The organism is Waltera sp., assembly GCF_046969025.1.
In the GTDB taxonomy this organism is placed as follows: Bacteria; Bacillota; Clostridia; order Lachnospirales; family Lachnospiraceae; genus Acetatifactor; species Acetatifactor acetigignens.
The window spans coordinates 1-57,671 of record NZ_JBKVQF010000015.1 but is presented as its reverse complement, the minus strand read 5'-3'; the positions used below and the strand labels follow the sequence as shown (position 1 = coordinate 57,671).

The 57,671-nt window shown below is 48.8% G+C and carries 48 protein-coding genes (1 of these 48 running past the window's edge); 40 read left to right on the top strand and 8 right to left on the bottom strand.

All coding sequences use genetic code 11. The features are described from left to right. The 3 genes from ACLTOH_RS09680 to ACLTOH_RS09670 all read left to right on the top strand — a co-directional run. Positions 1 to 569: the 3' portion of a glycosyltransferase gene (locus ACLTOH_RS09680; protein ID WP_337414594.1), read on the top strand. 235 nt of this gene lie to the left of the window's left edge; only the last 569 of its 804 coding nucleotides appear in the window; the start codon falls outside the window, past its left edge; its stop codon occupies positions 567 to 569. A 307-nt stretch (positions 570 to 876) separates the two neighbouring features. Next, the gene (gene gltB, locus ACLTOH_RS09675) at positions 877 to 5,424 is read left to right on the top strand and encodes a glutamate synthase large subunit (protein WP_412224022.1); all 4,548 of its coding nucleotides are present in this window, start codon (positions 877 to 879) and stop codon (positions 5,422 to 5,424) included. A gap of 150 nt (positions 5,425 to 5,574) precedes the next feature. Next, a complete protein-coding gene (locus ACLTOH_RS09670) occupies positions 5,575 to 7,068 on the top strand; it encodes a glutamate synthase subunit beta (RefSeq protein ID WP_118669638.1) in 1,494 nt (497 codons plus the stop codon). On the opposite strand, the gene ACLTOH_RS09665 is transcribed toward ACLTOH_RS09670, so the two are convergent. Both ACLTOH_RS09665 and ACLTOH_RS09660 read right to left on the bottom strand, forming a co-directional pair. Then, a complete protein-coding gene (locus ACLTOH_RS09665; protein WP_262595002.1) occupies positions 7,049 to 7,831 on the bottom strand; it encodes a type III pantothenate kinase in 783 nt (260 codons plus the stop codon). The genes ACLTOH_RS09670 and ACLTOH_RS09665 overlap by 20 nt on opposite strands. A 13-nt stretch (positions 7,832 to 7,844) precedes the next feature. Continuing rightward, positions 7,845 to 8,474: an ECF transporter S component gene (locus tag ACLTOH_RS09660; RefSeq protein ID WP_337769867.1), complete on the bottom strand. Its 630-nt coding sequence runs from the start codon at positions 8,472 to 8,474 to the stop codon at positions 7,845 to 7,847. A gap of 197 nt (positions 8,475 to 8,671) precedes the next feature. On the opposite strand from ACLTOH_RS09660, the gene coaBC reads away from it, so the two are divergent. From coaBC to trpS, 5 genes are all read left to right on the top strand, one after another. Beyond that, positions 8,672 to 9,859: a bifunctional phosphopantothenoylcysteine decarboxylase/phosphopantothenate--cysteine ligase CoaBC gene (coaBC, locus tag ACLTOH_RS09655; protein WP_412224020.1), complete on the top strand. Its 1,188-nt coding sequence runs from the start codon at positions 8,672 to 8,674 to the stop codon at positions 9,857 to 9,859. A 187-nt stretch (positions 9,860 to 10,046) separates the two neighbouring features. Then, the gene (locus ACLTOH_RS09650) at positions 10,047 to 11,486 is read left to right on the top strand and encodes a DNA cytosine methyltransferase (protein WP_412224018.1); all 1,440 of its coding nucleotides are present in this window, start codon (positions 10,047 to 10,049) and stop codon (positions 11,484 to 11,486) included. 2 nt (positions 11,487 to 11,488) lie between these two features. Further along, positions 11,489 to 12,562: a hypothetical protein gene (locus ACLTOH_RS09645; RefSeq protein ID WP_412224017.1), complete on the top strand. Its 1,074-nt coding sequence runs from the start codon at positions 11,489 to 11,491 to the stop codon at positions 12,560 to 12,562. A gap of 8 nt (positions 12,563 to 12,570) precedes the next feature. After that, positions 12,571 to 13,725, top strand: a complete 1,155-nt coding sequence (locus ACLTOH_RS09640) for a hypothetical protein (RefSeq protein ID WP_412224015.1) — start codon at positions 12,571 to 12,573, stop codon at positions 13,723 to 13,725. A 71-nt stretch (positions 13,726 to 13,796) separates the two neighbouring features. Continuing rightward, on the top strand, positions 13,797 to 14,885 hold the full coding sequence (gene trpS, locus ACLTOH_RS09635; RefSeq protein ID WP_412194593.1) for a tryptophan--tRNA ligase: 1,089 nt from the start codon (positions 13,797 to 13,799) through the stop codon (positions 14,883 to 14,885). Positions 14,886 to 15,008: 123 nt separating this feature from the next. Here the strand turns inward: trpS and ACLTOH_RS09630 are convergent, their stop codons facing one another. After that, complete coding sequence (locus tag ACLTOH_RS09630; RefSeq protein ID WP_412224014.1) at positions 15,009 to 16,469, bottom strand: DUF6056 family protein; 1,461 nt, start codon at positions 16,467 to 16,469, stop codon at positions 15,009 to 15,011. Positions 16,470 to 16,604: 135 nt separating this feature from the next. On the opposite strand from ACLTOH_RS09630, the gene ACLTOH_RS09625 reads away from it, so the two are divergent. Next, positions 16,605 to 17,756 carry a hypothetical protein gene (locus ACLTOH_RS09625; RefSeq protein ID WP_412224011.1) on the top strand — a complete coding sequence of 384 codons (1,152 nt, stop codon included), beginning with the start codon at positions 16,605 to 16,607 and terminating at the stop codon, positions 17,754 to 17,756. 104 nt (positions 17,757 to 17,860) lie between these two features. On the opposite strand, the gene ACLTOH_RS09620 is transcribed toward ACLTOH_RS09625, so the two are convergent. Both ACLTOH_RS09620 and ACLTOH_RS09615 read right to left on the bottom strand, forming a co-directional pair. Next, on the bottom strand, positions 17,861 to 18,193 hold the full coding sequence (locus tag ACLTOH_RS09620) for a nuclear transport factor 2 family protein (RefSeq protein WP_117466167.1): 333 nt from the start codon (positions 18,191 to 18,193) through the stop codon (positions 17,861 to 17,863). 13 nt (positions 18,194 to 18,206) lie between these two features. Beyond that, positions 18,207 to 18,995 carry an SDR family oxidoreductase gene (locus ACLTOH_RS09615; RefSeq protein ID WP_117466166.1) on the bottom strand — a complete coding sequence of 263 codons (789 nt, stop codon included), beginning with the start codon at positions 18,993 to 18,995 and terminating at the stop codon, positions 18,207 to 18,209. Positions 18,996 to 19,178: 183 nt separating this feature from the next. Here ACLTOH_RS09615 and ACLTOH_RS09610 point away from each other — a divergent pair, with 183 nt between their 5' ends. The 7 genes from ACLTOH_RS09610 (at position 19,179) to ACLTOH_RS09580 (ending at position 24,735) form a co-directional block, all read left to right on the top strand. Then, positions 19,179 to 20,585, top strand: a complete 1,407-nt coding sequence (locus tag ACLTOH_RS09610; RefSeq protein WP_022313093.1) for a PLP-dependent aminotransferase family protein — start codon at positions 19,179 to 19,181, stop codon at positions 20,583 to 20,585. Positions 20,586 to 20,791: 206 nt separating this feature from the next. Next, on the top strand, positions 20,792 to 21,814 hold the full coding sequence (locus ACLTOH_RS09605) for a stage V sporulation protein AD (protein WP_118505145.1): 1,023 nt from the start codon (positions 20,792 to 20,794) through the stop codon (positions 21,812 to 21,814). Between the two features lie 113 nt (positions 21,815 to 21,927). Further along, the gene (locus tag ACLTOH_RS09600; protein ID WP_022153424.1) at positions 21,928 to 22,179 is read left to right on the top strand and encodes a hypothetical protein; all 252 of its coding nucleotides are present in this window, start codon (positions 21,928 to 21,930) and stop codon (positions 22,177 to 22,179) included. Positions 22,180 to 22,268: 89 nt separating this feature from the next. Continuing rightward, on the top strand, positions 22,269 to 22,643 hold the full coding sequence (locus ACLTOH_RS09595) for a RidA family protein (RefSeq protein ID WP_022312675.1): 375 nt from the start codon (positions 22,269 to 22,271) through the stop codon (positions 22,641 to 22,643). Positions 22,644 to 22,803: 160 nt separating this feature from the next. Continuing rightward, a complete protein-coding gene (locus ACLTOH_RS09590; RefSeq protein ID WP_022313590.1) occupies positions 22,804 to 23,310 on the top strand; it encodes a shikimate kinase in 507 nt (168 codons plus the stop codon). 61 nt (positions 23,311 to 23,371) lie between these two features. Further along, the gene (locus ACLTOH_RS09585; RefSeq protein WP_337414573.1) at positions 23,372 to 24,304 is read left to right on the top strand and encodes a DMT family transporter; all 933 of its coding nucleotides are present in this window, start codon (positions 23,372 to 23,374) and stop codon (positions 24,302 to 24,304) included. A 74-nt stretch (positions 24,305 to 24,378) separates the two neighbouring features. Beyond that, positions 24,379 to 24,735 carry a SpoVA/SpoVAEb family sporulation membrane protein gene (locus ACLTOH_RS09580; RefSeq protein ID WP_022313592.1) on the top strand — a complete coding sequence of 119 codons (357 nt, stop codon included), beginning with the start codon at positions 24,379 to 24,381 and terminating at the stop codon, positions 24,733 to 24,735. A gap of 59 nt (positions 24,736 to 24,794) precedes the next feature. Here ACLTOH_RS09580 and ACLTOH_RS09575 read toward each other — a convergent pair whose 3' ends face one another. Continuing rightward, positions 24,795 to 25,289, bottom strand: coding sequence for a DUF5721 family protein (locus ACLTOH_RS09575; RefSeq protein ID WP_337537123.1), 495 nt, complete (start codon positions 25,287 to 25,289; stop codon positions 24,795 to 24,797). Positions 25,290 to 25,720: 431 nt separating this feature from the next. On the opposite strand from ACLTOH_RS09575, the gene ACLTOH_RS09570 reads away from it, so the two are divergent. The 13 genes from ACLTOH_RS09570 (at position 25,721) to ACLTOH_RS09510 (ending at position 41,786) form a co-directional block, all read left to right on the top strand. Then, positions 25,721 to 26,557, top strand: coding sequence for a DegV family protein (locus ACLTOH_RS09570; protein ID WP_337535870.1), 837 nt, complete (start codon positions 25,721 to 25,723; stop codon positions 26,555 to 26,557). A gap of 523 nt (positions 26,558 to 27,080) precedes the next feature. Beyond that, a complete protein-coding gene (locus ACLTOH_RS09565; RefSeq protein WP_119624343.1) occupies positions 27,081 to 28,934 on the top strand; it encodes an NAD(P)-binding protein in 1,854 nt (617 codons plus the stop codon). A gap of 27 nt (positions 28,935 to 28,961) precedes the next feature. Further along, entirely contained in the window at positions 28,962 to 30,704 is a 1,743-nt protein-coding gene (locus tag ACLTOH_RS09560; protein WP_412224037.1) for an NADH-dependent [FeFe] hydrogenase, group A6, read from the top strand. 501 nt (positions 30,705 to 31,205) lie between these two features. Next, positions 31,206 to 31,670: a ribosome maturation factor RimP gene (gene rimP / locus ACLTOH_RS09555; protein WP_412224009.1), complete on the top strand. Its 465-nt coding sequence runs from the start codon at positions 31,206 to 31,208 to the stop codon at positions 31,668 to 31,670. A gap of 97 nt (positions 31,671 to 31,767) precedes the next feature. Next, positions 31,768 to 32,892, top strand: coding sequence for a transcription termination factor NusA (nusA, locus tag ACLTOH_RS09550; protein ID WP_022313423.1), 1,125 nt, complete (start codon positions 31,768 to 31,770; stop codon positions 32,890 to 32,892). Positions 32,893 to 32,895: 3 nt separating this feature from the next. Continuing rightward, the gene (gene rnpM, locus ACLTOH_RS09545; RefSeq protein WP_022313422.1) at positions 32,896 to 33,168 is read left to right on the top strand and encodes an RNase P modulator RnpM; all 273 of its coding nucleotides are present in this window, start codon (positions 32,896 to 32,898) and stop codon (positions 33,166 to 33,168) included. Further along, on the top strand, positions 33,155 to 33,472 hold the full coding sequence (locus ACLTOH_RS09540) for a L7Ae/L30e/S12e/Gadd45 family ribosomal protein (RefSeq protein WP_022313421.1): 318 nt from the start codon (positions 33,155 to 33,157) through the stop codon (positions 33,470 to 33,472). Before rnpM ends, ACLTOH_RS09540 begins: the two co-directional genes overlap by 14 nt. A gap of 17 nt (positions 33,473 to 33,489) precedes the next feature. Continuing rightward, complete coding sequence (gene infB / locus ACLTOH_RS09535; protein WP_412224008.1) at positions 33,490 to 36,513, top strand: translation initiation factor IF-2; 3,024 nt, start codon at positions 33,490 to 33,492, stop codon at positions 36,511 to 36,513. Positions 36,514 to 36,728: 215 nt separating this feature from the next. Further along, positions 36,729 to 37,151: a 30S ribosome-binding factor RbfA gene (gene rbfA / locus ACLTOH_RS09530; protein WP_022313419.1), complete on the top strand. Its 423-nt coding sequence runs from the start codon at positions 36,729 to 36,731 to the stop codon at positions 37,149 to 37,151. After that, on the top strand, positions 37,151 to 38,107 hold the full coding sequence (locus tag ACLTOH_RS09525) for a DHH family phosphoesterase (protein ID WP_022313418.1): 957 nt from the start codon (positions 37,151 to 37,153) through the stop codon (positions 38,105 to 38,107). Before rbfA ends, ACLTOH_RS09525 begins: the two co-directional genes overlap by 1 nt. Beyond that, entirely contained in the window at positions 38,107 to 39,021 is a 915-nt protein-coding gene (gene truB / locus ACLTOH_RS09520; protein WP_022313417.1) for a tRNA pseudouridine(55) synthase TruB, read from the top strand. Before ACLTOH_RS09525 ends, truB begins: the two co-directional genes overlap by 1 nt. A 2-nt stretch (positions 39,022 to 39,023) precedes the next feature. Continuing rightward, a complete protein-coding gene (locus tag ACLTOH_RS09515; RefSeq protein ID WP_022313416.1) occupies positions 39,024 to 39,935 on the top strand; it encodes a bifunctional riboflavin kinase/FAD synthetase in 912 nt (303 codons plus the stop codon). Between the two features lie 198 nt (positions 39,936 to 40,133). Next, entirely contained in the window at positions 40,134 to 41,786 is a 1,653-nt protein-coding gene (locus tag ACLTOH_RS09510) for a Na/Pi cotransporter family protein (RefSeq protein ID WP_117569054.1), read from the top strand. Between the two features lie 576 nt (positions 41,787 to 42,362). Here ACLTOH_RS09510 and uxaC read toward each other — a convergent pair. Both uxaC and ACLTOH_RS09500 read right to left on the bottom strand, forming a co-directional pair. Further along, on the bottom strand, positions 42,363 to 43,775 hold the full coding sequence (gene uxaC / locus ACLTOH_RS09505) for a glucuronate isomerase (RefSeq protein WP_227064827.1): 1,413 nt from the start codon (positions 43,773 to 43,775) through the stop codon (positions 42,363 to 42,365). Between the two features lie 131 nt (positions 43,776 to 43,906). Further along, positions 43,907 to 44,914, bottom strand: a complete 1,008-nt coding sequence (locus ACLTOH_RS09500; protein ID WP_227064826.1) for a LacI family DNA-binding transcriptional regulator — start codon at positions 44,912 to 44,914, stop codon at positions 43,907 to 43,909. Positions 44,915 to 45,327: 413 nt separating this feature from the next. Between ACLTOH_RS09500 and ACLTOH_RS09495 the strand changes: the two genes are divergently transcribed. From ACLTOH_RS09495 to sfsA, 11 genes are all read left to right on the top strand, one after another. Continuing rightward, positions 45,328 to 46,788, top strand: a complete 1,461-nt coding sequence (locus tag ACLTOH_RS09495) for a tagaturonate reductase (protein ID WP_118505705.1) — start codon at positions 45,328 to 45,330, stop codon at positions 46,786 to 46,788. Beyond that, a complete protein-coding gene (locus ACLTOH_RS09490) occupies positions 46,773 to 48,266 on the top strand; it encodes an altronate dehydratase family protein (RefSeq protein WP_337418705.1) in 1,494 nt (497 codons plus the stop codon). Before ACLTOH_RS09495 ends, ACLTOH_RS09490 begins: the two co-directional genes overlap by 16 nt. Positions 48,267 to 48,341: 75 nt before the next feature. After that, on the top strand, positions 48,342 to 48,821 hold the full coding sequence (locus ACLTOH_RS09485; RefSeq protein WP_337415332.1) for a hypothetical protein: 480 nt from the start codon (positions 48,342 to 48,344) through the stop codon (positions 48,819 to 48,821). A gap of 20 nt (positions 48,822 to 48,841) precedes the next feature. Further along, a complete protein-coding gene (locus tag ACLTOH_RS09480) occupies positions 48,842 to 50,398 on the top strand; it encodes a glycoside hydrolase family 28 protein (RefSeq protein WP_337415333.1) in 1,557 nt (518 codons plus the stop codon). 258 nt (positions 50,399 to 50,656) lie between these two features. Beyond that, positions 50,657 to 51,493: a sugar phosphate isomerase/epimerase family protein gene (locus ACLTOH_RS09475; RefSeq protein WP_227064803.1), complete on the top strand. Its 837-nt coding sequence runs from the start codon at positions 50,657 to 50,659 to the stop codon at positions 51,491 to 51,493. Positions 51,494 to 51,549: 56 nt separating this feature from the next. After that, positions 51,550 to 52,311, top strand: coding sequence for a ThiF family adenylyltransferase (locus ACLTOH_RS09470; protein WP_022311769.1), 762 nt, complete (start codon positions 51,550 to 51,552; stop codon positions 52,309 to 52,311). 73 nt (positions 52,312 to 52,384) lie between these two features. After that, a complete protein-coding gene (locus ACLTOH_RS09465) occupies positions 52,385 to 54,148 on the top strand; it encodes a methyl-accepting chemotaxis protein (RefSeq protein WP_022311768.1) in 1,764 nt (587 codons plus the stop codon). A gap of 86 nt (positions 54,149 to 54,234) precedes the next feature. Beyond that, positions 54,235 to 54,795: an RNA polymerase sigma factor gene (locus ACLTOH_RS09460; protein WP_022311767.1), complete on the top strand. Its 561-nt coding sequence runs from the start codon at positions 54,235 to 54,237 to the stop codon at positions 54,793 to 54,795. A gap of 33 nt (positions 54,796 to 54,828) precedes the next feature. After that, positions 54,829 to 55,494: a hypothetical protein gene (locus ACLTOH_RS09455; RefSeq protein WP_412224005.1), complete on the top strand. Its 666-nt coding sequence runs from the start codon at positions 54,829 to 54,831 to the stop codon at positions 55,492 to 55,494. 4 nt (positions 55,495 to 55,498) lie between these two features. Next, on the top strand, positions 55,499 to 56,848 hold the full coding sequence (locus tag ACLTOH_RS09450) for an MATE family efflux transporter (RefSeq protein WP_412224004.1): 1,350 nt from the start codon (positions 55,499 to 55,501) through the stop codon (positions 56,846 to 56,848). A gap of 122 nt (positions 56,849 to 56,970) precedes the next feature. Beyond that, a partial coding sequence (gene sfsA, locus ACLTOH_RS09445; RefSeq protein WP_412224002.1) for a DNA/RNA nuclease SfsA occupies positions 56,971 to 57,671 on the top strand: 701 nt, incomplete at its 3' end.

Genomic DNA, 57,671 nt, shown 5'->3' with positions numbered 1-57,671 from the left:
ACATTCTGTTCTTAAACTGCGGTGACCTCTTCTATGACAAGGAAGTTCTGGCACACACCGCACAATTCATGGAACAGCACCCTATGAAACTGCAAGGCATCTATTACGGAGATACCTACAGCGCGAAAACGGACACGAAGATATCATCCCCGCCCCGAATCACCGGCTTTGTCTGCTACCGCAACATTCCCTGCCATCAGTCCTGCTTCTATGCCGCAGACCTGTGCCGACAGAAGCCCTACGAACCAAAATACAAGATCCGCGCAGATTATGAACATTTTCTGTGGTGCTATTACCGGGCGAAGGCTCCCATGCAGTATCTGGGGCTTACCGTATCTTCCTACGAAGGCGGCGGCTACTCCGAGACAAAGGAGAACCTGAAACGCAGTGCCGCAGAGCATAAGGAGATCACGGCAAAATACATGAAACCCGTAGAACTGTTCCGTTACCGCGCTGTGATGGCACTGACCCTGGCACCTCTCCGGACCGCAATGGCAGAAAGCAGACATTTCTCTGCAATCTATCAGGGACTGGCAAGCAAAGTGTATGGTCGGAGACAGGAAAAATAGGGAAAATCCCCAAAGAGTTGTGCTAAAAGCATGGCTTAAAAAAGAAAATTAGAACAATTCACAGACAACAGCCGTGTGAATAACTGAATTGACAAATTATCTGACAATTCAAGGAAAAATCTATATTTACAAATGAGAAAAATAGGTGTATAGTACAGAAAAGGTCGCAATGAGGCGCTCGAAAGAGTCTCATTGCGACCTTTTTTAGTTGCAGGAAAGTGCTGAAAGCACAGTCTTGCGAATGAGGTTCTGAATAGGAACAGACAGATTAAGAAGAGAGAAATAGAAAACCGGAAAGGAGAACTATATGTTTGATGTAAAACAGGAGCTGCCCAAGGCACCGTTATATCGGGAAGAATTTGAGCATGATAACTGCGGTATCGGAGCCTGTGTCAATATTCACGGAGAGAAGAGCCGCGCGACCGTAGAGAATGCGCTGAAGATCGTAGAGAATCTGGAGCACAGAGCCGGTAAGGATGCGGAAGGCAAGACCGGTGACGGTGTCGGTATTCTGACCCAGATCCCCCACAAATTTTTTGCAAGAGTCACAAAGGCTCTGGGCATGGATATCGGCGGAGAGAGAGAATACGGTGTCGGCATGTTCTTCTTCCCGCAGGAAGAGCTGCGCCGCAATCAAGCCAAGAAGATGTTCGAGATCATTGTGGAAAAAGAAGGAATGGAATTCCTCGGCTGGCGTGAAGTGCCTACCTTCCCCAATGTGCTGGGACATAAGGCCGTAGAGTGCATGCCCTATATCATGCAGGGATTCGTGAAAAAGCCTGCCGATGTGGAAAAAGGACTGCCCTTTGACCGCAGACTTTATATTGCAAGACGTGTCTTCGAGCAGTCTTCCGATGATACCTATGTAGTTTCTCTTTCCAGCAGAACGATCGTATATAAAGGAATGTTCCTGGTAGGCCAGCTGCGTACCTTCTTCGCAGATTTGCAGAGTGAAGATTACGAATCCGCCATTGCCATGGTACACTCCCGTTTCTCCACCAATACCAATCCCAGCTGGGAACGTGCTCATCCGAACCGTCTGATGGTACACAACGGTGAGATTAACACTATCCGCGGCAATGCCGACAAGATGCTGGCCAGGGAGGAGAACATGGAATCCGAGCATCTGAAAGGCCAGCTGCACAAAGTACTGCCTGCCATCAGCAAGACCGGTTCCGACTCCGCTATGCTGGACAACACGCTGGAATTCCTGGTAATGAGCGGCATGGAACTGCCTCTGGCGGTCATGATCGCTATCCCCGAGCCCTGGGCGAACAACAAGGCCATGTCCCAGACCAAGAGAGATTTCTACCAGTATTACGCTACCATGATGGAGCCCTGGGACGGCCCCGCATCCATCCTGTTCTCCGACGGAGATATCATGGGTGCGGTACTGGACAGAAACGGCCTGCGTCCTTCCCGTTATCTGATCACTGACGATGATACCTTGATCCTGTCTTCCGAGGTAGGTGTCCTTCCTGTTGATCCCACGAAGATCAAGTTAAAGGAAAGACTTCGTCCCGGCAAGATGCTCCTGGTCGATACCGTACAGGGCAGAGTCATTGACGATGAGGAGATCAAGGAAAAATATGCTTCCAGACAGCCCTATGGTGAATGGCTGGACAACAACCTGACAGAATTGAAGAGTATTCACATCCCGAACCAGCGTGTCCCTGAGTACACCTACGAAGAGCGTCAGCGGATGCAGAAAGCTTTCGGTTATACCTACGATGAGATGAAACAGAGCATTCTGCCTATGGCAAAGAACGGCAGTGAAGCGATTGCCGCCATGGGTGTGGATACGCCGCTTCCCGTCTTAAGCAAGACGAACCACCCGCTGTTTCATTATTTCAAGCAGCTGTTTGCACAGGTAACCAACCCGCCCATCGATGCGATCCGTGAGGAGATCGTGACTTCCACCACCGTATACATCGGTACCGAGGGCAACATTCTGGAGGAGACCCCGAAGAACTGTAATGTTCTGAAGGTCAACAACCCGATCCTGACCAACACGGATCTGTTGAAGATCAAGAACATGAAGGTAGACGGATTCAAAGTAGAAGTCGTACCTATCGTATATTACAAGAACACCAGCTTAGAGCGTGCCATTGACAGACTGTTCGTGGAAGTGGACAGAGCTTACAGAGACGGCGTGAACATCCTGATCCTGTCCGACAGAGGCGTGGATGAGAACCATGTGCCCATTCCTTCCCTGCTTGCCGTATCCGCCCTGAACCAGTATCTGGTACGCACCAAGAAGAGAACCAGAGTCGCACTGATCCTGGAGTCCGGCGAACCTAGAGAAGTACACCATTTTGCTACACTGCTCGGTTATGGTGCCTGTGCTATCAACCCTTATCTGGCACAGGATACCATTAAGGAGCTGATCGAGAGCAATATGCTGGATAAGGATTACTATGCAGCAGTGGATGATTACAACAATGCTGTCCTCCACGGCATCGTCAAGATCGCATCCAAGATGGGTATCAGCACCATCCAGTCCTATCAGGGTTCCCAGATCTTCGAGGCTATCGGTATTGCACCGGAAGTGATCAGTAAGTATTTCTCCAACACCGTATGTCGTGTGGGAGGTATTACCTTAAAAGATATTGAGCAGCAGGTAGACGACCTGCACTCTCAGGCATTTGATCCTCTGGGACTGAAAAACGATCTGACCTTAAACAGCCCCGGACATCACAAGATGCGCAGCGGCGGTGACGAGCATCTGTACAATCCCGCTACCATCCATATGTTACAGGAATCCACCAGATGCGGTGATTACCAGATGTTCAAGCAGTACACTGCCATGGTAAACGACGAAGATTCCATCAAGAATCTCAGAGGACTGATGGACTTCAATTATCCGAAAAAGGGTGTGCCTATTGAGGAAGTAGAGCCGGTAGAGTCCATTGTGACCAGATTCAAGACCGGTGCCATGTCCTACGGTTCCATATCCAAGGAGGCTCATGAGACCATGGCCATCGCCATGAATCATCTGCACGGTAAGAGCAATTCCGGTGAAGGCGGTGAGGACCTGGATCGTCTGACCGTCGGACCGGACGGACTGAACCGTTGTTCCGCAATCAAGCAGGTAGCCAGTGGACGTTTTGGTGTTACCAGCCGTTACCTGGTAAGTGCACAGGAGATTCAGATCAAGATGGCACAGGGAGCAAAACCCGGCGAGGGCGGACATCTGCCCGGAGGAAAGGTATATCCCTGGATCGCCAAGACCAGACACTCCACCCCCGGTGTGTCCCTGATCTCTCCGCCCCCTCATCACGACATTTATTCCATTGAGGATCTGGCGCAGCTGATCTATGATCTGAAAAATGCCAACACCCAGGCAAGAATCTCCGTAAAACTGGTATCTGAAGCCGGTGTGGGAACCGTAGCAGCCGGTGTAGCCAAGGCGGGAGCCCAGGTCATCCTGGTATCCGGCTATGACGGCGGTACCGGTGCGGCACCGAGAAACTCCATCCACAATGCCGGACTTCCCTGGGAGCTGGGACTGGCAGAGACCCATCAGACCCTGATCATGAACGGCCTGCGTAATAAAGTCCGCATCGAGACCGACGGTAAGCTGATGAGCGGCAGAGACGTAGCCATCGCAGCCATTTTAGGTGCCGAGGAGTTCGGTTTTGCCACCGCACCCCTTGTGACCATGGGCTGTGTCATGATGAGAGTATGTAATCTGGATACCTGTCCGGTAGGTGTGGCTACCCAGAACCCGGAGTTACGGAAAAACTTCCGCGGTAAGCCGGAATACGTGGAAAACTTTATGAAATTTATCGCACAGGAGCTGCGGGAATACATGGCAGCCCTGGGCGTGCGTACCGTAGATGAACTGGTGGGCAGAACCGATCTGCTGAAGAGAAAAGAGCATCTGAACGAGCGTCAGGAGGAAGTGGATCTGACCCAGATCTTAAGCAACCCTTACGAAGGCAGCAAGCAGAAGGTGACCTTTGATCCCAGGCAGGTCTATGACTTCCAGTTAGAGAAGACACTGGATGAGAAGGTGCTGTTAAAGCAACTGGGCAAAGCTATTGATGCGGGACAGAAGCGCAGCATTGAAGTGGATGTCAGCAACACCGACCGTGCCTTCGGTACGATCCTCGGAAGTGAGATCACCAGAAAACTGGGCGATGATGTGGAAGAGGATACCTACCATGTACTGTGCAAGGGTGCCGGTGGACAGTCCTTCGGAGCCTTCATTCCCAAGGGTCTGACCCTGGAACTGGTAGGTGACAGCAACGACTACTTCGGCAAGGGCTTATCCGGTGGTAAGCTGGTGGTATATCCTCCCCAGGGTAGCAAGTTCAAGGCGGAGGAAAACATCATCATCGGTAACGTGGCACTGTACGGTGCGACCTCCGGTAAAGCATTCATCAACGGTGTGGCAGGCGAACGTTTCTGCGTGCGTAACTCAGGTGCCATCGCAGTTGTCGAAGGTGTAGGTGATCATGGTTGTGAATACATGACCGGCGGACGTGTGGTAGTCTTAGGACCCACCGGAAAAAACTTTGCAGCCGGTATGAGCGGCGGTATCGCTTATGTACTGGATGAAGGCAACGATCTGTACAAGCGTCTGAATAAGGAAATGGTATCCTCCAGCGAGATCACATCCAAATATGATGTGCTGGAGTTGAAATCCATGATCCAGGAGCATGTGGCACTGACCAATTCCGCCAAGGGTAAGGAAGTGCTGGACAACTTTGGAGAGTATCTGCCCAAGTTCAAGAAGATCATCCCTCATGATTATGAGAGAGTCTTAAAGACCATCGTCCAGATGGAGGAAAAAGGACTGAGCGCAGAGCAGGCACAGATCGAAGCATTCTATGCCAACACCAGAAAGTAGGAGGCCAGTGTGAAAAGTAATCTTGATAGATTGCTTTTCACACGACTAATTTGTGCCGCGGGCGCCACAAATTAGTTTATCGCAGAACTAAATATGAAATTTAGTTCGCGATTCTTCCGACGCCGAAGCGTCTGCAGAATGGAGAGAGTCATGGGAAAACCAACGGGATTTATGGAATATAAAAGGGAAGTCAGCGTGGCTGAGGATCCGAAGAAGAGAATACAGCATTTTAATGAATTCCATGAGCATCTGCCGAAGGAAAAGCAGCGTTTACAGGGTGCCAGATGTATGGAATGCGGTGTGCCGTTCTGTCAGTCGGGCATGATGATCTGCGGTATGGCCAGCGGATGCCCCCTGCACAATCTGGTGCCGGAGTGGAACGACCTGGTATATACCGGCAACTGGCAGCAGGCTTACAACCGCCTGAAGAAGACCAACAATTTCCCCGAGTTCACTTCCAGAGTATGCCCTGCCTTGTGTGAAGCGGCATGTACCTGCGGGTTGAACGGGGATCCGGTCTCCACCAAGGAGAACGAATATGCAATTATTGAAAACGCCTACAGCGAGGGTTATGCGGCAGCCAAGCCCCCTGTGGTGCGTACCGGCAAAAAGGTGGCAGTCATCGGCAGCGGTCCTTCCGGACTGGCAGCGGCGGATCTGCTGAACCAGAGAGGACATCAGGTCACAGTATTTGAGCGCTCCGACCGTGTGGGAGGACTGTTAATGTACGGCATCCCCAACATGAAGCTGGAGAAACAGATCATTGACCGTAAGATAGCCATCATGAAGAAAGAGGGCGTCACCTTTGTCACCGGTACGGATATCGGTAAGGACATCAAGGCATCCAAGCTGTTACATGATTTTGACCGTGTCGTACTGGCCTGTGGTGCTTCCAATCCCAGAGACATCAATGCGCCAGGCAGAGATGCCAGGGGAATCTATTTCGCGGTGGATTTTCTGAAAGCCAATACCAAGAGCCTGCTGGATTCGAACTTTGAAGATAAAAAATATGTGGAGACCAAGGGTAAGAACGTGGTCATCATCGGCGGTGGTGATACCGGTAATGACTGTGTGGGAACTTCCATCCGTCACGGTGCCAAGTCTGTGACCCAGATCGAGATGATGCCCAAGGCTCCGGACAAGAGAGCAGAGAACAATCCCTGGCCCGAATGGCCGAAGGTCTGCAAGACCGATTACGGTCAGGAAGAAGCCATTGCAGTCTACGGACAGGATCCGAGAATCTATGAATCTACGGTCAAGGAATTTATCAAGGATAAGAACGGCAACCTGAAAGCCGTGAAGATCGTGAAGCTGTCCTGGGAAAAGGATCCGGCTACCGGACGCATGAAGATGCAGGAGATCGCCGGAAGTGAGCAGATCCTGGATGCGGAGATCGTACTGATCGCAGCAGGATTTTTGGGAAGTCAGAAATATATTACCGATGCTTTCGGGGTGGAATTAAATGAACGCACCAACGTAAAAACTGCCCCCGGCAAATACCAGACCAGTGTGGAAAATGTATTCGTTACCGGTGATATGCACAGAGGACAGTCCCTGGTGGTGTGGGCGATCCGTGAAGGCAGAGAAGCCGCACATGCTGTGGATGAGAGCCTGATGGGCTACTCTAATCTGGTGATCCAGTAGAGGTATTATTCTCGTAGATGGATCTCAGACCTTTCATAAGAAGATTCTGATCGATATGGATCTTCGTTTCACAATGTGGAATGACGGTCGTTGCGTACCCTCCGGTGGCAACGACCGTTGCTTTTTGCCCTAACTCTGTCTGGATACGGCGGATCAGTCCGTCGATGGCACAGGCGTTGCCCAAGAGCATTCCCCCGGTGATGCATTCCTGCGTATTCGCACCGATGGTGTGGGCGGGCATATGAATGTCCCCTTTCGGGAGCTGGGCGGTCTTGCCTAAAAGTGCCCTGTGGGCGGTTCCAACACCGGGAAGGATCAGGCCACCTAAAAAGCGACGGTTCTCATCCAACACGTTAAAAGTCGTGGCGGTGCCCAGGTCGATGGTGACGAAAGGCAGGGAATAGCGGGAAATGGCTCCTGCAATATCTGCCAGTCGGTCACAGCCCACCTTTTCCGGGAATTCCGTACAGATCTCGTAGCCCAGATCCAGCTTATGGGAAAGAATCAGAGGTTTCCGTCCCAGAAAAGTTTCCAGAGCAGAGGAAAAAACGGCTGTCACCGAAGGCACAACCGAGGAAATCATAGATCCCTCAAAGGCCTCGGCAGACAGGCCGTGTTTGTTCAAGATCATATTCAGTTTTTCAATATATCCAGCATCAGACAGGGGACGACGGGACGATATCTTCTCAATAAAGAGCAGCTTATTTCCCTGAAATCCCCCGATGCCGATCGTAGTATTTCCGATGTCGATTGTCAGTACCACGGGTATACTCCTGTTATGCTGCAGACCCTGCTTTCTGATATACAGGAATGACTTTTGCCTTGATCAGTGCCAGCCCTACCGCTCCGGTCAGGAACGTGGATGCACACATCTCGAAGACCGCATTCACACCTACAAAAGAGCAGATGAATAAAATCGCGTTTTTACCACCCATCAGTCCCTGCACATAGGAAGTATTGCCGAACAGCAGTACTAAAAGGGACATGAAAAATGCGGTGTTGAAAAATGCGCTGCAAAATCCGGTGATCATGCAGGCGATTCTGTCTCCTACGGCTTTGCGGCTGTAACGGAAGACATATCCCAGCAGAAATCCGTCCAGAAGTCTGGGGATGAAACGCTGGATGAAGGCCAACACAGGGTTGATGCCAAAAAGCATTGCTCCCATGGCGCTGGTGCCTCCCACGCCGATGCATTGCAAAAAGCTGGTCAATCCGAATACTGCTCCCATGGCGGCTCCGCCTACAGGGCCAAGAGTGATTGCAGCCAGTGCAACGGGGATGACATTGAAGGTGATTGCCAGGGGGCCGATGTTCAGGTACCCGAGCGGGGTATAAGCCATCAGCAAAAGTACCGCAGCAAACAATCCCATCAACGTGAGTCGCATTGTCTTACTTTGTTTGTTCATATGAAATTTTCCTCCTTGTTACCATTCTCCCTCTGGGAGATACAATACAAGCTGCCCCGGTGATTCGGGACACTCCTACTGTTTATATCATATCCCGGACAAAAAGAAAAGTGATATTTGCATAAAATATGCACTTATGGTATTTTAGGAGTACAGTTTTGAAGTATTTTTGATAAATCAGGCAAAAGGAGACGACTATGCTGAAGGGAAAGACCGCAGTTCTGGCAATCTCGGGAAGTATTGCTGCATATAAAATGGCCAATGTAGCGCGGATGCTGTTAAAACAGCACTGTGATGTGGAAGTGCTGATGACACAGAATGCCACGCAGTTCATCAACCCCATTACTTTTGAAAGTCTGACGGGACATAAATGTCTGGTGGACACCTTTGACCGCAATTTCCAGTACAGTGTGGAACATGTGGCACTGGCAAAGCGGGCGGATGTGGTTCTGGTGGCACCGGCTTCTGCCAATGTGATCGGCAAGATTGCAAACGGCATCGCAGATGATATGTTGACCACTACGGTCATGGCATGTCCCTGCAAGAAGATTGTGTCCCCTGCCATGAATCATAATATGTATCACAACCCCATCGTGCAGGATAATATCGAAAAATTAAAGCATTTCGGCTATGAGATCATCACTCCGGCCACGGGAATGCTGGCCAACGGCGATATCGGTGACGGCAGAATGCCGGAGGAGTCCGTACTGTTCGAAGCCGTGGTGAAGGAGATCGCCTGCGAGAAGGATCTGGCGGGCAAAAAGGTGCTGATCTCCGCAGGTGCCACCAGAGAACCCATTGACCCGGTGCGTTTTATCACGAATCACTCCAGTGGAAAAATGGGTTATGCCCTGGCGAGAGCTGCAATGCACCGCGGCGCAGAAGTGACGGTGGTGGCAGCCCATACGGATGTGGAGCCGCCGTTGTTTGTAAATGTGGTGCCGGTACAGACGGCAGCAGAGATGTACGATGCAATCGTGTCCAGAGCGCAGGACTATGATTTTGTCATCAAGGCAGCAGCCGTGGCAGACTACACCCCGGCAGTGACAGCAGACAATAAGATTAAGAAAAAAGACGGAGACATGTCGATCCCTCTGGTGCGGACGAAGGATATTTTGAAGACCCTTGGGGAAAACAAGAGACCGGGACAGATTTTGTGTGGATTTTCCATGGAGACGGAAAATGTACTGGAGAATTCCCGGAAGAAGCTGGAGAGCAAGCACTGTGACATGATCTGTGCCAACAGTTTGAAGAGCGCAGGAGCGGGCTTTGGCACGGACACCAATATTGTGACACTGATCACAAAGAATTCCGAGGAGAGCCTGGAACTGATGAGCAAGGAACAGGTGGCACATAAGATTCTGGATAAACTAATGGCAATATGACTCTGTATTAAGTAATTGCATAATATAGGCATTTGCAAGATGGCCCAAAAGATATTGTAAACATTTGAAGAAATATCTTTTGGGCTATTTTCAAGATATGGATATATAAAAATAAATTTGTAGGGATAAAAGCTTGTAAAACTTCGCAGAAACGAATAGAATAGATTTACAAAAGGGAGTGATAAAATTGGAAAAATATATATCTGTAATAGAATTGGCAGAGAGATGGAATGTTTCGCCTAGAAGAATTCAAGTATTATGTAATGAGAACAGAATTATTGGAGCAAAAAAGCAAAGTGGAGTATGGCTTATCCCCTATGAGGCAAAAAAGCCAGAGAAAATGAAATCTGGAATAAAAAAGGAAAAGAAGGAAACCTTGAATGTATTATCCCTGTTCTCAGGTTGTGGAGGAATGGATTTGGGGTTTGAGGGTGGTTTTTCAGTGTTAAAGCAATCAGTAAATATTGATTTGCATAAAGAGTGGAAAATAAAAAGGGAAAATAGTAATTGGGTTAAATTGCCTAAAAATAGATTTCATACTGTATTTGCAAATGATATAAAACCGGAGGCAAAAGCAGCGTGGTGTAACTATTTTGGAAACAGAGGAGTGGATGAAACATGTTACTATTTAGACAGTATTGTTGATTTGGTTAAACTTCAAAAAGAAAATAAAATAAATATTTTTCCTACAGATATTGATATTGTAACAGGAGGGTTCCCTTGTCAGGATTTCTCTGTTTCAGGCAAAAGAATGGGATTTGAGTCAGATAAAGGACATAATGGTAAGAAAATAGATGTAAATGCACCTACTGTTGAAAATAGAGGACATCTATACATGTGGATGAGAGAAGTTGTTGCAATTACAAAACCCAAGATATTTATTGCAGAGAATGTAAAAGGTTTGACAAATCTTAATGATGCAAAGCAAATTATAGAGAAGGATTTTTCGACCGTATGTAATGGAGGATACTTAGTTGTTCCTGCAAGAATATTAAACGCAGCAAGATATGGTGTACCACAAGGGAGAGAAAGAGTTATTTTTTTGGGGTTTAAAAAAGATGATTTGACGAAACAAGCTTTAGAAAAATTGAGCGCAACACAAATAGACCCCGATTATGATCCATATCCATTGCCAACACATTATTTAGACAGAGCTAATAAAAAGGAAGGGGAAATTCCATTTGTTACGGTAAAGCAAGCTTTTGCTGAATTACAAGAGCCTGATAATACAAGGGATGTAAGTCAGCAAAAATATTCAAAAGCTAAATATATGGGGAAACATTGTCAAGGACAGCAAGAGGTAAAATTAGATGGTATTGCACCTACAATAAGATCAGAACATCATGGAAATATTGAATTTAGAAGATTGGCAGAAGAACATGGTGGGGAATATATGGAAGAATTGAAGGCTGGGATGAAGGAGAGGAGACTAACAATTCGTGAATGCGCAAGAATTCAAACGTTTCCAGATGATTATGAGTTTATAATACCGAGAAAACGGGAAAATGTATCAGTGTCTGCATCTGAAGCTTATAAAATAATAGGAAATGCAGTACCGCCACTTCTTGCGTATCATATAGCTAAACGCATAGAAGACAATTGGGAAAAATATTTTGGAGGTAAATAGTTTTGAGAGAAGAAAGATGGATAGCATATGTTGAGAAAATAGGAAAAGTAACGGAAGAAATACAAGAGAAATTACAAGACAGAAAACGAAAGGGATTATTAGCTAAAAAAATCTCAGGAACAGATTTTGAAGAGGTAGTATATGATTGTTTGCTGGAAGCTGGATTTGAAAAAGAAAACATTACACATAGTACACAAAAATTTCCGGATTTTATAGTAGAAGATATACAATCTGGGAAAAAAATAGGCATAGAAGTTAAAAAGACAGATTCAAAGAAATGGGAAGTTATAGGTGGTAGTATTTATGAGAGCCTTAAAAATGATATAGATGATACTTATATTATTATGGCTAAAATGGGAGGAGACAACCCAGAAGTCCGGTTTAGAAAATACGAGGAATGTATTGCAGATTTAAAAGTGACACATAGTCCTAGATTTTATTTAGATATGGATTTGGAAAAGGGAAGAGATTATCTTTCCCAAAATGATGCAATGGATTTACTGGAATTATCAGGAGAAGAACTTAATAAAAAGATAAGGAAACTTCTTAGAACAAAAAAATCAACATGGTGGAGTGAGGGGGAAACAATAGCTTTTTCTGAATTATCTAGGGAAGAGAAAAATATATATTTAAACGAAGGAATTGCGTTATTTCCAGAAGTATTTAAGGGAGACTATCACAATTTTACACCGTGGCTTGTATATAGTTGTTATGTATGGTGTGGGAATGTCAGAGACATTTTTTCAGCAGGAGGCAATAAGTATGTCGATGAACTGGGAATATATGTATCTGCAATTATGTACAGGGCGTTAGAAAATATTGAAAATATTCGGCAGAGAATTTTTGACATGTCAGAGGAAGAAATGGAAAAGTTCTGGGGACAAAAAATTAAAGAAGATAAGGAAAAGATTATTTTTTGGCTTGGATTAGTTAAAAAAAATTTGAAATTATCGGCAGAATTATTGACAAATAATAAACAGTTATGCTTAGATACAAAAAATCAGGATGAAATTATTAGTTCAAAAATCAAAGATAAATATTTAAAAGAATTAGAAATGCGAATTATGATAGAGTAGGTTGAAAAGTGGAACAGTGGATAGAATTTGGAATAGATAATTATATTAAAACTATAGAAGATGGTAAACTTTTTCAAGGTGAAAATGAAGCTGTTTTTAAACAAGTTTTCTTTGAAGAACAACTAAAATTACACAAACGATACAAGACGGTAAAAAAATGTTCTTGTCCTAATTGTGAGAAAAAGAGTATCAAAAAATCTCATACAGTTTCACGAAAAATGTCCTTAGAAGAAATTCAAGAGAATAAAAAGGTTGTGACCCCTGCATTTGTGGAAAAATATCCGATTAGAGAAGAATTTATAGAGATAGAATATGTGGGAATAGGAATAGCTACTACATTTCCTGGTTTTTGCAAGGAACATGAAAGGATATTTGAAACATTTGAAAGGGCAGGAACCATAAGGAATGAAGCAGATATAGTGAGACAAGCATATAGAAATGTTGTTTATAATTGTTTTATTCAGAAAAGTTTATTAGAACAGATGGAGCGTAGAGGGGATCACTATTATGAAATCAGAGATGTACTTGCATATAAATATATTAAGAAATATGACAGGGCTAATTTATTAAAAAGCATAAAAATAGTAGGCAAGGATAAGCATATAAGAAATATAGAAGATTTTAAGGAAAGACAATTATTATTTTATAGTCAACTTGAATATTTTAAGGAAAAATTGTGGAATGAAATAGAAGGGAGGAAAACAGACGTAGATTTTTCAAGTGTCTTGATAGACATTAAAATCCCAGTGTGTATTTGTGGTTGTACAGAAATTGTTTTTCAAAGAGAGAATTATATCTGTTCAGTAGATGTAATTCCTTTTGCAAATAATACACTTATTACTTTGGGGTTTGATAAAGTTATACCTAAAGAACTTAAAGAAGAGATTGACCTTAAGTTAGATAATCCATTAGCTGTTTTAAACTTTATTGAAGCAACAATGATATATGGAATAGATAACTGGTATTTAAAGCCTAGTGTTTGGGAGAAATTAGGAAGTAAACGACAAGAGGAAATATTATTGGAAATGCAGAAGATAGAAAAAAGTTTGTTTAATGATGCACCATATTCTGTTTTTGACGATATTAGAGTTGGGATATTAAATCTTATGTTTGCAGATTCTGATTTATCAAAAAAAGAATGGGATAAGATGCTTTCTTGCTAATATTCAAAAAAATGATATAATTAAGAAAGCAATGATGTATGGCCGCGTAGACGGCGGATTGAGAGGACGAAATGGACAAGATTATTTTGACAGGTGACAGACCCACCGGAAGATTACATGTGGGACATTATGCAGGCTCCCTGAGAAGACGTGTAGAGCTGCAAAATTCCGGCGAATATAAGAAGACTTTTATCATGATCGCAGACGCACAGGCGCTGACGGATAATATCGAGAATCCCGAGAAGGTGCGTCAGAATATTATTGAAGTGGCGCTGGACTACATGTCCTGCGGACTGGATCCCAGCAAGGCAACGATCTTCATTCAGTCTCAGATCTCCGAACTGTGCGAGCTGACCTTCTATTACATGGATTTGGTAACCGTAGCCAGATTACAGAGAAACCCGACCGTAAAGAGTGAGATCCAGATGCGTAACTTCGAAGCCAGCATCCCTGTGGGATTTTTTACCTATCCCATCAGCCAGGCTTCCGATATTACCGCTTTCAAGGCAACCACCGTTCCCGTAGGTGGTGACCAGCTGCCCATGATCGAACAGACCAGAGAGATCGTACACAAATTCAACACCGTATATGCACCGGTACTGGTAGAGCCCAAGGCACTGCTGCCTGAAAATGAGGCATGTCAGCGACTGCCTGGCATCGATGGCAAGGCGAAAATGAGTAAATCCCTTGGCAACTGCATCTATCTGGCAGACAGCGCAGACGATGTACGCACCAAGATCATGAGCATGTACACCGATCCCGAGCATCTGTTGGTCAGCGATCCCGGACATCTGGAGGGCAACACGGTATTCACTTACCTGGATGCTTTCTGCAAGCCGGAGCACTTCGAGAGATACCTGCCGGATTACGCAAATCTGGACGAGTTAAAGGCGCATTATACCAGAGGCGGTCTGGGTGACGTGAAGGTGAAGAAGTTCCTGAACAACGTAATGCAGGAGACCTTGGAGCCCATCCGTAACCGTAGAAAAGAACTGGAGAAGGATATTCCCGCAGTATATGAGATCCTGAAGAAGGGCAGTGACGAGGCCCGTGAAGTGGCAGCACAGACCCTGTCTGAGGTAAAGAGCGCTATGCGTATCAATTACTTCGACGATGCAGAACTGATCCGTATGCAGAGTGAGAAGTACGAAGGACAATAAGAATAGTAAAAGATAACAAAAGGACGTTTCCGGAAAAACCGGAAGCGTCCTTTTTGTAATGCGCCGTGGGTTGTTGATCGCCTTTTATTCGATGGTGGTGTGCTCATCAGCTGGTCACTATAATTAATTGCTGTAATCTACGTATATGGAATTTTTTCCAAAGTATTGTGCGGTCTTTTTACTGGTGGGATCCTCGGGGTCTCCTGGAAGATCGCCGGTGTAGATCATCGCAGGCTGATGGGTAAAGGGGGTCAGCACCACATCCGTAATCTCCGGGTCATTCAGGAGAAGAAGACGTTCTTCGTATTCTGCAGCATAGGCAGCGGCTTCACCGTTTGTCAGCACCTGGATCGCTTTTGCGGCGGAGGTCTCCTGCCATACTCCGGTGAAAAGGATGACGGCCAACAGGACCGTCATGGCGACATAACGGGCAATTTTCAACTTGCCGAGGACCGCCATTTTCTCCGGAGTATTCTGACGCATTTGCAGCTTCCGGACTATAAATCCGAGCCAGTAGAAGAATACTGCAAAACTGATCAGCAGAAACGCATAGTAGACAATGGCTACGGCCCGGCCCGGTCCGGTGGAGTTCATGGTATAGAACAGAGGACAGGACATGGAGCAGAACAATCCGTAGGAATATCCGGTAAAAAGGAGGGGATGGGAGAAAAAACTCCCGTTTTTCTTCTGTAAAATGCGCAGGAAGACCGGCAGCAGAAGCAGGGCGGCAAGGAACCACCACAGTCTGGTCCAGGCAAAGGTATAGCGTACACCCTGCAACAGGCACTTTGCAATGGCTTTCCACGCGGGAATTTTCCACATGCCGTCCTGCCGCACCTGATTGCCGGGGGCCATGGCACTGACGGCAAAAGATAGCAGGAGAACAGCGGAGGTAATTCCGCAGACATAAGTCTTTTTATTTCTCTGCAACAGCAGTAGAAAGGTTACGGTTACCACAAACAGCATGCAGGGGAGAAGGGACACGTAATTGCCACCGCCTAAGAAAATTGCGAACAGGAGAAGCGGAAGCATCAGTATCTTTTTCCCATTGTACAGGTAGCGAAGCAATGTGCCCAGGAAAAACAGGGTCACGGCAAAGAAACCGGTGTAATACATGGAGCCGTTGTACCAGTAAAAGCTGTCGCTCTGAAAGGCCACTGTCTGGATGCACAGGAAACTGAATACTGAGGAAATCGTGATCCATTCCCCACATGTTCCCGGCAGAAAATGGCAGACCAGAGGCCGTAGCAGATAGAAAATGCTGCCGCACAGCAAAAGAAGGATCACAAAAGTCACCAGATGATAGGCGGTATTGGAGAAGGCATTGGGCGCAAGATACATCAGAAACAGCGCTGAATAGGTTCCCTGCCAGATCTGATAGCTTTTGGCGACACCGGCACAGGCGGCGGAAATGGCCTGTGGTATGCTTCCGGTCTGCTGCCAGACCAGATGGGCTTCCGTACCGTAATAATAATCATCCCCGGTTGGATAATTGTAACGCCCCAGCCATACCAGAGGAACCAGGCTGGCGAGCAGGACCGCGAGGAAAATATAAGGTTTCCATTTGGCAAATTTATTTTTCATAGAGAATATAACTCCTGAGAGGTTTTTATAATGCTACAGTCAGTATAACATACCTGCAAAGACAGGAAAAGGTACTTGTTTTGCAAAAGAGGGAAGTATATAATCAGCTTAAAGATGGCGGAAGGAGGGCATGCCATGGAAGAAAAGGGTGTCAGAGACCGGAAAAGGGAACCGGAAGAATATAATTTTGACTATGAAGAACTTGCGGATGCAGAGGTGGATTCTGAACAGGCGGGACGACGTGATGATGCTGTATGGGAAACAACCTGTGATACAGAGGATCCGTATACTGTGGAATCGGAGGACTTTACGGAGGATGAGGACTATGGGGAGTACCCGGAAGGGGATGACCTGGATGACTTCGACGAGGGGGACGGGATCGGCTTCCGGTTCCGGCCATGGATGATTCCGGCTTTTGCGGGCATGATGGTTCTGGCGGTCCTGATCTGTATTCCGCTGTGGAAACTGAGCCATCATGACAGAACTACGGAAAATAATGAATTTGCGGCGGTGACAACAGAAGCGCAGAGCTCAGAACAGGCTTCTGCAGAGACCCCGGAGACCGGGATCGCATCGGAAAAGGTGGCAACGGCGGAACCGGAGACTACACAAATCCCCGAGACGGTTACTCCGGAGCCTGCGGCAGCAGTGACAGAAGCACCGCAACCGACATCTACACAGGCTCCGGAAGCACAGCCGCAGCCTACACAGGCACCGGTGGCAACCGAAGTCCCCATTACCAATAATACGGGAGATGCTCTTGCGGAGGGAAATTCCATGACGTTCGGTGATGTGAACGAGACGGTCACTGCCAAGGATGTGAGTAATCTTCGCAGTACACCCTATACCGGAGATGAGGGCAATGTGGTAGGGCAGCTGAAGAACGGAGAGACTCTGGTACGCACCGGAAGGAACGATTCCACCGGATGGTCCAGACTGGAATACAACGGCCAGACGGTTTATGCAGTATCAGCATATCTGACCACGGATCTTACCTATAAGACCCCGGAGAAGCCGACATATCCCAACCGCGTCAGCACCCAGGATGGCAGAGTGATCGTCTTTACGGATTGTGATGATTATATTACCCCCAAAGATCTGATCAATCTGCGGACGGAACCAAGCACCAGCGAGGGAGAGAGCACTGTACGCACCCAGGTGCGAAACGGAACCAATCTGCATCGTACCGGCTACAGTGAAGGATCTGGCTGGTCCAGAGTGGAGTACAACGGTGAGATCCTGTATGCCGTGACCAGCTATGTGATCTCTGGCAGTGCTCCGGAATGACCGACGTATTCGGAAGATAGAATGTAAAAGAAGCTGTACCGTAGGGTGCAGCTTCTTTTACATTAAGATTCTATATAGAGAAAAGTATAAGGGGATGGCAAAAATTATTTCGGTCTTACGGTAAGTCTTTGGATCAGACCGTTTTCATCGGTCTTACGAACCGTGGCGATGGCCATGATGTTGTAGCCTCCGAAGTTGGCAATGAACTCGGCCTGCTCATCATTTACGACCTCAGCATCCAGAATGGAGTAGCGGCGGAAGCCGAATTTGTTACGGAAGAACATATTGATGGCCTCTTTTCCGTAGATATGATATTCCTGCTGGGAAGCGGAGGTGGTACAATAGTCACACAGAATGCCATCAGGGGTGAACAACTCTGCAAGTCCGGCAAAATCTTTATTTTCCATAGCTTCTACATATTTTTCAATGGGTCTCATAGCGTGTTCCTCCTTAATATACCTTTTCAGAATTTAACAGTGCGTCAGTACCGCCGTCTACGAACATGATGTTGCCGTTGACACCTCTGGCGGAATCGGATGCCAGGAATACCATCACCTCAGCGATCTCTTCGGGAGCCATCAGACATTCCTGACCGTACTTGGTGGGAATGGGGAGAGCATTCAGTGCCATTTTCGCGGTGGTGCTCATGGTAGCGGTCATGGCAGTATGTACGTTGCCGGGAGCTACCGCATTGATGCGGACACCGTTGGCAGCCCAGGTAGCGGAGACTCTGCGGACCCATCTGGCCAGAGCATATTTGGTGGATACATAGAGACTGTTGCCCACGGAGAGGTTGGTGGAATCCATGGAGGATACCAGGCTTAATACTCTCTTTTCATCACCGATATTGTTCAGCAGATCTACGATATCTTTACGTCCCGCACCCTGGGAAATGGTGTTGGATACGGTGACTACGCAGCTGCCGTGTTTTTTCTTAAGGAGGTCATAGACGCCCTTTGCAATGGCTACGGTTCCGAAATAGTTCAGGGAAATGATCAGTTCCAGATTGCCGCAGGCACCGGAGACACCGGCATTGCAGATCATGCCGTCCAGACCTTCGGGATGCAGCTCATGCAGCTTGTCTACAGCGGCCTGTCTTCCTTCCGGGGTTGCCAGGTTCACGCAGATATCGCCGTCCTTCAGATCGATATTGATGACTTCGTGTCCTTTTTGAAGTAACAGTTCTTTTGTCTTGGCGCCGATTCCGCTGGATGCGCCGGTGATTGCATATACGCCCATGTTAAATCCTCCCTTGTTTTCCGAAGGAAAATCCTGCTCTTCTTGAGGAGCTGCCCTCTTGAGGAGTCACCCCCTTGGCGGGGGGAGAATCTGTCCTTCCTGCTTGCTTTTACTTTATGAGTTCATTATAATAAAATCTGATATCTTTTAAATAACCAAAATAAGAAAAAAGGAGGATACCAGATGCTGACCTATGATCTGACTGCCCGTGGCAGAAAAACCATGTATGAATACTTATATGAAGCGATGAAAGCTGACATCTTGAGCGGCCGGCTGACTGCCGGTGAGAAGCTTCCTTCGAAGCGGGCGTTTGCCGAGCACTTGCAGGTCAGTGTCAAGACCGTGGAGAATACCTATGAACAGCTGCTGCTGGAGGGCTATATCCGGTCGGAGGAAAAGAGAGGGTATTTTGTCAACCGTCTGGAAGTGAAGAACGTCTCCGCCCCAGCCTATGCATCCTTTGTGACCCGTTTCCGGGAGGAAGAATATCTGGCGGATCTGACGGCCAACAATATTCAATATGATAAGTTCCCCTTTGCCACCTGGGCGAAGATCATGCGGCAGACCCTGACGGATTATGATACGTCTCTGCTTAAGACGGTTCCTTTTAACGGAGTGGAAAAACTAAGGGTGGCCATTGCAGAGCATTTGTATCGGTACCGTGGCATGCATGTGTCACCGGATCATATTATTGTGGGAGCGGGAACAGAATATCTCTACAGTCGTCTGCTACAGTTATTGGGCAAAAATACAAAATTCGGTGTGGAAAATCCTGGGTATCGCAAGATTACGAAACTGTATGATGTGGGCGGTGTGACCTGGGATTATGTGGACATTGACGGTCAGGGAATGAAAGTGGAACAGCTGGATCAAAAGGGTATTACCGTGGCGCATGTATCGCCGGAACATCATTTTCCCATCGGACTGGTCATGCCTGTGGGAAGACGGCAGGAACTGCTTCGCTGGGCGGCGGAGGAACCGGAGCGCTATATCGTGGAGGACGATTTCGATTGTGAATTCCGCATGGTGGGAAAGCCGGTTCCCTCCATGCAGTCCATGGACCGCAACCACAGAGTTATTTACATTAACACTTTTTCCAAGACCATGGTGCCATCCCTGCGTATCGGCTATATGGTGCTGCCGGAGAAATTGATGGAACGCTATATTTCCACTATGAATTTTTATTCCTGCACGGTATCCGGTTTTGAACAGTATGCCATGGCAGCGTTTCTGGAAAAAGGGTATTTTGAACGCCATATCCGGAGACTGCTCAACGATTACAGAGGGCAGCGGGAGCGGATCTGCCGGATGTTTCGGGAGTCACCTTTAAGTCAGATCAGCCAGATCTATCAGGATGATGCCGGGACTCATTTTCTGCTGCATGTGCGGACGGAACTTAGTGATGTGGAGATCAAGTGGGCGGCCAGACAGCGGGGAATTCTCGTGAACTGTCTGTCGGAATATTGCTTTGCGGATGCGCAGAAATATCGGGGGATTCTGGTCATTCACTATTCGGATATGGCGGATGAGATATTACAGAAGGTGATCGGGGCGCTGGCGGAGATATTTTGTAACTATTCAGAGCCATGAAAAACTGCGTTCTGCGAATGCTTGCATTCAGGCAGATAAGCAGTTTTATATGGCGAAGTAACCACATGAGCAAAAGGAAAGCTACGAAGTAGCGGTTTTGCGAATGGGGTTCTGAATAGTTACAATTTTTTGTAATTCATAATTTTTCCAAAATGCGGGAACACTGACAAAAAAGAATGCAGTGTTATCGCATGGAAGGAGAAATTATGAATCAGAGAGTGGGAAGAAGCAGTATCCGTCTGGCACAGCCGGTGTGTGTGATCGCCGGTGCCAGCATCGTGGGAAAAAAAGAAGGCGAAGGACCGTTAGGCACCCTGTTCGACATGGTGGGAGAGGATGATCTCTTCGGCTGTAAGACCTGGGAAGAGGCGGAAAGTAATCTCCAGAAGGACGCAGTCTACATGGTCATGGAAAAGGCCGGATGGAAAGCGGAGGATGTGTCGTATCTCTTCGCCGGTGATCTGTTGGGGCAGTGCATTGCCACTTCCTTCGGTATCTCCGCTTACAATATTCCTCTGTTTGGAGTCTACGGCGCCTGCTCTACCTGCGGGGAAGCGCTGACACTGGGAGCTGTGATGACAGCGGGAGGCTATGCGGAGCATGTGGTCTGTGTGACCTCCAGTCATTTTGCCAGTGCGGAGAAGGAGTTCCGTTTTCCGTTAGATTATGGGAGCCAGAGACCTCTGTCTGCCAGCTGGACGGTGACGGGAAGCGGAGCCTTTGCATTGGGACTAAATCAGAAGTGCAGAGCCCACATTACCGGCATGACTCCCGGAAGGATCGTGGATTACGGCCTGAAAGACTCCATGAACATGGGAGCATGCATGGCCCCGGCCGCTGCAGACACCGTTGCCCGTCACATGGAAGATTTTCATGTGACCCCGGAAGAATATGACCGGATCATCACCGGGGATCTGGGAAGCGTGGGACAGACGGTATTGATCGATCTTTTGCGGGAAAAGGGAATTGACATCGCCGACCGGCACATGGACTGCGGTATCGAGATTTTTGACGCAGAAGCCCAGGACACCCACGCCGGAGGCAGCGGCTGTGGATGCAGCGCTGTGACCCTGGCGGCATACATCCTGCCGAAGCTGGAATCCGGCGAGTGGAAAAAAGTCCTCTTTCTACCCACCGGCGCCCTGCTCAGTAAGACCAGTTTCAACGAAGGTAAAAGCGTGCCGGGGATCGCACATGCGGTAGTATTGGAGAGTCCGGCGGTGAAATAGGGAAAAGCAGCAGGTCAGAAATGAAACACACTCTTGCAAGCGCTGTAAGTTACTGGTAAAATAAACCTCAAACGGCGAAAACACATTATGCCGGGAATGGCTGGTGAGTCAAAATGCGCAGGATAGAATTTAAGATGGAGCGGCCGGGACTGTTGGAGGTCGGACAGAAGATCACAGTGACCGAGGGACTTCTGCCCAGTAACTATTATTATACGATAGACCCGTCTCTGGCCATGTCCCCCAATATTCCTTTTCGTTATCGGTTGAAGAATCGCGAAGGAGTTGTGGCGGATATCGTGGAGAATTCCAGAGGATTCTACGTGACGGCGGAATTTGATGAGCCGGAGGTAGATATGACGAAGTAAACGCTATGTGCATGCTGCATCGGATTTTGGATGTGCCGGGATCCGGAGGCATCCTCAGGGCGTAATTATAGGAAGAAGAGGAGAATATTATGTTACAGAAGATTTCAACAGACAAAGCACCCGCAGCAATCGGACCTTACTCTCAGGGCATTGTACTGGGCAATATCTTTTTCGCATCCGGACAGATCCCTATTGATCCCGCTACCGGAGAGATTCACGGAACTACCATCGAGGAACAGGCAGAGCAGGTGATGAAGAATATCGGCGAGCTGCTAAAGGCAGCAGGTACCGGCTACACCAGAGTAGCCAAGACCTCCTGCTTCCTGGCAGACATGGGCGATTTCGCAGCTTTCAATCAGGTCTATGCAAAGTACTTTACTGAGAATCCTGCCAGAAGCTGCGTTGCAGTCAAGACCCTTCCCAAGAACGTATTATGTGAAGTGGAAGTCATTGCGGAAGTATAAAGTGTAAGTAACCACCATGAGCAAATAGCATGATGTCGGGGTCAAAATCCCCACAGAGGCAGTTCTGCAAATGGGGCGCTACGAAGGTTATAAAGAAGAACAGGACGGAAGATCGTCGCTTACAGGCGGCGATTTTCTTGTGTAGAGACAGGAGAAACTTATGAAAAATAATATTACTCTGATCGGCATGCCGGGTTCGGGAAAAAGTACGGTAGGCGTGGTTCTGGCAAAGCGCCTGGGCAGACGTTTTGTGGATTCGGACCTGGTGATCCAGGAAAGACACGGTAAATTATTGCATGAACTCATCACGGAACACGGCGTGGAGGGCTTCTGGCAGATCGAGAGCAACGTAAATGCCTCTCTGAATCTGGAAAACAGCATCATTGCCACCGGCGGAAGCGCCTGCTACGAGCCGGAGGGCATGCAGCATCTGCGGGATATCAGCACCGTGGTATATTTGAAGCTTCCTTATGAGGAAGTGGAACAGCGGCTGGGAGATCTGAATGCCAGAGGTGTGACCCTGCAGCCCGGTCAGACATTGAGGGACCTGTACGAGGAGAGAACCCCTTTGTATGAAAAATATGCGGATCTGATCATAGACTGTAGCAGAAAAATGCTGCGGGATGTAGTGGCGGAGATTGCTGAGAGATATAAGAAACAGCCCTGACAAGATCACATAACCGTAAAGCAGCAAGGAACGAAAAATATAAGGAATGGAAAATACAACTATGGAAAATACGAGAACAAAAACTACGAGAAACAGCCTGATCCTGCTGTTAACGGCTGCCATCTGGGGCATGGCGTTCGTCTCCCAGAGCAAGGGCATGGACTATATGCATCCGTTCACCTTTAACGGTGTCCGTTCCCTGATCGGTGCCGCCAGCATTCTGGTGTATATTCTGATCAGCAGAAAGATTGCAGGGGACAAAGCTGCGCCCCTTGACTGGAAACTGAATGTGAAAGCAGGACTTTTGTGTGGCATTTTCCTAACGATCGCCAGTACCTTGCAGCAGTTCGGTATTAAATACACCAGTGTCGGTAAGGCGGGATTTATCACAACGCTATATATCATTTTTGTCCCCATGTTCGGTATCTTTCTGAAGAAAAAAGTGGCGCCGGTGGTCTGGGCGGCAGCAGTCATGGCAGCCGTGGGCATGTATCTGCTCTGCATGACCGAGTCCCTGCGTCTCGGAGCCGGAGATATCATGGTATTTTTATGTGCCATTGCATTTGCCATACAGATCATGACCGTTGACCATTATGCAGCAAGAATTGACGGAGCTGTGGTATCCTGTATCCAGTTCACGGTCTGTGGAGTGGTCTGCTGCATCGGAGCACTCATCTGGGGACAGCCCACCTTCGGTCAGCTGCAGGAAGGCCTGGGAGCCCTGTTATATGCCGGTGTTTTAAGCTGTGGTGTGGGTTATACCTTACAGATCGTGGGCCAGAAAGGACTGAATCCTACGGTGGCGGCACTGATCATGAGCCTGGAATCCGTCATTGCCACGATCTCCGGATGGATCGCCTATAAGATCGGATTTCTGACTACTGATCAGACACTGACAGCCAGGCAGATCGCAGGCTGCGTTATCGTATTTGCGGCGGTGATCCTGGTACAGCTTCCGCCGGAATGGTTTCGTTTTGGCAAAAAGAATGCATAAATAAAGAATGCATAATTTTAAGAAAAAGTGCAGAGACTGTCCTTAAACAGATAGTAAGGGGGGAAATGCAGAGAATGGATTATATCAATGCTTTCTGGGTGGGCGGCCTGATCTGTGCTTTGGTGCAGATATTAATGGAAAAAACGAAGATGATGCCGGGACGCATCATGGTGCTTCTGGTGGTCACCGGTGCGGTCATCAGTGCCCTTGGCTGGTATGAACCGTTTCAGGATTATGCGGGAGCAGGAGCCAGTGTACCGTTATTGGGCTTTGGAAATGTATTAATGAAGGGCGTGAAAGAAGCGGTGCAGGAACAGGGATTTTTAGGACTGTTTGCCGGAGGATTCAAGGCTGGAGCCGTGGGAACCTCCGCAGCGCTGATCCTCGGTTATCTGGCGAGCCTGCTCAGCAAACCGAAGATGAAGGAGTGACCGTCAGGAACCGCTCCTACGAATGATTCGAAGAACTGGGGATACCCCGGAGAGCGGGATCAGAGTTCTTCGTAGGAGATCCCCTTCAGATCCAGATATTTTTTCAGTGCCTTGTCCCAGGCGGTGTCGGCACTTTTGTCCATGGTGAAGGTCTGGTAGGCGCACCCGGTGGTGAGAACCGTTTTTTCCCCGTCGTAGCGGATGTTCAGCACCAGTGCCCGGATGACGTCAGGGTCCACCTGGGCTTTTTCCAGCATGGAGGCTGCCTTATCGGGCTGCATATGAAGTACGAATTTAAAATACAAAGGAGTGTGTTTTCCCTTGATGAGGTCAAAGCACAGTCCTTTTATTTTGCTCCAGGATTGCAGATCCCAGGGGATGCAGTCTTCCCCCCGTTCGTCCGCGGGATAGAAGTCCTTGTTGATATGCCCGTCGATCGTCACGGTGAGAGCCGTACTGACGGTGGCTTCTTCCAACAGGAAAGGATCGAAAGTATCCGCTACCAGCAGGTGGTTCATAAAATTTTTCATGGATGTAATCTGTAATGCGATCATAGGGACTCCTTATATGTTTGTGAGAAGAACTCTGTGAGGAGCTTCGGTCGAAACGGAACAATCCTACCCTCTATTCGCATATCGTGGGATTATCATCCCACTTTTATGCTCATATCGGGGCGGGTCCTAAGGTCTTTCACCCACTTATGAGCAAGCTCATATGGGCTTAGACCTTTTGACCCTGGCATCATATAATATGCTGGCTATATAGAAATAGTATATACGAAGTCCGCCGAAAAGGGAATATGAATATTTTGTATAAAGGCTTTACGAACGGAATGTTTCGTGTTATTATAAGTAGTATTAAAAACTACATAGTATGGTTTTAAAAAATGAAAATAATTGTAACTATTCAGTGCCGCATTCGCAGAATGACTCTTTCGGAGACATAATTTTGAATAGCTGCAATCAATCATATGGAGATAGATAATATGAGTTATAAAATTGTAGTAGACAGCTGTTGTGAATTGCCGGAAGAATATTTGCAGGATCCCCGGTTCGAGATCGTGCCCCTGGGACTGGAAGTGGGAGATTACCAGATTCAGGATGATGAGAATTTTGATCAGGCGGAATTCCTGAAAAAGGTGGCAGAGTGTCCGAAATGTCCCAAGTCGGCATGCCCTTCCCCAGAGCGTTTCAGGGAAGCCTACCACACAGAAGCAGAGCATGTGTATGTGATCACTTTATCCTCCCACCTCAGCGGAAGCTACAACAGTGCGGTGCTTGGTATGAATCTGTATCGGGAAAAATACGGGAAGAAGCAGATCCACGTCATCGATTCCGAGTCCGCCAGCTGTGGTGAGACCCAGATCGTGAAGAAACTGGTAGAACTGGAAGAGCAGGGTCTTTCCTTCGAAGAAATCGTGAAGCAGATCGAAGAGTTCCGCAGCAATGTGCATACCTATTTTGTACTGGATAATCTGGAGACGCTGCGCAAGAACGGCAGACTGACCGGTGTGAAAGCACTGGTGGCATCCACGCTGAACATCAAGCCGATCATGGCCGGAGACAAGGGCAGTATCGTGCAGAGAGGCCAGAGCGTCGGCATGAAGAAAGCACTCCGAAGAATGGCGGAGATCGTTCTGGAAGAGGCAGGGGATACGAAGGAACGTTTCCTGATGATCACCCACTGCAATGCTCCTGACCGCGCCGAGACCATGAAGAAGCTTCTTATGGAAAAGGCAGAGTTCAAAGGATGCCTGATCATGGACACCCGCGGTGTCAGCAGCATGTACGCCAACGATGGCGGCGTGATCGTGACGGTGTAAAAAGATTAATATCATAGGCAATATAGCTCCGGCGGATTAGCCTGTCATTTTTTGTTTCTGACAGCCTGTTCCGCCTGGGCTATTTTTTTCATAAAAAGCAAATATAGAGGGCATTTTATGAAAAACAGAATTTGAGAGAGCGGTGCCATGAATCTGGCAAAATAAGAAATTGAAATGTAAGAGCTTACATACACGTCAGACAAACATCCTCATGCATATTCCACAAAAAGATAGATAAAAAATTAACTTTCCTAAAAACTATTGATAGTTTTTATTATTTAAGATACAATTGCACATATACAAAAATCAGTAGCCGACAAGAAACGGCTATTTTTTAAAAAATAAAATGTAAGCACTTACACGGCGCAACAGGCAGCCAGCTCAGGTGGCCAATGCCATAGTACGTGTCAGTAAAACACCGCACCCGCAGACGGAGAGCAGCACGCCATAGCCGTGGCCGGCGGCGCCCGTGGCGCAGGGCATAAAAGTAACGCAGGCATCAGCCCGCAGAATGGAGAAGATTATGAGCCGATTGAAGATAGCTACCCCGAATAAAGCACAGCTTACGGTGGAACGCCTGTACAAAGATCTGGAGAGAAGAATTATCGCCAGCCCGCCCGGATTATGTCCGGTGGACCTGCAGCTTTCTTTTCTGAAAATGTGTCATGCCCAGACCTGTGGTAAATGTGTGCCCTGCCGTGTGGGACTGGGGCAGTTGCAGAACCTGATGGAGGATGTATTGGCAGGCAAAGCCACCCTGAAGACACTGGATCTGATCCGGGATACCGCTTCCGACATTGTGGACTCCGCTGACTGTGCCATCGGTTACGAGGCGGCCCATATGGTACTGGCCGGACTGGAAGGCTTCCGTGAGGATTATGTCTACCACATTGAACATGGCGGAAAATGTTCCTGCCATATTACCCAGCCGGTTCCCTGTGTGGCTCTGTGCCCCGCAGGTGTGGATATCCCCGGTTACATAGCACTGGTGAAGGAAGAACGTTATGCGGATGCCGTGAAGCTGATCCGCAAGGACAATCCTTTCCCCACCGCCTGTGCCCTGATCTGTGAGCATCCCTGTGAGGCAAGATGCCGCCGCAACATGATCGACAGTGCCATCAATATCCGCGGCCTGAAGCGTATGGCAGTGGACAATGCCAGAGCCAACACGGTTCCCGTGCCTGAGAAAGCGGAGAGCACCGGTAAAAAAGTAGCAATCATCGGCGGAGGCCCCGGCGGACTGTCTGCGGCATATTATCTGGAGCTAATGGGACACCATGCCGTGGTATTTGAGGAAAAGAGCAAGCTGGGCGGTATGCTGCGCTACGGAATTCCCAACTATCGCTTCCCGAGAGAACGCTTACAGGAGGACATTGACACTATTCTGTCCACCGGAGTGGAAGTGAAATTGAACACCAGAGTCGGCAACGGCGAAGGTGAGATTTCTTATAATAAGCTGCACGAAGAATACGATGCAGTCTATATTGCCATCGGTGCCCATACGGATAAAAAGATCGGTATCGAGGGAGAGGATGCCAACGGTGTCATGTCTGCAGTGGAAATGCTGCGCCGCATCGGTGACGATGACATGCCGGACTTCAAGGACAAGACCGTAGTCGTAGTCGGCGGCGGTAACGTAGCCATGGACTGTACCCGTTCCGCCATTCGTCTGGGTGCGAAAAAGGTGGGAATTGCCTACCGCAGAAGACAGACCGATATGACGGCGCTTCCTGAAGAAGTGGAAGGCGCCATCGCAGAGGGCGCAGAGCTTTACAGCCTGAAAGCACCTCACAAGATCGAAGCCGACGAGAACGGCAATGTGACGGCTCTGTGGGTAGAACCGCAGATCATCGGCCCCATCGATGCCTGGGGACGAGCCCGTCCGATCCAGGCGGATGTGCCTCTCCTTCGAATCCCCTGTGATATCGTCGTGGTGGCCATCGGTCAGGGTATCGAGACCCGCCATTTCGAGGAGGCGGGTATCTCCGTAAAACGAGGCACCATTACTGCCATGAGTGACAGTGAAGTCAAGGATGTCCACGGTGTATTTGCCGGTGGTGACTGTGTGACCGGTCCGGCTACCGTCATCCGTGCCATTGCCGCCGGAAAAGTAGCAGCAGCCAATATCGATGAATATTTGGGTTACCACCATGTAGTACCCTGTGATGTGGAGATCCCGCCGGTATCCTACGAGGACAAGGAACCTTGCGGACGGATCCAGCTGAGTGAAAAGGAAGCAGGAGAGCGCAAGACGAATTTCGATGCATTTGAATGCGGCATGACGAAGCAGGAAGCCTGCCAGGAAGCGGGCAGATGTTTACGCTGCGATAAATACGGCTACGGAAGCTTAAAGGGCGGCCGAGCTGCCATCTGGTAAAAAGAGGAGCAAACAATGGGCGAGAAAATGATAAACCTTACAATAGACGGCGTGCAGCTGCAGGTCCCGGAGGGAACCAGCGTCATGAGCGCGGCAGCAGGCGTGGGAATCGAAGTACCGCATCTGTGCTTTTTAAAAGACATCAATGAGATCAGTGCCTGCAAGGTCTGTGTGGTGGAAGTGCAGGGAAAAAGCAAGCTGATCACAGCCTGCAACAGCCCGGTGGAAGAGGGAATGGTAGTGTATACCAATTCTCCGAAGGTACGCCGTGTGCGCAAGACAAATGTGGAACTGATCCTGTCCCAGCATGATTGTCACTGTGCCACCTGTGTCAGAAGCCGTAACTGTAATTTACAGCAGATTTCCAACGATCTGGGAATTCTGGAAGTACCTTTTACCGAGGAAGTTCCCGAGACACCCTGGGATCATTCTTTCCCTCTGATCCGGGATTCCAGAAAATGTATTAAATGTATGCGCTGTGTACAGATCTGCGATAAAGTCCAGGCCATGCATGTCTGGGATGTACAGAACACCGGATCCCGTACCACAGTAGATGTGGCGGATAATAAGACCATCGATTGCTCCGACTGTACACTGTGTGGACAGTGTATTACCCATTGTCCTACCGGAGCATTGCGGGAACGAGACGATACATACAAGGCTTTCGAGGCACTGGCGGATCCCGAGAAGGTCACAGTAGTCCAGGTGGCACCGGCGGTAAGAACCGCATGGGGCGAGGAACTGGGACTGAATGCGGAGGAAGCTTCCGAGGGCAAAATGGTGGCAGCGCTGAAGCGCATTGGTTTTGACTATGTATTTGATACCAACTTCGCAGCGGATCTGACGATTATGGAAGAGGGAAACGAACTGCTGGATCGGCTGGACAATTCCCGGAAATATGCATGGCCCATGTTTACCTCCTGCTGTCCCGGCTGGGTAAGCTTCGTGTCCAAGAAGTATCCGGAGTATCTGCGGAATTTGTCCACGGCAAAATCCCCCCAGCAGATGTTCGGTGCCATGGCGAAGACTTATTTTGCACAGAAGAAAGGGATTGATCCCAATAATATCTGCTGTATCTCCATCATGCCCTGCGTATCCAAGAAGAGAGAGGCTTCTCTTTCTTATATGAAGAGCGCCGGAGCCGGACAGGATGTGGATATTGTACTGACCACAAGAGAATTCGTGCGGATGATCCGTGCCGAGCATATCAATACCCGGTTCTTAAAGGAGCAGGCTTTTGATTCTCCTCTGGGAGAAAGCACCGGTGCCGGAGTGATCTTCGGTGTCACCGGCGGTGTCATGGAGGCAGCACTTCGTACCGCATATGCAGTAGTGGAAGGCAAGAATCCGGAAGCAGATGCTTTCCGGGCAGTCCGGGGAAGAGACGGCAGAAGAGAAGCAGACTTCACACTGGGAGATCAGATCTTACATACCTGTACTGTCAGCGGACTGGCCAATGCGGAGAAGCTGATGGAGGACATTAAGGCAGGAAGGGTATCCTATGATTTCGTGGAAGTCATGGCATGCCCCGGTGGTTGTGTCGGAGGCGGCGGACAGCCCATCCACGACGGATGCGAATTCGCGGAGCGGCGCGGAGGCACCCTGTACCGTCTGGACAGTGAGAGAAAGCTTCGCTTCTCCCATGAGAACCCCGAGGTACAGAAGGCCTACGAAGAGTTCCTGGGCAAGCCCCTCAGCCACACCGCCCATAAGCTTTTGCATTCCGAACACGTGAACGAACTGTACTTTGAAACACATAACTACTTGTAATACCAGGTGACCGATTCAGCCGCAGGGCATGCTTGCATGCGCCTGCGGCTGAATCAGGGAACCGCCCAAACATGAGGAAGAAGCGATTTGCGAAGCAAATCAGCGGAATCCGAATGTTTGCAGAATTGCGAAAGCTGCACGGCAGCGGAGCAATTCGTGGGTATTACAATGTATGGGCATACCTGCATGCGCCTGCGGCTGAATCAGGGAACCGCCCAAACATGAGGAAGAAGCGATTTGCGAAGCAAATCAGCGGAATCCGAATGTTTGCAGAATTGCGGAAGCTGCACGGCAGCGGAGCAATTCGTGGGTATTACAATGTATGGGCATGCTTGCATGCGCCTGCGGCGGAATCCGAATGTTTGCAAGACCCTATTGACATTTTTTCACACAGGGTCTATACTGTGTATAGTTTAAAGATGATTACTAGAGTAAGAGTGGACGCGCGCCACTCTTTCTTGTTGTTGTAACGACAGCTCATATCAGTAAAGGAGGGCCTACATGTCCAAACGAGAGGACTACGAAAACAGAACCGAAGAACTGCTGACGCCCATCGCAGAAGTAAGTCAGGTGGAGATCTACGATGTGGAGTATGTAAAAGAAGGCAGTGACTACTATCTGAGAGCTTACATCGACAAGCCGGAAGGTGTGAACATTCTGGATTGCGAGAATGTCAGCAGAGCATTATCCGAAGCTCTGGACAAGGCTGATTTCATTCCGGATGCTTACATTCTGGAAGTCAGTAGCCCGGGACTGGGTAGAACGCTGAAAAAGGATAAGCATTTGCAGAAGAGCATCGGTGAAGAAGTAGAGATCAAGCTGTTCAAGCCCATTGACAAATGCAAAGAGTTTTCTGGCATTCTGGAGAGCTTCAATGCAGATAACATTACGATCACGGAAGACGGCAACCCGAGAACTTTTGCCAGAGCAGACATTGCCCTGATCCGTCTTGCATTAGATTTTTGATACTATTCAGAGCCAAAGGGCGAAGGAATAGTTATAGCTTGTAGAATAAGAAGAAACCATACACTAAGAAAAGGCGAAAGCCGGAATGGAGGAAATGATGAATAAGGAATTAATGGAGGCACTGGACGTTCTGGAGAAGGAGAAGGAGATCAGCAAGGAGACCTTGTTTGAAGCCATCGAGAACTCCCTGATGACAGCCTGCAAGAACCATTTTGGAAAGGCTGACAATGTCCATGTGGAGATTAATAGAGAGACCTGCGATTTTCTGGTATATGCTGAGAAGGAAGTCGTTCCCACGAAGGATGATGTGGAGGATGACTGCCTGCAGATTGCTCTGGAGGATGCACAGGAGATCTCCAAGAGAGCACAGGTGGGCGACATGATCCATGTGGAGATCAAGTCCAAGGAGTTCGGCCGTATCGCTACCCAGAATGCCAAGAACGTGATCTTACAGAAGATCCGTGAGGAAGAGAGAAGCGTGATCTACAACCAGTACTACGAGAAGGAAAAGGATGTTGTGACCGGCGTAGTACAGCGTTATGTAGGCAAGAACATCAGCATCAATCTGGGTAAGGCAGATGCTATGCTGACCGAGAACGAGCAGGTAAAGGGCGAAGTATTCAAGCCCACCGAGCGTATCAAGGTTTACATTGTGGAAGTAAAGAACACCCCGAAGGGACCCCGCATCAATGTCAGCCGTACCCATCCGGAACTGGTAAAGAGACTGTTCGAGTCCGAAGTTACCGAGATCAAGGACGGTACCGTAGAGATCAAGAGCATTGCCAGAGAGGCAGGAAGCCGTACCAAGATCGCTGTATGGAGCAATAACCCCAATGTAGATGCTGTCGGCGCCTGTGTAGGTATGAATGGTGCCCGCGTCAATGCTATCGTGGAAGAGCTGCGCGGTGAGAAGATCGATATCGTGAACTGGGATGAGAACCCCGGTAACCTGATCCAGAATGCACTTTCTCCTGCCAAGATCGTAGCAGTATTTGCAGATCCCGATGAGAAGACAGCAAAGGTAGTCGTACCCGATTATCAGTTGTCTCTGGCTATCGGTAAGGAAGGTCAGAACGCAAGACTGGCAGCAAGACTGACCGGCTACAAGATCGACATCAAGTCCGAGACTCAGGCCAAGGATGCTCCCGGCTTCCGTTATGAGGACTATGTGGATGATTACGAAGATGATACCGTAGACGATTTTGATGGAGAGCAGGAATAATCAATGGCAAAAAAGATTCCACTGAGGCAGTGCGTAGGCTGCGGAGAAATGAAAGGCAAAAAAGAAATGCTGCGTGTCCTGAAAACACCGGAAGATGAGATATGTCTGGATGCAACCGGCAAAAAAAACGGACGTGGTGCATATATATGCAGACAGAAGGAATGTCTGCAGAAAGCCCGGAAGAATAAAGGATTAGAACGTTCTTTCAAGATGAGTATTTCTCCTGAGGTATATGATACACTGGAAAAGGAGTTTGATCAGCTTGAAACAGAATAAGATTTATTCCCTTTTGGGACTTGCGATGAGGGGGCGTAACCTGGTAAGCGGTGAATTCCAGACGGAGGACGCTGTGAAAAAAGGTTCTGCCATGTTGGTGATCGTTGCAGAGGATGCATCGGCCAATACGAAAAAGTTGTTTCACGACAAATGTTCCTATTATGAAGTCCCGGTATATGAATATGGCACGAAGGAAGAACTCGGCTGGGCCATCGGCCGGGATCTGAGATCTTCGGTAGGTGTGTGTGATGCGGGACTGGCAGATGCACTCATCAAGCAATTGGAAGCGAATTTGCCCGGTTAGGCAGAATGGAGGAAAGCATGGCGAAAATCAAAGTACATGAACTCGCAAAAGAATTGGAACTACAGAGTAAGGATATATTAAGTTTTTTACAGGAAAAAGGAATTGAGGCAAAGGCAGCACAGAGCTCGCTGGAAGAGGATGCGGCAGCACTGGTACGCAACAGCCTCGGAAAGAAAAAAGCAGCTGCACCCGCAGCACAGAAAGCTCCGGTAAATACCGAAAACGCAAAGCCTGCTGAGGAAAAGGCTCAGGCACCCGCAAGGGAAGCAAAGGCTCAGGAAACGAAAGTTTCCGAGGAGACCAAATCTACTGAGGAGACGAAAAAGAAGAAAAAGATTATTTTCGTTAGCAACCCTCAGAATTCCAAGATGCCCGGACAGCGTCAGGGTGGTCAGAGTGGACAGAGTGGACAGGGACAGAGAAATGCAGGCGGACAGCGTCCGAATCAGGGCGGCAGATACCAGAACAATGGTTACCAGAATAATTCCTACGGCAACCGTGTTCAGGCACAGGCTCCCGTACGTCCCATCAAGCCGCTGACCCCTCCGTCTCCCACTCCCAGCGTGGCAATGGTACCCGGCAACCGTGGACAGCAGCCTGCGAAAAAGCCTCAGACACAGGCACCGGTAAAGGAGCAGGCAGTACAGAATACTGCAGCCGCACAGGCACCTCAGGCAGCACAGCCTGCACAGAATGTGGCACAGACCAGACCGGCAGACAGACCTCAGAACGGTAACCGTGACAACCGCGATAACCGTCAGGGCGGTTACGGTCAGAATAATCGTGACAACCGTGGACAGAACGAGCGTGGCCAGGGCGGTTACAACCGTGACAACAGAGACGGCAATCGTGACAATCGTCAGGGTGGTTACGGACAGGGTAACCGTCAGGGCGGACAGAATGGTAACAGAGGAGGTATGGGCAATGGCAGACCTCAGGGAGGCGGATTTAACAGACAGGGTCGTCCGGGTATGGAAGGCGGTCAGGGTGATCGCCGCGGTAACGGCAATGGTGAGCGCGGTTACGGCAATAACGGCCGCGACGGAAGAGGCAATGGCGGATCGGGTAATCGATTCGGAGATAACAGACAGAATAAGGGCTTCGCTCCGGAACCTGCAGGCAAGGATCTTGAGAAGAAGCGCGAAGATGAAAAGAGACGTTTCAGCCAGGAGAAGGACAACAAGCGTTCCAAGAAGGACCATATCTACGAGGACGAGGACGCGCTGAAGAATAAGCCCGGACGTTTCATCAAGCCGGAAAAGAAGAAGGAAGAGGTACAGGAAGAGCAGATCAAGGTGATCGTGCTGCCGGAATCCATTACCATCAAAGAACTGGCTGAGAAGATGAAGTTACAGCCCGCAGCCATCATCAAGAAGCTGTTCCTGGAAGGTAAGATTGTAACCGTGAACCAGGAGATCTCCTATGAAGATGCAGAGAACATTGCCATGGAATATGACATTCTCTGTGAAAAAGAGGTCAAGGTAGATGTCATCGAAGAACTGTTGAAGGAAGATGAAGAGGACGAGGCAGATCTGGTGGAGAGACCTCCCGTAATCTGTGTTATGGGTCACGTTGACCATGGTAAGACTTCCCTGTTAGACGCTATCCGTAAGACCAACGTAACCGATCGTGAGGCAGGTGGTATCACCCAGCACATCGGTGCTTATACTGTAAATGTGGGAGACCGTAAGATCACCTTCTTAGATACTCCCGGACACGAAGCATTTACCGCCATGCGTATGCGTGGTGCCAATGCGACCGATATCGCTATCCTGGTAGTAGCAGCGGACGACGGCGTAATGCCCCAGACCGTAGAGGCGATCAACCATGCAAAGGCAGCAGGTGTGGAGATCATCGTAGCAGTGAACAAGATCGATAAGCCCTCAGCCAACATTGACCGTGTAAAACAGGAGCTGGCAGAGTACGAGCTGATCCCCGAGGATTGGGGTGGAAGTACCGTATTTGCACCGGTATCTGCGAAGAGCGGAGAAGGTATCGACCAGCTGCTTGACATGATCCTGCTGACCGCAGATATCATGGAACTCAAGGCCAACCCCAAGAGAAAAGCAAGAGGTCTGGTCATCGAGGCAGAGCTGGATAAGGGACGCGGTCCCGTGGCTACCGTACTGGTACAGAAAGGTACCCTGCATGTGGGAGATTTCATTTCCGCAGGCGTGGCACACGGTAAGGTAAGAGCCATGATCGATGATAAGGGACGCAGAGTAAAAGAAGCAGGACCGTCTACCCCTGTAGAAATCCTGGGCCTGTCCGATGTTCCCAGTGCAGGTGAAGTATTCCTGGCTCATGATAATGATAAGACAGCAAAATCCTATGCGGAGACCTATCTGGCACAGAACAAGGAAAAGATGCTGGAAGAGACCAAGGGCAGAATGTCCCTGGATGATCTGTTCAGCCAGATCCAGGAGGGTAATCTGAAGGAACTGAACCTGATCGTCAAGGCTGACGTACAGGGTAGTGTCGAGGCTGTAAAACAGTCCCTGATGAAGCTGTCCAACGAAGAAGTAGTAGTTAAATGTATCCACGGCGGCGTAGGTGCCATCAATGAGTCCGACGTATCTTTAGCAAGTGCGTCCAACGCGATCATCATCGGATTCAACGTTCGTCCCGATGCGACTGCCAAGGCAACCGCAGAGAGAGAGGGCGTGGATGTACGTCTGTACAAGGTCATCTACCAGGCTATCGAAGATGTGGAAGCTGCCATGAAGGGTATGCTGGATCCCGTATACGAGGAGAAGGTTATCGGTCATGCAGAGGTTCGTCAGATCTTCAAGGCATCCGCTATCGGTAACATCGCAGGTTCCTATGTTCTGGACGGTGTGTTCCAGAGAGGCTGTAAGGTTCGTATCACCCGTGAGGGCGAGCAGATCTTCGAAGGCAACCTGGCTTCCTTGAAGAGATTCAAGGATGATGTGAAGGAAGTTAAGGCCGGATATGAGTGTGGTCTTGTATTCGAAGGCTTTGACAAGATGCAGGAGCTGGATATCGTAGAAGCCTACATTATGGTAGAAGTGCCCCGATAGGGAATATTTACAAAGCATCCGTTCGCAGAAGCATTCCGCTCACCCACGCTTGCGCTCTGCAAAAAACGTAGCGGACACTAAGAATCTTGCGGCGCTTTGCTTGCAACATTCAAGTGCCGACGTTTTTCAACGGGGTTACGCGAAACGCATTCTGCTCGCGGATGTTTGTCAGGCTGCCTACGATATTGGCAGGAAAGAAATAAGAAGGAATAAGAATGAGAAAGAATAGTGTGAAAAATACCCGTGTGAACGGGGAAGTGCAGCGCGTTCTGGCAGAGATCATCCGGGGCGGTCTCAAGGACCCCCGGATCAGTCCCTGGACCAGTGTGGTCGCTGTGGAAGTGGCACCGGATCTGAAGAGCTGTAAGGCATGGATCAGCGTGCTGGGAGACGAGGAAGTCAGAAAGTCTACCCTGCAGGGACTGAAGAGCGCCGAAGGCTTTATCCGCAGAGAACTGGCTCGTACCATCAATCTGCGTAATACTCCGGATATCACTTTTGTGATGGATCAGTCCATTGAATACGGTGTCAATATGTCCCACAAGATCGATGAGGTCATTGCAGCGGATGAACAGGCACAGAAGCCGGAAAATGAAGTGGTGGAAGATACGGAAGAAACAGAGGAAGGTGACGAGTAATGGATTTGCGTGAAGAATGTCTGGGTGCGAAAAAGATCGGCATCAGCGGACATATTCGTCCGGATGGAGACTGTGTGGGTGTATGTCTTTCCTTACAGATGTATCTGCGTAAACTCCTTCCCGAAGCGGAAGTTACCGTATATCTGCAGAAGCCGTCCGAAGAGTTTTCCTATCTGAAAGGATACGATGAGATTCAGACCGAATGTCCCGTGCAGGAGCCTTTTGATGTGTATTTTGCGCTGGATTGCAGTGGGGATCGTCTGGGAGATGCGGAGACGTATTTCCAGAATGCGAAAAAGAAGATCAACATTGATCATCACATCAGCAATTCCGGTTGCGGTGATGTGAATCTGGTCCGTCCGGAAGTGGGAAGTGCCTGTGAGGTGCTGTATCACATTATGGATGCGGAACTTATTGACAAGGATATTGCGGAAGCGCTGTATACCGGCATCATCCATGATACCGGTGTATTCCAGTATTCCAATACGACATCAGAGACGCTGCAGGCAGCAGCGTTTCTGATCTCCTTCGGATTCAATTTCCCGAAGCTGATCGAGGAAAGCTTTTATCAGAAGACCTATCTGCAGACCCAGATCATGGGCAGAGCTCTGATGGAGAGCATTCGTTTCATGGACGGACGCTGCATCGTGAGCATGGTGGACCGCAAGACCATGGAATTCTACAATGCGGTACCGGGAGATCTGGACGGCATTGTGAACCAGTTGCGCAATATCAAGGGCGTGGACTGTGCGATTTTCATGTATGAGACCAACGTACTGGAGTACAAGGTCAGCATGCGTTCCAATGAGAAAGTAGATGTGGCGAAGGTGGCATCTTTCTTCGGAGGCGGCGGACATGTACGTGCCGCAGGCTGCACTATGAAGGGAACCTTCCATGATTGTGTCAACAATTTGTCACTGCACATCGACAAACAACTGCGGGGAGAACAGGGTTAATGGACGGCATCATCAATGTATATAAGGAAGCGGGCTTTACCTCCCATGATGTGGTAGCCAAGCTTCGCGGGATCTGCCGGCAGAAAAAGATAGGGCACACAGGTACACTGGATCCACAGGCTACCGGTGTGCTTCCTGTATGTCTGGGGAATGCTACCAGAGCATGTGAAATGCTGACGGACAGGACCAAGGAATATGTGGCAGAACTTCTGCTGGGACAGATCACAGATACCCAGGATATCACGGGAACCGTTCTGGAAGAGCGGGAAGTGGCGGTGAGTGAAGCACAGGTACGTGAAGTGATCGCCGGTTTTGTCGGCGGCTATGACCAGATCCCACCCATGTATTCTGCACTGAAGGTCAATGGGAAAAAGCTCTATGAGCTGGCCAGAGCGGGCAAAGAAGTGGAACGGCAGGCAAGACATGTGGATCTGCCGGCGATTGAGATTCTGGAAATAAAGTTTCCCGTGGTAAAATTCCGCGTGGAATGTTCCAAGGGAACCTATATCCGCAGTCTCTGTGCCGATATTGGGGAAAAACTACGCTGCGGCGGCACCATGCAGAGCCTCGTTCGCACCAGAGTCGGGGAATTCCGGCTGGCAGATGCCCTGACACTTGCACAGCTGCAGGAACTTCGGGACACGGAGAGGCTGGAGGAAGCACTGCTTCCCACAGACCGTATTTTTTCGGATTTTCCCATGTTGCATGTGGAGGAAAAGTGGCGGAAACTGATCGATAACGGGAATGCTTTTTATCCGGGACAGACTGTGGAACAGACCACACATCCGGCAGGAGAGTGGGTGCGCATCTACAGAGAGGATGACAGCTTCGTGGGCATTTATGCGTATGATGAAACGAAGGAATGGTACAAGCCCGTGAAGGTCTTCCCAAGTAATACAGAAAGCAGGAAATAGACTTGGAAATCATTGCAGGAACAACAGACTTTTATCTGGAAAAAGATACAGCAGTAGCCATCGGTAAATTCGACGGAGTCCATCTGGGCCACAGGAGACTTTTGGAAGAGATTCTTGGCCGAAAAAAATACGGGCTGGCGGCGTGCGTGTTCACCTTTGACCCTACACCGGCAGTGCTGTTCGGCCTGTCTGACGGTAAAGAACTGACTACCAGAGAGGAAAAAAGACGCCTGTTTGAACGTCTGGGAATCGACACTCTGATCGAGTTTCCTCTTACGAAGGAGACTGCAGCCACAGAGCCAGAGTGTTTTGCAACAGAGATTCTGGCCAAACAGATGAATACCCGGTTTGTGGCGGCAGGCGAGGATCTGTCTTTTGGCAAGAACGGCGCAGGAAATGCCGAACTTCTGGAGAGAATGGCGCCGCATCTGGGCTTTTGCGTCCAGACCATAGAGAAGATCGAAGTGAACGGCATCGAAGTCAGTTCCACTTACATCCGTAAGCTGGTGGAAGAGGGCCGGATGGAAGAGGCCGAAGAGATGCTGGGAATGCCTTATACGCTGGTGGGAGCAGTGGAGCATGGCAATCATATCGGACATACCCTGGGATTTCCAACGGTGAATCTGCTGCCTCCCGCAGGCAAACTTCTGCCGCCCAACGGAGTTTACTATGCGGCGGTGCGCCATAATGGAAAGGTCTATAAGGCCATCAGCAATGTGGGAACCAAACCCACGGTTTCTTCTGAAAAAGTGATGGGGGTGGAATCTTATCTGTATGATTTTGACCAGGACATCTACGGGCAGGAGATCGAGGTGGCTTTGAAAAGATTTCGGCGCCCGGAACGCAGATTTGGATCGCTGGAAGAACTTAAGGAGCAGCTGGACCGGGATATTGCGGATGGTCGAAATGCGTAGGAAAAACAGCTGTTTTACGCAAACACGGTAGAAATTGCGTAAAGTTTTGTAAAGAAAAGTAAAAGAAAAGTAAAATTTACATTGCAAGTTTTTATTCTATCTCGTAAAATATATTTTGGATTGTTTATATAAGAATAAATTTGAAAATTATTGTTTTGGTTTTTCGGAAGAGAATCAAGAGAGATTGAGGGATTAAAAATGAGCTTTGGAACAATATTGACAATGGCAGGAGGTCTGGGACTGTTTCTATTCGGAATGGAGTTGATGAGTGATTCCATTGAGAAGGTAGCAGGTGCCAGACTTCGTCGTATTCTGGAAATCTTTACCACGAACCGTTTCATGGGTATGATCGTCGGTATTATTTTTACCGGTATCATCCAGTCCTCTTCGGCATGTACGGTTATGGTCGTCAGCTTCGTTAACTCTGGTCTGATGAATCTGTATCAGGCGGCGGGCGTTATCCTCGGTGCAAACATCGGTACTACCATTACTTCACAGCTGGTATCTTTTAATTTATCCAAAATAGCACCGCTGATCCTGCTGGTGGGTGTGGTCGTGATGATGTTTACGAAGAAGGAAAAGGTCCGTAAGGTGGCGGAAGTGGTCGTTGGTTTCGGTATCCTGTTCGTAGGCCTGAGCACCATGTCCCAGGCTATGGCGAACATGAAGAATGAACCACAGGTGGTCAATCTGCTGATGTCTCTGAAGAACCCGTTCTTAGCCACATTGATGGGATTTGCTCTGACAGCCATTATCCAGAGTTCGTCCGTAACGGTCAGCATTGTGTTGTTGCTGGCTAATCAGGATCTGCTGCCGTTACCTATTACGCTGTACATTATCCTGGGATGTAATATCGGTGCCTGCGCTACCGCAATGTTAGCTTCCATGACCGGTAAAAAGGACGCAAAGAGAGCAGCACTGATACATCTGCTGTTCAATATTATCGGTACGGTTATTATCTACATTGCCCTGTTTGTGGCAGGAGACCAGATCGTGGAATTGATCAAGTCCATTTCCGCAGATAACGGTCGATTCGTAGCAAATGCACATACGCTGATCAAGATTGCACAGGTAATTATGCTGTTCCCGTTCACCGGATGGCTGGTCAAGATGACTTACCTGATCGTACCAGGCGAGGATCAGAAGGTTGGTTACAGAGAGAGCTATCAGTTAAAATACATCGGCGACAAAGTGGTGTTCAACCCCGCCACTGCAGTGGTAGAAGTTATCAAGGAGCTGGAGCGTATGGCTTCTCTGGCAGAGGAGAACTTAAACCGTGCCATGAATGCCCTGATCACGTTGGATGAAGAGGACATCGAGGAGGTCTACGAGGTAGAGAAAAATATCAACTTCCTGAATCATGCCATCACGGATTATCTGGTGAAGATCAACCAGACCACGCTGCCCATCGAAGACTTGAACAGTCTGGGTGCCCTGTTCCATGTGGTGAACGATATCGAGCGTATCGGTGACCATGCGGAGAACGTGGCGGATGCTGCCAGACAGCGTAAGGAAGAAGGCGTTTCCATCAGTAAGGAAGCCCAGAAGGAACTGGGAGATATGTTGGAAATGGTCAACAAGATCATCCGTTATGCTGTAGAAATGTTCGCCAAGAGCGATGAATCCCATATGCAGGAGATCGTTACTCTGGAGGATCAGGTAGACGAGAAGGAACGCGAACTGCAGAAGAAACATGTAGAGCGTCTGACCAAGGGAGAGTGTTCTCCCGAAGCCGGCATGATCTTCTCCGATATCGTATCCGGACTGGAGAGAGTAGCAGACCATGCCACCAATATCGCTTTTGCCATTACCACAGAAGAGGATGCCGAAGACGGCGATATCAAACGGTAATTAACTGGAAAGTTAGTAAAGAAATGCTATCAAATCCCCGTAGCCCTTGGCAAGGTATAAGAAACGCGGCACGCTCGTACTTTAGTACGATGCGCTCCTGTCGCAGAGCGTAGCGGTACATAAGCGGTCACAATACGACCGCAATGCGTCCCTTGGGACGCTATGGTACCGACGTCTGCTTACGGCACTGCTTATTCTTATACCCAGCCGGGGCTACTGGTTTTTTTGAAAGCTTTCCAAAACGCAGAACTCCCGGCGTATGCGGTGCCATGTCGAAGATGTTTGTCGGAGGATGTTGATATTTTCTAGAAAAGTGCTGAAAGGCAGGGGGAAAGCGGACACGATGTCCGCGTCAGCCGATTGTCGACATGGATGTCGACTGTAGGCGGCCCCGTCATGACGAGAACTACTCATCACTTTTCGTAGAAAATTCACATCCGGAGACCTTACATCGAGACATGTGTATCGCATGCTCCGGGAGTTCGTGGATTTTGCCAATGTATTTAACTAACTTTCTATTTACATAAAAACCCCCGGCCAAATAACCAGCCGGGGGATTGCACTATTCTTATAATTTTATGCCAGAGGGAACTTGAAATATCTCTTAGCGTTGTTGTAGGAGATATCGGTTACGATCTCGGACAGAGTATCGTAATCTGCAGGGAATTCACCACTCTCTACCCAGTTACCGATCAGGTTGCACAGGATACGACGGAAGTACTCGTGTCGGGTGTAGGACAGGAAGCTTCTGGAATCGGTCAGCATTCCAACGAATCCGGACAGGTTGCCCAGGTTAGCCAGGGAGATCATCTGATCCTGCATACCGGTCTTGTGATCGTTGAACCACCAAGCGGAACCCTGCTGGATCTTGGCAACAGCGGTGGAATCCTGAAAGCATCCGAGGATGGTACCGATGGCTTGGTTGTCGTTGGGGTTCAGGCTGTAGATGACAGTTCTGGGCAGCTCGTCGGTTACGATCAGAGCGTTCAGGAAGTCAGCCATCTGTGCGGAAGGAGCGTAGTTGTTGATGCAGTCGTAACCGGTATCGGGACCCAGCTTCTCGAACATCAGAGTATTGTTGTCGCGCTTACAACCGTAATGCAGCTGCATAGCCCAGTCAAGCTTGTGATATTCCTTGCCTACGAACAGCATGAATGCGGTCTTGAACTTCAGTTCCTCTTCCTTGGTCAGAACCATTTTGTTCAGTCTCTTTAAGAAGATCTCTTCCAGCTCATCGTCGGAAGCGGGATAGTACATTACATACTCCAGAGCATGGTCAGATACGTTACAACCCATGGATGCGAAGAATGCCATACGGTTCTTCAGAGCTTCCTTTAAGCTTGCGAAGGAGTTGATCTCGGTCATGCCTGCAGCAGCAGCCAGCTTCTCCAGATAATCCAGATAATCGGGCTTCTCGATGTTCATAGCTTTGTCAGGTCTCCATGCGGGCAGAACCTTTACATCGAAAGTATCATCTGCAGCCAGCTTCTTGTGCCACTCCAGAGAATCAATAGGATCATCGGTGGTGCAGATCAGGGTAACATTGCTCTGCTTGATCAGATTACGAACGCTCATGGAAGGCTGCTGCAGTTTTTCGTTGCACAGGTTCCATACTTCGTCAGCGGTGTTTTTGTTCAGAACGCCATTGTAACCGAAGTATCTCTGTAGTTCCAGATGGCTCCAGTGGAACAGGGGGTTGCCGATAGCCTTGCCCAGGCACTCAGCCCATTTGCAGAACTTCTCGTAATCGGAAGCGTCACCGGTGATGTACTTTTCGTCCACACCGCAAGAACGCATGAAACGCCACTTGTAGTGATCGCCGCCCAGCCATACCTGAGTGATGTTGTCGAACTGACGATCCTCAGCAATCTCCTTGGGATTGATATGGCAATGGTAGTCCAGAATCGGTGTTTTTTCTGCGTAGTCGTGGAACAGCTTTTTGGCGGTCTCGGTCTCTAACAGAAAGTCCTTGTCCATAAATGCTTTCATTTTAAAAATCCTCCATGTTCATATGAGTCAGATCCGGTAGGGATCCGGCGACTATAGTGATAAATATAGAAAAGGGGTGATTTGCAGCTCCCCCGTGCTGTCATAAACAAATGCCTATATGTGCCCACAAGCTACTTTGTGGTACCGCGTTTTACCAGTTCACCGGAGAATACAGTCTTCTTCGGCATCTCGCTTCCGCCCAGAACGCCCATCAGCGTTGTGATCAGATGCTGGCAGAGTGTTTCCAGCTTATTGTCGATACTGGTCAGCTCCGGATCGCAGCAGTTCACCAGCATGGAATTATTATAACCGATGATAGCCAGATCCTCCGGAATCCGCAGCTTCATTTCACGGGCGTATTTCAGAGCACCCAGTGCCAGAGAATCGTCAGCAGCAATGACACCGTGGAAGGTGATTCCCTTTGCATGCAGCTTCAGCAGCTGGTCTGCCATAGCGGGAATATCTTCATGAGATCCCTGATAGAGCTGCAGGAAGCTTCCGTTGGTCAGAAGTCCTTTTTCCTCCATGGCGGCACGGTAACCGGCCAGCTTTTTCTTACCACTGTAAGAAGTGGAGTTGTAGAAGTACAGGATGTCTTCCACTCCGGAACGGATCATTTCCATGGTGGCATCATACATGGAAGTAAAATCATCCGATACGATGCTGTAAACATTGGGAGCGTCCATGGCTGCATTCAACAGCATCACAGGCACCTGTCCGGCAGCGTCGAGGATGTATTTGTTGTCATCTTCCTTCTCGTAGATAAAGTTGGAACCTACTAATATAATGCCGTCCACTTTTTTCGTGATCAGAAGGTTCATGGAACTTGCTTTGGTATCCAGATCATAACCGGTACAGCACAGGATGCTGTCGTAACCGTTGGCCCGAAGCTTCTGCTCAATATAGTAGATCGCTTTGGCAAGGTACGGATCCGAACTGTCGGCACACATGATACCGATGGTCTTCATGGTGTTGAGACCTAATCCCCTGGCGAATGCGTTGGGAGTGTACTCGTACTGGTTGATCACATCCAGCACTTTTTTCTTGGTTTTCTCGCTTACATTGTTGCTTCCGTTGAGTACGCGGGAAACAGTAGCAATAGAGACACCGGCCTTTTCAGAAATATCGTAAATTGTCATCTGTGGCTTCCTCTCTGCTTCTATGTAACAGTGTGTAAAAAGATATGTAAGAAAAATGTAAGTAGTTACATAAAAAAGCTATATCTGAATTATAACGAAAGACTTCTCTTTTTTCAAGATACTTTTTCAACTTCTCATATGCCAAAAATTTATCAAAGCGAAATATTGCTGATAAAATCGGTAGTTTCACGAAAATAAAACTTTCTTTTTTTGGTGATTGACGAAACCATTTTTTTGAAGTAAAATGAATCATGAAAGTACTTACATAAACTTCCTACAATTCAGACCAAAGACAATGCCCCGGGCGGTGTAACAGATTCGTTCGTAAGGCGTGCCGGGGAAAGTAAGTGCAGGTAATAGAGTGCCGTAAGACGGTGCAGATAGGATACGCTAAGCGTAGAATGGAGGACAAAATGGATATCTTAAACAAGGCAAAGACCGGTAAAAAGGAAAGACCTATCAAGGTGGTACAGTTCGGCGAGGGTAATTTCTTACGTGGATTCGTAGATTACATGATCGACATCGCTAACGAGCAGGGCAAGTTCGATGGAGACATCGTTCTGATCAAACCCATCGAGTTCGGTAACCTGGATATGTTCCACAAGCAGGACTGCCAGTATACTGTATCCCTTCGCGGTAATGTGAACGGTGAAGCCAAGATTATTAATAGAATCGTAACCAGTGTTGCAGATGCTGTAGACACTTATAATGAATATGACAAGTACATGGGACTTGCCGAGATCGATACCTTACGTTTCGTAGTATCCAACACCACCGAGGCAGGTATCGTATATGATGATACCGATAAGTTTGAATTAGAGCCTCCCAAGACTTTCCCCGGCAAGCTGACCAAGTTCTTATATCACAGATTCGAGACCTTCAAGGGTGATATGAGCAAGGGCCTAGTAATGCTTCCCGTAGAGCTGATCGATGACAACGGTATTATGCTGAAGAAGTGCGTAATGCAGCTGATCGAGCTGTGGGGACTGGGCGATGAGTTCAAAAAGTGGGTAGATGAGGCATGTGTATTCACCTCTACTCTGGTAGACCGTATCATTACCGGTTATCCCCGTGCTACCGAGAAGGAAGAATGGGAGAAGCTGGGTTACGAAGACCACATCATGGTAACCGGTGAGCCGTTTGCTCTGTGGGTTATCGAATCCGCTAAGGACATCAGCAAGGAATTCCCTCTTCCCGATGCAGGACTTCCTGTTATCTTCACTGACAATCAGAAGCCTTATAAGCAGAGAAAGGTTCGTATCCTGAACGGTGCGCATACCTCTTTCGTACTGGCTTCTTACCTGTGCGGCAACGACATCGTAAGACAGTCCATGCATGATGACGATATCCGTAACTTCATGCTGAAGACCATTTATGACGAAGTAATCCCTACCCTGTCTCTGCCTGAGGAGGAACTGAAGCAGTTTGCAGGTGAGGTTGTAAACCGTTTCGACAATCCTTATGTAGATCATGCACTGCTTGCTATCTCCCTGAACTCCGTATCCAAGTGGAGAGCAAGATGTATGCCCAGCCTGTTAGGTTATGTTGAGAAGACCGGTAAGCTTCCCGCTCATCTGACCTTCTCCATCGCAGCACTGATGGCATTCTACCATGGCACCGAGATCCGCGATAAGGCTCTGATCGGTCATAGAGACGGTCAGGAATACAACATCATGGATGACAAAGCAGTTCTGGAGTTCTTCGCAGCAAATTGTGAGAAGGACACCAAGACTTTCGTAACTTCCTTCCTTGGTAATGAAGACTTCTTCGGCCAGGATCTGAACAAGGTTCCCGGACTGACCGATGCAGTTGTAGCATACCTGGATGATATTAAGGCAAATGGCATGAGGGCAGCATTATGCAAGATTTCTTAAAAATTAATGACAATGATAATGTAGTCGTAGCATTAAATACGATTCCTGCCGGTGAGAAGATCACAGTCTCTGTAGGTGACGGTCAGAAGACCGTTACCGCCAGAGAGGAGATCCCCGCAGGACATAAGATGGCTATTTTTGATATTCCCGAAGGCGGCGAGGTCATCAAATACGGTTACCGTATCGGTAATGCCAAGGAGAACATCGCAGAGGGCAGCTGGATCCATACTCATAATGTAAAGACCGCTCTGGGCGATCTGCTGGAGTACACCTACAACCCCACTCCGGTAGAGGAGAAGAAGACGGAAGATGTGACTTTTATGGGCTTCAACCGTCCGGACGGCAAAGTAGGTGTTCGTAACGAGATCTGGGTCATCCCCACCGTTGGCTGTGTCAACAACGTGGCAACCGCCATTGCAAAGCAGGCCAATGCATTCGTTAAGGGCAGTGTGGAAGAGGTTATCGCATTCCCTCATCCCTATGGTTGTTCCCAGATGGGTGATGACCAGGAGCATACCCGTAAGATTCTGGCAGACCTGATTAATCATCCCAATGCAGGTGGTGTTCTGGTACTGGGACTGGGCTGTGAGAACAGCAACATTGATGTATTAAAGCCTTACATTGGCGATTATGATGAGAACCGTGTGAAATTCCTGGTATGTCAGGAGCACGAGGATGAAATCGCAGATTCCGTAGAGGTGATCAAGGGCCTGATTGATTATGCTTCCAAGTTCGAGAGAGAGCCCATCAGCGTAAGCAAGCTGGTCATCGGTATGAAGTGCGGCGGCAGTGACGGACTGTCCGGTATTACCGCCAACCCTCTGGTAGGACGTTTCTCCGACCTGCTGATCTCTAAGGGCGGTACCACCATCCTGACCGAGGTTCCCGAGATGTTCGGTGCAGAGACCATTCTGATGAACCGTTGTGCCAACGAGGAACTGTTCCATCAGACCGTAGATCTGATCAATGACTTCAAGAATTATTTCAAGAGTCACAATCAGACTATTTACGAGAATCCTTCTCCGGGCAACAAAAAGGGTGGTATCTCCACTCTGGAGGACAAGTCTCTGGGATGTACCCAGAAGTCCGGAAGTGCCCTGGTCAGGGGTGTATTGCAGTATGGTGATACGGTGAAGACTCCGGGACTGAACCTTTTGTCCGCACCGGGCAACGATCTGGTAGCAGCTACCGCACTGGCAGCCGCAGGAGCACATATCGTACTGTTTACCACAGGACGTGGAACTCCTTTCGCATCTCCGGTTCCTACCATGAAGATCGCTACCAACTCCCGTCTGGCAGGCAAAAAGTCCAACTGGATCGATTTCAATGCCGGCGTACTGGTAGAGGATAAGACCATGGAAGAGGAGACTAAGGCTTTGTTTGATCTGGTAGTGGAGACCGCTTCCGGCAGGCAGGTATGCAGCGAGGCAGCAGGCTTCCATGATATGGCTATTTTCAAGCAGGGTGTAACTCTGTAAAAGATCATACACAAAACGGCGTTCTTTTGTTACAATAAACGTGCAGGAGAACGCCTTTGTTATATAGGAGGAACTATGACAATTCAGGAAATCAAGGCACTTCCCCGTACGGAGGAAGGCATTTTCGACCTGGCAGCCGTGCAGCAGAGTGCAGGTCTGGGCAACATTTATCAGGCGGCGGATCTGGTGTATCCCGTCTATGCGGCCTATGAGACCACGGAGAATAAAAAAGAAGGCTATCCGGATATCATGGCACAGATGCGTGTGCTGAAAAAGCATGCAGAAAGTGAATTCAGTGCTGAAAACGGTGCAGCTTATACCGCAGTCATGCTTCATACCGTAGAGCAGATCAGCCCGGAGATCTACGAGAATTACAGAGAGCTTCTGGACAATTTCCGCAGTGCGGTAAAGCGTATGCTGGAGCAGTATTATGATGCAAAGGAAAATAGGTTTGCCATGGATGCCACATCGGAAAAGGTATTCTGCGATGCCGTACAGAAGGCATGTGCGGAGCATTTATTGTTAGCGGAAAAATATCAGGAGTGCATTAGGTAGAGAACGAGAGGAAACAGCGCATGGAAATCAGACATATTATGCATACTGCCCGCAGTGCGACCATAGAGATCGCAGACGGCGGCAGATATTTTACAAAACAGCCCGTGGAGCTGCGGGTAAACGGTGAGCCGTCACTGACCACAGAGAAGACTATAACTTCCCTGTTTAGCCTTAAGCCGGATCAGAAATATGTGGTGGAAGCTTATGTGAACGGAGAAAAGCAGGGCGAAGTATCTTTCAAGACGGATTATGAGTACGTGACTCTGGATGTGACCAGATTCGGTGCCAAGGGTGACGGGGAACATGACGATACCCACTTTATTCAGGCTGCCATCATGGCATGTCCGGTGAACAGCAGAGTGTATTTCCCGGCGGGAATCTACCGCATAACCAGCCTGTTCTTAAAGAGCCATATCCGGATCGAGCTGGCAGAGGGTGCGGAGCTGAAGGCCTTTACCGACAGAGAGAAATTCCCTACGTTCCCCGGAATGCTGCAGAGCTATGATGAGACCGACGAGTACAATCTGGGCACCTGGGAGGGCAATCCTTTACCTATGTTCTCCGGCATTATCTGTGGTATCGGTGCAGAGGATGTGGTGATCTATGGGCAGGGTAAGATCAACGGCAATGCTTCCAAAGAAAACTGGTGGAAGGATCCGAAGGTTATGAATATTGCATTCCGTCCCAGACTGTTTTTCATCAGCGGATGTAAAAATGTGACTTTGCAGGGTGTGACCTTCTGCAATTCCCCTTCCTGGACCCTGCATCCCTATTTCAGCAATGACCTGAAATTCATCGGTGTCACCGTGCAGAATCCCAGCGATTCCCCCAACACCGACGGACTGGATCCGGAATCCTGCAAAAATGTGGAGATCCTGGGTGTGCGTTTTTCCCTGGGAGATGACTGTATTGCAGTCAAGAGCGGTAAGATCTACATGGGCAAAAAGCATAAGACTCCTTCCGAGAATATCCATATCCGTCAGTGCCTTATGGAGAACGGCCACGGTGCCGTAACTCTGGGAAGTGAAATGGCAGGCGGCGTGGTAAATCTGACGGTGGAAGACTGTGTTTTCCGTCATACAGACAGAGGTCTGCGTATCAAGACCCGTCGCGGCAGAGGAAAAGATGCAATTCTCAGCAATATCATTTTCCGAAATCTGACGCTGGACCATGTGATGACACCGCTGGTGGTCAACTGCTTCTATTTCTGTGATCCCGACGGCAAGACCACTTATGTCCAGTCCAGAGATGTTTACCCTGTGGATGACAGAACACCGCAGGTGAAAAAGATGGTATTTGAAAACATGGAATGTACGAACTGCCATGTGGCAGCTGCGTTCTTCGACGGACTTCCCGAGCAGAAGATCGAGGAAATCTACATGAAGGACATTTCCATCAGCTACGCTGAAGATGCCAAGTGTGATGTCCCAGCCATGTCTGACGGCGTGGAGAAGAGCAGCAAGCGCGGAATGTTTGCCAGAAATGTAGCAAAACTGACACTGGACAATGTGAAGATTGAAGGACAGGTCGGAGAAGCTTACGAACTGGAAGGTGTGGATGAACTGATCAGACGTTGATATAATGAGCGCAAGAGAGCCAGAGGGAGCTTGCTCACTCTCGGCGAACGGCGAAGTGATTGAGTGATGAAATCACGAAATAATGAGCGCAAGAGAGCCAGAGGGAGCTTGCTCACTCTCGGCGAACGGCGAAGCTGATCATGATAGCTGCGAAGCAGGATGTAGAGTGCGATAGCACGGAATTCGTGAGCTCACGCTATAATAGAGATAAGCAGAAGAGAATACGGCCCAGGAGCCGTGTTCGGAATGGAGGAAAATATGCAGTTAGGAATCCGTTTACATGATACGAAAAAGCTTCCTTTTGAGGAGCGTATTGCCAATGTACATGAGCTGGGCTTTGCCTGCGGACATCTGGCTCCGGGCAAGGTGATCAGCGAGTTTCCCACCACGGATGAGGCGCTGACCCCGGGACTTGCCATGTACATGAAAAATGTATTCGCAAAAAATCAGGTGGATGTTGCGGTATTAGGATGCTATTTGAACCTGGCAAACCCCAACCCGGAGCAGCTTGCGAAAATTACCCACCGTTATATGGCACATATCCGTTTTGCTTCCTGGCTGGGCTGCGGTGTCGTGGGAACTGAGACCGGTGCTCCCAACGAGACCTATACCGCGGTACCGGAATGCCACGGAGAAGAAGCATTACAGACCTTTATCACCAACTTACGCCCGGTAGTAAAATACGCGGAGCAGATGGGCGTTGTCATGGCCATCGAACCGGTATGGAAGCATATTGTCTATAATCCTGCCAGAGCGAGAAGAGTGCTGGATGAGATCAATTCTCCCAACCTTCAGATCATCCTGGATCCGGTGAACCTGTTGGATTACTGCAATTACAAGGATCAGGTGGCTATCGTGGATGAAGCAATCGATCTGCTGGGTGAAGATGTGGCTATGGTACATCTGAAAGACTTTATTCCCGAGGACGGGAAGCTTCGTTCTGTAGGCTGCGGTCTGGGACAGATGGATTATACTTCTGTACTGAAGTTTATGAAGGAGCGCAAGCCCTTTATCCATGCCACTCTGGAGGACACCATACCGGAAAATAACGTGCAGGTGAAAAATTTTATTCAGGGACTCTATGACAATCTGTAAAGATGTGGTATACTCTTTCGAGAGTATTCCCAGTAGATTGGTAGGAACAGTGAATTATGTTAAATGAATTTTCCAGAACAGAATTATTGATCGGCAAGGAAGCCATGCAGCGCCTGTACGGCGCAAGAGTTGCTGTCTTCGGCATCGGCGGTGTCGGCGGTTATGTGGTGGAGGCTCTGGCCCGCAGTGGTGTAGGAGCCTTTGATCTGATCGATGACGATAAGGTCTGTCTGACGAATATTAACCGTCAGATCATCGCTACCAGGAAGACCATCGGCAAATACAAGGTAGATGTCATGGAGGAACGTGTACACTCCATCAACCCGGAGGCACAGGTTACAGTACACAAATGTTTTTATCTCCCGGAGACGGCAGACCAGTTTGATTTTACCCAGTATGATTACGTGGTGGATGCGGTGGATACCGTGACTGCCAAGCTGGAGATCATCATGCGGGCGAAGGAGGCGGGAGTTCCCGTTATCAGCTGTATGGGAGCCGGCAACAAATTAGACCCCACGCAGTTCCATGTGGCGGATATCTACAAGACTACCATGTGCCCTTTGGCGAAGGTCATGCGCAGAGAACTCAAAAAGCGCGGTGTGAAGAAGCTGAAGGTGGTGTATTCTACGGAAAGCCCGGTGAAGCCGCTGGAAAATATGGAAAACAGCTGCAAGACAGGCTGTGTCTGCCCTCCGGGTACCACTCATAAATGCACGGACAGAAGAGCCATCCCCGGCAGTATTTCATTTGTACCGTCTGTAGCGGGCTTGATTCTCGCAGGCGAAGTGATCAAGGATCTGATTGCAGAAAAAGAATAGCTTTTTTATTAACTGTGCGGTATAATTCTATTATGCATGAACCGTTAAAGGTACAAAGGAGGTTGCTTTATTTATGACAGAAGAGGTAAGCAAAGAACAGATCAAAGGGGAAAATGGGACAGGTATTGATGAAGCTAAGCGCCTGAAGGAGAAAAAGGGAGCTAACATGGTAGTCAAGATTCTGGCGATCGTACTGGTACCGCTTATAGCGATCGCAGTCATTGCCATCCTGGCATTGAATTCCGCAGGGGACAGAATTTCCGACGCGATGATGAAGCATGAGCTGGCAGCGACGGAATATGCACTGGAAATGAGCCTGAACAATTCCGCTCCCGGAGACTTTTCATACGAGAACGGAGCACTTTATAAAGGGGAACTGAATCTTACGGACAATAAACAGGTACTCGATGCTTTGAAACAGAATGCCGGTGTGGATGTGGCACTGTTCTGGGGCAGTGATCTGGCTGTGACCAATCTGACCGGAGGTACCATCACTCTGAGTGAAAAAGTGGCTTCCAAGGTACTGGGTGGAGAAAGCTATTTTTCCAATTCCCTGAAGCTGGGGGATACCGGATGCTATGCATATCTGGCACCTTTGAAGAATACCGACGGCACGGTTGTGGGTATTCTGGCTGCCTGTATGCCGGTAAGGGAAGTGAATGCGCTTTACAAAGGGATTGTAACAGGAAGAGCAATAGCGATTCTGATCCTTGTGGCAGCATTCTGTGTCTCCACCTTTATTGTAGTAGGCATGATCTCCAAAGCACTACTGGGTGTAGTAGGTAATCTGGATCAGATCGCAGAGGGTAAATTGAACTTCAAGGTTCCCGATAAGCTGTTAAACCGCAGTGATGAAGTAGGTAAGAGCGCACGGGCTGTATACTCTGTAGTGAACGGCTTTTCCGGAATTATCAGGGATATTCACAATTCCATGCTGGATATGAATGAGTTTACGGGAACGTTCACCAGCAATTTTGACAGCATCGGACAGTCCATTTCTTCTGTAAATACAGCTGTGAATGAGATTGCCCAGGGAGCTACCACACAGGCGGCGGATACCCAGAAAGTCAGCGAAAGCATGAACGAGATGAGCAATGCACTGGGCCGTACGGCAGACAGTGTTAATGCTTTGAGCAGCAGTGCTGCCAACATGAAGGAGAGCAATGCTACCGTGGACAGCACCCTGAAGGAACTGTTGGAGATCAGCTCGCATACACAGCAGTCGGTGGATCAGGTGCAGGAGCAGACCAATATCACCAACGAGTCCGCACAGGCGATTCAGGCAGCTACCGATATCATCGCAGGTATTGCGAACCAGACCAACCTGCTGTCATTAAATGCCAGTATTGAGGCAGCGAGAGCCGGTGAGATGGGCAGAGGCTTTGCAGTCGTAGCGGAAGAGATCCGTGGTCTGGCAGACCAGTCCAGGGAATCCGCAGACAAGATCCGCAGCATCGTGGAGAACCTGATCAGCAATTCCAACCAGAGCGTTCAGATCATGAACGGTGTGGTAGGTGAGATCCATCAGCAGAACGAGAAGCTGGGTACCACGCTGAATGTCTTCAGCACCCTGAACCAGGAGGTTCAGAAGGTAGTCGGTGAGATCAATGTGATCTCCGGCGAGCTGGATCATATTGAGAATTATAAGACGGATGTGGTGGAGAAGATCGACGGACTTACCGAGATCTCCCAGAACAATGCGGCAAGCACCGAAGAGACCGCAGCTACCATGGATCAGCTGGCGGAGATCGTGGAGGATTGCCGACAGGCTACCACACAGCTGAATGAAATTGCGGGTTCACTGAATGCAAATGCGAAGAAATTCCAGCTCGGATAAGATGGAACGGAGCAAATGGAGAAATGAAGAGGGGCACTGTTACAGAAAAAACTGTGGCAGTGCCCTTTTTGGAAAGGAGACAGCCAATGGAGGATACCGCAATATTGGAACTGTATTGGGCGAGGGACGAACAGGCCATCGCAGAGACACAAAAGAGCTACGGAAAATACTGCTATAGTATTGCTTATCATATCCTGCATGACAGAGAAGATACCGAAGAATGTCTGAATGATACCTGGATGCGGGCTTGGAATGCGATTCCACCGAAAAAACCGAATCGTCTGGAGCTGTTTCTGGGAACTATTACCCGGAACTTGTCGTTTGATAGATGGAAGGCGAAAAATGCACAGAAACGTGGGAATGGTATTATGGATACGACACTGGATGAACTGGCAGAGTGCATTCCGGCGGCGCATAACACAGAAGAAGCCGTGGAAGCGGCGGAACTGGAGCGGAGCATCAATGCGTTCCTGCATACACTTTCGGAACAGGAGTGCAATGTATTCCTACGCAGATACTGGTTCGTAGAGGAATATGCGGAGATCGCCGGGCGTTATGGAATGAATCTGAATACGGTGAAGACATCGCTGTTCCGGACCAGAAAAAAACTGCAAAAATATCTGGAACAACAGGGAATCGTCTTATAGACGGAGAAAGAGACGAAAGCGGTGATGAAGGATATGAGCGATTGTAATAAGAACAATAATCAAGATGTGAATTTAAAAGAAGAAAAACTGTTCCGGGCGATGTCCGGAGTGGATGAGGATCTGTTGCTTCGAAGCGGACAGATCAGAAATTCGGGAAGGGTACATAAGTTCCCGATGCGCTATGTGACCCGCATTGCGGCAGCCTGCCTGTGTTTCGTGGTAGCGGGAGTATTGTATATGACAATGAGCAGTACTAAAATGGCAGACAGTACCGGCAATGCGGATACGGCAGCACCACAGATGGCCTACGGTATCACTGAGGATCAGGAGATCCAGGAAGAGGCGGTGGATGCTGCCCGGTCGGGGGATACAGCAGGAGCAGAGAACGAGATCCAGTCGGCTGCGGCAATGGCGGAAGCGGAGGCTGCTATGCCGGAGGGTGAGGCTGCGGAGGATAGTGCCAATATGGCTGAAATGACAGACTCTGCTTCGACAGACAGCGGACAGCAGGCAGCATCCGGGAACAGTGCGGATGGGCAGAAACAGAACAGCCTGGAGAGCGCAAAACAGGAAAGCGCACCATCCGTCAGCGGCAATGAAGCAGTGCAGGACAGTACAGAGGCGGCCTCAGAAGAGGATGGAATTCTTAAAAAGAAGGAAAGACAATTACCGAAGAAAATGACAGTGAAAGGACAATAAAGCAATGAGTACGATAGAGAAACATGACATGACCCGGGGGAAGATATTGCTTCCCTTAGTATCCTTCACAATTCCATTGGTACTGGGTAATCTGTTTCAGCTGACCTACAACGCTGCGGACTCCGTGATCGTAGGAAAATATGTGGGAGAGCAGGCACTGGCAGCAGTGGGAACTTCCACACCGATTATGAATATAGCGATCCTGTTGATCAGCGGGATGTGCATGGGAGCCAGTGTGTTGATGAGCTCCCAGTACGGAGCGAAGGATTATGATACTCTGTCGAAGCAGATCAGCACCACCATGCTGGCAGGTTGTGGATTCTCTGTGGTATTTTCATTGCTCATGCTGCTGCTTGCGACACCGGTGCTTCGGCTGATCCGGGTGCCGGAGACTGCGATTCCGGAAGCCGCGGTATATCTTCGGATCATTTTCCTGGGACTGATATTTACATTTATCTATAATTTCCTGGCGAACACCATGCGGGCGCTGGGAGACAGTAAGACACCGTTGTATTTTCTAGTAACCAGTGCTTTTTTAAACATTTTCGGAGATCTGTTCTTCGTGGTGGTATTACGATGGGGCGTGGCGGGAAGTGCCATTGCCACAGTGTGCAGCGAGGGTCTGTGCTGCCTGCTGTGCGGCATTTATATCAAGAAAAAGATTCCACTGTTATGCCTTGGGAAAAAGTGGTGGGTATTCGATAAGAGCCTGCTGGGTAAGACAGTCAGCTACGGCAGTACCAGTGCCATGCAGCAGGTATGTCTGCAGCTGGGAAAACTGATCATACAGTCTGTGGTCAATACGCAGGGTGTTGCGGTCATGGCGGCATTTACCGCGGTGAACCGAGTGGATGATTTTGCCTATACACCACAGCAGAATATCGGACATGCCATGACGACTTTTCTGGCACAGAACAAGGGTGCAGGGCATAAGGAGCGGATGAAGAAGGGATTCCAGACAGGTCTTTTGATCGAACTGGTCTATTCCGTCGGATTGTTCTGTGTAATCTGGGGACTGGCTCCGCAGATCATGACATTGTTCGCCGAGGACGGGGATGCACAGGTGGTATCTCTGGGCATCAGTTATCTGCATCTGATCTCCTGGATGTATATTCTGCCGGGATTGACCAATGGTGTGCAGGGATTCTTCCGTGGTATTGGTGATCTGAAAGTGACATTGTACAGCACATTTATGAATATGTTCGGCAGAGTTGTGGCAGTATTTGTAATGATCCGCCTGTTACAGATGGAATTTGCCAGCCTGGCCTGGGCCAATATGGTCGGATGGATCGTGATGCTGTTGTTCGAGGTGCCGCTGCTAGTGAAGTCTATGCGGAACGGCGAGTGCGGATAGAATGAGCATGTGGCGGACGGTCGCGGGAGACCTCGGAAAATGCCGCAGAGTCTTGGCAATTGGGGGCGTAAAGCAGTGTCGAAAGTCGGGGAGCGGATAGAGTTAAGGATAGGAAATTTTACATGAAGTATGGAAAGATCGTAGAGGGAAAATTCATTGACCGTCCCAACCGGTTTATTGCCCATGTGGAGATTGCAGGGAAAGCGGAGACGGTGCATGTGAAAAATACCGGAAGATGCAGGGAACTTTTGCTCCCCGGGGCAGCGGTGCGTCTGGAACAGTCGGATAATCCGGCAAGAAAGACATTGTATGACCTGGTGGCTGTTTATAAAGACAGGATCGGTTGGATCAACATTGACAGTCAGGCATCGAATAAGGTCGTGAAGGAATGGCTGGAGGCGCAGGACTATGATGTGATCAGACCGGAGTATACCTATGGAAATTCCCGCATTGATTTCTATCTGGAAAAAGGGGAGCACAAAATATTCATGGAAGTGAAAGGCTGTACTCTGGAGATCAACGGCATCGGCTATTTTCCCGATGCACCCACGGAGCGTGGGGTGAAGCATCTGCGGGAACTGGCCGCAGCGAGACAGGAAGGATATGAATGTGTGGTTGCCTTTGTGATTCAGATGGAAGGAGTGACGGAAGTACGTCCTTATGTGGAAATGCAGCCGGAATTTGGTACCGCTCTGGCGGAAGCCGAGGCCGCTGGGGTGAAGGTGTTGTTTTTGCCATGCAGGGTGGGTAGAGACTGGCTGAAGATAGATGGAAAGTTAGTAAAGAAATGCTATCAAATCCCCGTAGCCCTTGGCAAGGTATA

What these genes read in the sequence shown, in the direction of transcription:
- ACLTOH_RS09625 (WP_412224011.1), top strand. Translation starts at nt 16,605, where the DNA reads ATGGAAGAAAAGGGTGTCAGAGACCGGAAAAGGGAACCGGAAGAATAT.
- ACLTOH_RS09620 (WP_117466167.1), bottom strand. Translation starts at nt 18,193, where the DNA reads ATGAGACCCATTGAAAAATATGTAGAAGCTATGGAAAATAAAGATTTT.
- ACLTOH_RS09585 (WP_337414573.1), top strand. Translation starts at nt 23,372, where the DNA reads ATGGAAAATACGAGAACAAAAACTACGAGAAACAGCCTGATCCTGCTG.
- ACLTOH_RS09670 (WP_118669638.1), top strand. Translation starts at nt 5,575, where the DNA reads ATGGGAAAACCAACGGGATTTATGGAATATAAAAGGGAAGTCAGCGTG.
- ACLTOH_RS09480 (WP_337415333.1), top strand. Translation starts at nt 48,842, where the DNA reads ATGGAAATCAGACATATTATGCATACTGCCCGCAGTGCGACCATAGAG.
- rbfA (WP_022313419.1), top strand. Translation starts at nt 36,729, where the DNA reads ATGAGAAAGAATAGTGTGAAAAATACCCGTGTGAACGGGGAAGTGCAG.
- ACLTOH_RS09495 (WP_118505705.1), top strand. Translation starts at nt 45,328, where the DNA reads ATGGATATCTTAAACAAGGCAAAGACCGGTAAAAAGGAAAGACCTATC.
- ACLTOH_RS09455 (WP_412224005.1), top strand. Translation starts at nt 54,829, where the DNA reads ATGAGCGATTGTAATAAGAACAATAATCAAGATGTGAATTTAAAAGAA.
- rnpM (WP_022313422.1), top strand. Translation starts at nt 32,896, where the DNA reads ATGGCAAAAAAGATTCCACTGAGGCAGTGCGTAGGCTGCGGAGAAATG.
- ACLTOH_RS09475 (WP_227064803.1), top strand. Translation starts at nt 50,657, where the DNA reads ATGCAGTTAGGAATCCGTTTACATGATACGAAAAAGCTTCCTTTTGAG.
- truB (WP_022313417.1), top strand. Translation starts at nt 38,107, where the DNA reads ATGGACGGCATCATCAATGTATATAAGGAAGCGGGCTTTACCTCCCAT.
- trpS (WP_412194593.1), top strand. Translation starts at nt 13,797, where the DNA reads ATGGACAAGATTATTTTGACAGGTGACAGACCCACCGGAAGATTACAT.
- ACLTOH_RS09610 (WP_022313093.1), top strand. Translation starts at nt 19,179, where the DNA reads ATGCTGACCTATGATCTGACTGCCCGTGGCAGAAAAACCATGTATGAA.
- ACLTOH_RS09570 (WP_337535870.1), top strand. Translation starts at nt 25,721, where the DNA reads ATGAGTTATAAAATTGTAGTAGACAGCTGTTGTGAATTGCCGGAAGAA.
- ACLTOH_RS09605 (WP_118505145.1), top strand. Translation starts at nt 20,792, where the DNA reads ATGAATCAGAGAGTGGGAAGAAGCAGTATCCGTCTGGCACAGCCGGTG.
- infB (WP_412224008.1), top strand. Translation starts at nt 33,490, where the DNA reads ATGGCGAAAATCAAAGTACATGAACTCGCAAAAGAATTGGAACTACAG.
- ACLTOH_RS09615 (WP_117466166.1), bottom strand. Translation starts at nt 18,995, where the DNA reads ATGGGCGTATATGCAATCACCGGCGCATCCAGCGGAATCGGCGCCAAG.
- ACLTOH_RS09595 (WP_022312675.1), top strand. Translation starts at nt 22,269, where the DNA reads ATGTTACAGAAGATTTCAACAGACAAAGCACCCGCAGCAATCGGACCT.
- uxaC (WP_227064827.1), bottom strand. Translation starts at nt 43,775, where the DNA reads ATGAAAGCATTTATGGACAAGGACTTTCTGTTAGAGACCGAGACCGCC.
- ACLTOH_RS09600 (WP_022153424.1), top strand. Translation starts at nt 21,928, where the DNA reads ATGCGCAGGATAGAATTTAAGATGGAGCGGCCGGGACTGTTGGAGGTC.
- ACLTOH_RS09590 (WP_022313590.1), top strand. Translation starts at nt 22,804, where the DNA reads ATGAAAAATAATATTACTCTGATCGGCATGCCGGGTTCGGGAAAAAGT.
- ACLTOH_RS09500 (WP_227064826.1), bottom strand. Translation starts at nt 44,914, where the DNA reads ATGACAATTTACGATATTTCTGAAAAGGCCGGTGTCTCTATTGCTACT.
- rimP (WP_412224009.1), top strand. Translation starts at nt 31,206, where the DNA reads ATGTCCAAACGAGAGGACTACGAAAACAGAACCGAAGAACTGCTGACG.
- ACLTOH_RS09660 (WP_337769867.1), bottom strand. Translation starts at nt 8,474, where the DNA reads ATGAACAAACAAAGTAAGACAATGCGACTCACGTTGATGGGATTGTTT.
- ACLTOH_RS09560 (WP_412224037.1), top strand. Translation starts at nt 28,962, where the DNA reads ATGATAAACCTTACAATAGACGGCGTGCAGCTGCAGGTCCCGGAGGGA.
- ACLTOH_RS09490 (WP_337418705.1), top strand. Translation starts at nt 46,773, where the DNA reads ATGCAAGATTTCTTAAAAATTAATGACAATGATAATGTAGTCGTAGCA.
- ACLTOH_RS09485 (WP_337415332.1), top strand. Translation starts at nt 48,342, where the DNA reads ATGACAATTCAGGAAATCAAGGCACTTCCCCGTACGGAGGAAGGCATT.
- ACLTOH_RS09565 (WP_119624343.1), top strand. Translation starts at nt 27,081, where the DNA reads ATGAGCCGATTGAAGATAGCTACCCCGAATAAAGCACAGCTTACGGTG.
- ACLTOH_RS09525 (WP_022313418.1), top strand. Translation starts at nt 37,151, where the DNA reads ATGGATTTGCGTGAAGAATGTCTGGGTGCGAAAAAGATCGGCATCAGC.
- nusA (WP_022313423.1), top strand. Translation starts at nt 31,768, where the DNA reads ATGAATAAGGAATTAATGGAGGCACTGGACGTTCTGGAGAAGGAGAAG.
- coaBC (WP_412224020.1), top strand. Translation starts at nt 8,672, where the DNA reads ATGCTGAAGGGAAAGACCGCAGTTCTGGCAATCTCGGGAAGTATTGCT.
- gltB (WP_412224022.1), top strand. Translation starts at nt 877, where the DNA reads ATGTTTGATGTAAAACAGGAGCTGCCCAAGGCACCGTTATATCGGGAA.
- ACLTOH_RS09465 (WP_022311768.1), top strand. Translation starts at nt 52,385, where the DNA reads ATGACAGAAGAGGTAAGCAAAGAACAGATCAAAGGGGAAAATGGGACA.
- ACLTOH_RS09575 (WP_337537123.1), bottom strand. Translation starts at nt 25,289, where the DNA reads ATGATCGCATTACAGATTACATCCATGAAAAATTTTATGAACCACCTG.
- ACLTOH_RS09630 (WP_412224014.1), bottom strand. Translation starts at nt 16,469, where the DNA reads ATGAAAAATAAATTTGCCAAATGGAAACCTTATATTTTCCTCGCGGTC.
- ACLTOH_RS09510 (WP_117569054.1), top strand. Translation starts at nt 40,134, where the DNA reads ATGAGCTTTGGAACAATATTGACAATGGCAGGAGGTCTGGGACTGTTT.
- ACLTOH_RS09470 (WP_022311769.1), top strand. Translation starts at nt 51,550, where the DNA reads ATGTTAAATGAATTTTCCAGAACAGAATTATTGATCGGCAAGGAAGCC.
- ACLTOH_RS09460 (WP_022311767.1), top strand. Translation starts at nt 54,235, where the DNA reads ATGGAGGATACCGCAATATTGGAACTGTATTGGGCGAGGGACGAACAG.
- ACLTOH_RS09580 (WP_022313592.1), top strand. Translation starts at nt 24,379, where the DNA reads ATGGATTATATCAATGCTTTCTGGGTGGGCGGCCTGATCTGTGCTTTG.
- ACLTOH_RS09450 (WP_412224004.1), top strand. Translation starts at nt 55,499, where the DNA reads ATGAGTACGATAGAGAAACATGACATGACCCGGGGGAAGATATTGCTT.